Source organism: Wolbachia endosymbiont (group A) of Paraperithous gnathaulax (assembly GCF_964028485.1).
Lineage (GTDB): Bacteria > Pseudomonadota > Alphaproteobacteria > Rickettsiales > Anaplasmataceae > Wolbachia > Wolbachia pipientis.
On the sequence record NZ_OZ034784.1, the window covers coordinates 1 to 57671 of the forward strand.

Annotated in this window: 53 protein-coding genes, 2 tRNA genes, 2 other RNA genes and 5 pseudogenes (1 of these 62 running past the window's edge); 33 read left to right on the top strand and 29 right to left on the bottom strand. The window is 34.6% G+C overall.

Features of this window, described 5'->3' with window-relative positions:
* Positions 1–42: 42 nt before the first annotated feature.
* Positions 43–1016 (top strand): annotated as a pseudogene (hemE, locus tag ABWU74_RS00005) (uroporphyrinogen decarboxylase); the annotation flags it as partial.
* 68 nt (positions 1017–1084) lie between these two features.
* Positions 1085–2278: a pyridoxal phosphate-dependent aminotransferase gene (locus ABWU74_RS00010; protein WP_010082012.1), complete on the top strand. Its 1194-nt coding sequence runs from the start codon at positions 1085–1087 to the stop codon at positions 2276–2278.
* A gap of 45 nt (positions 2279–2323) precedes the next feature.
* On the opposite strand, the gene ABWU74_RS00015 is transcribed toward ABWU74_RS00010, so the two are convergent.
* Positions 2324–2812: a hypothetical protein gene (locus ABWU74_RS00015; protein ID WP_006280043.1), complete on the bottom strand. Its 489-nt coding sequence runs from the start codon at positions 2810–2812 to the stop codon at positions 2324–2326.
* 487 nt (positions 2813–3299) lie between these two features.
* On the opposite strand from ABWU74_RS00015, the gene ABWU74_RS00020 reads away from it, so the two are divergent.
* The 4 genes from ABWU74_RS00020 (at position 3300) to glyA (ending at position 8493) form a co-directional block, all read left to right on the top strand.
* Complete coding sequence (locus tag ABWU74_RS00020) at positions 3300–4514, top strand: MFS transporter (RefSeq protein ID WP_265024685.1); 1215 nt, start codon at positions 3300–3302, stop codon at positions 4512–4514.
* Positions 4515–4589: 75 nt separating this feature from the next.
* A complete protein-coding gene (locus ABWU74_RS00025) occupies positions 4590–5819 on the top strand; it encodes an MFS transporter (protein ID WP_010962993.1) in 1230 nt (409 codons plus the stop codon).
* A 135-nt stretch (positions 5820–5954) separates the two neighbouring features.
* Positions 5955–7175 carry an MFS transporter gene (locus ABWU74_RS00030; RefSeq protein WP_010081954.1) on the top strand — a complete coding sequence of 407 codons (1221 nt, stop codon included), beginning with the start codon at positions 5955–5957 and terminating at the stop codon, positions 7173–7175.
* Positions 7176–7215: 40 nt separating this feature from the next.
* A complete protein-coding gene (gene glyA / locus ABWU74_RS00035; RefSeq protein ID WP_209472475.1) occupies positions 7216–8493 on the top strand; it encodes a serine hydroxymethyltransferase in 1278 nt (425 codons plus the stop codon).
* An 806-nt stretch (positions 8494–9299) separates the two neighbouring features.
* On the opposite strand, the gene ABWU74_RS00040 is transcribed toward glyA, so the two are convergent.
* The 3 genes from ABWU74_RS00040 to ABWU74_RS00050 form a co-directional block, all read right to left on the bottom strand.
* Positions 9300–9455, bottom strand: a complete 156-nt coding sequence (locus ABWU74_RS00040; RefSeq protein WP_153296799.1) for a hypothetical protein — start codon at positions 9453–9455, stop codon at positions 9300–9302.
* A 17-nt stretch (positions 9456–9472) separates the two neighbouring features.
* Positions 9473–9928: a hypothetical protein gene (locus tag ABWU74_RS00045; RefSeq protein WP_259348974.1), complete on the bottom strand. Its 456-nt coding sequence runs from the start codon at positions 9926–9928 to the stop codon at positions 9473–9475.
* Between the two features lie 65 nt (positions 9929–9993).
* Positions 9994–12822, bottom strand: coding sequence for a peptidase M2 (locus tag ABWU74_RS00050; protein WP_353289309.1), 2829 nt, complete (start codon positions 12820–12822; stop codon positions 9994–9996).
* Positions 12823–13071: 249 nt separating this feature from the next.
* Between ABWU74_RS00050 and ABWU74_RS00055 the strand changes: the two genes are divergently transcribed.
* The 4 genes from ABWU74_RS00055 to ABWU74_RS00070 all read left to right on the top strand — a co-directional run bounded on the left by ABWU74_RS00055 (position 13072) and on the right by ABWU74_RS00070 (position 15974).
* Positions 13072–13144 (top strand) — tRNA-Val (locus ABWU74_RS00055).
* Positions 13145–13155: 11 nt separating this feature from the next.
* Positions 13156–14067: a cation diffusion facilitator family transporter gene (locus ABWU74_RS00060; protein ID WP_083250476.1), complete on the top strand. Its 912-nt coding sequence runs from the start codon at positions 13156–13158 to the stop codon at positions 14065–14067.
* Positions 14068–14119: 52 nt separating this feature from the next.
* The gene (locus ABWU74_RS00065; protein ID WP_264374273.1) at positions 14120–15709 is read left to right on the top strand and encodes a hypothetical protein; all 1590 of its coding nucleotides are present in this window, start codon (positions 14120–14122) and stop codon (positions 15707–15709) included.
* The gene (locus tag ABWU74_RS00070; protein WP_274999465.1) at positions 15702–15974 is read left to right on the top strand and encodes a hypothetical protein; all 273 of its coding nucleotides are present in this window, start codon (positions 15702–15704) and stop codon (positions 15972–15974) included. Before ABWU74_RS00065 ends, ABWU74_RS00070 begins: the two co-directional genes overlap by 8 nt.
* Here the strand turns inward: ABWU74_RS00070 and plsY are convergent.
* The 6 genes from plsY to recA form a co-directional block, all read right to left on the bottom strand.
* Positions 15965–16543: a glycerol-3-phosphate 1-O-acyltransferase PlsY gene (plsY, locus tag ABWU74_RS00075; protein WP_010963004.1), complete on the bottom strand. Its 579-nt coding sequence runs from the start codon at positions 16541–16543 to the stop codon at positions 15965–15967. The genes ABWU74_RS00070 and plsY overlap by 10 nt on opposite strands.
* A gap of 12 nt (positions 16544–16555) precedes the next feature.
* On the bottom strand, positions 16556–18022 hold the full coding sequence (locus ABWU74_RS00080; RefSeq protein ID WP_155969383.1) for an alanine/glycine:cation symporter family protein: 1467 nt from the start codon (positions 18020–18022) through the stop codon (positions 16556–16558).
* Position 18023: 1 nt separating this feature from the next.
* Complete coding sequence (locus tag ABWU74_RS00085) at positions 18024–19367, bottom strand: alanine/glycine:cation symporter family protein (RefSeq protein WP_353289310.1); 1344 nt, start codon at positions 19365–19367, stop codon at positions 18024–18026.
* Positions 19368–19389: 22 nt separating this feature from the next.
* A complete protein-coding gene (locus ABWU74_RS00090; RefSeq protein WP_015589351.1) occupies positions 19390–20160 on the bottom strand; it encodes a CDP-alcohol phosphatidyltransferase family protein in 771 nt (256 codons plus the stop codon).
* A complete protein-coding gene (locus ABWU74_RS00095) occupies positions 20157–20849 on the bottom strand; it encodes a phosphatidylserine decarboxylase (protein ID WP_007548750.1) in 693 nt (230 codons plus the stop codon). Before ABWU74_RS00095 ends, ABWU74_RS00090 begins: the two co-directional genes overlap by 4 nt.
* A 187-nt stretch (positions 20850–21036) precedes the next feature.
* Positions 21037–22104, bottom strand: coding sequence for a recombinase RecA (recA, locus tag ABWU74_RS00100; RefSeq protein WP_010963008.1), 1068 nt, complete (start codon positions 22102–22104; stop codon positions 21037–21039).
* A 624-nt stretch (positions 22105–22728) separates the two neighbouring features.
* Between recA and ABWU74_RS00105 the strand changes: the two genes are divergently transcribed.
* Positions 22729–23691, top strand: a complete 963-nt coding sequence (locus ABWU74_RS00105) for a J domain-containing protein (RefSeq protein ID WP_410529804.1) — start codon at positions 22729–22731, stop codon at positions 23689–23691.
* Here ABWU74_RS00105 and ABWU74_RS00110 read toward each other — a convergent pair.
* Entirely contained in the window at positions 23659–24948 is a 1290-nt protein-coding gene (locus ABWU74_RS00110; protein ID WP_022626401.1) for a bifunctional folylpolyglutamate synthase/dihydrofolate synthase, read from the bottom strand. The two genes, ABWU74_RS00105 and ABWU74_RS00110, sit on opposite strands and share 33 nt — an antisense overlap.
* Positions 24945–25535, bottom strand: a complete 591-nt coding sequence (locus ABWU74_RS00115) for a phospholipid-binding protein MlaC (protein ID WP_010963011.1) — start codon at positions 25533–25535, stop codon at positions 24945–24947. The genes ABWU74_RS00110 and ABWU74_RS00115 overlap by 4 nt, the downstream gene beginning before the upstream one ends.
* A 116-nt stretch (positions 25536–25651) precedes the next feature.
* Here ABWU74_RS00115 and ssrS point away from each other — a divergent pair.
* The 3 genes from ssrS (at position 25652) to ABWU74_RS00130 (ending at position 27052) form a co-directional block, all read left to right on the top strand.
* A non-coding RNA gene (ssrS, locus tag ABWU74_RS00120) (6S RNA) lies at positions 25652–25812 on the top strand.
* A 19-nt stretch (positions 25813–25831) separates the two neighbouring features.
* The gene (locus tag ABWU74_RS00125; protein WP_010963012.1) at positions 25832–26293 is read left to right on the top strand and encodes a type II toxin-antitoxin system RatA family toxin; all 462 of its coding nucleotides are present in this window, start codon (positions 25832–25834) and stop codon (positions 26291–26293) included.
* Between the two features lie 54 nt (positions 26294–26347).
* Complete coding sequence (locus tag ABWU74_RS00130; RefSeq protein WP_038199341.1) at positions 26348–27052, top strand: DsbA family protein; 705 nt, start codon at positions 26348–26350, stop codon at positions 27050–27052.
* A 29-nt stretch (positions 27053–27081) separates the two neighbouring features.
* On the opposite strand, the gene ABWU74_RS00135 is transcribed toward ABWU74_RS00130, so the two are convergent.
* A complete protein-coding gene (locus ABWU74_RS00135) occupies positions 27082–27360 on the bottom strand; it encodes a DUF2671 domain-containing protein (RefSeq protein WP_006279425.1) in 279 nt (92 codons plus the stop codon).
* Between the two features lie 250 nt (positions 27361–27610).
* Here ABWU74_RS00135 and ABWU74_RS00140 point away from each other — a divergent pair, with 250 nt between their 5' ends.
* Positions 27611–28258: an O-methyltransferase gene (locus ABWU74_RS00140; RefSeq protein ID WP_353289311.1), complete on the top strand. Its 648-nt coding sequence runs from the start codon at positions 27611–27613 to the stop codon at positions 28256–28258.
* Between the two features lies 1 nt (position 28259).
* Here the strand turns inward: ABWU74_RS00140 and ABWU74_RS00145 are convergent, their stop codons facing one another.
* Positions 28260–28913, bottom strand: a complete 654-nt coding sequence (locus tag ABWU74_RS00145; protein ID WP_010081992.1) for a glutathione S-transferase family protein — start codon at positions 28911–28913, stop codon at positions 28260–28262.
* 107 nt (positions 28914–29020) lie between these two features.
* Positions 29021–29137, bottom strand: a pseudogene (locus tag ABWU74_RS06660) (WPE palindromic element domain-containing protein); the annotation flags it as partial.
* Positions 29138–29373: 236 nt separating this feature from the next.
* Here ABWU74_RS06660 and ffs point away from each other — a divergent pair.
* From ffs to dnaN, 7 genes and pseudogenes are all read left to right on the top strand, one after another.
* An RNA gene (ffs, locus tag ABWU74_RS00155) (signal recognition particle sRNA small type) lies at positions 29374–29463 on the top strand.
* Between the two features lie 21 nt (positions 29464–29484).
* A complete protein-coding gene (gene dnaX / locus ABWU74_RS00160; RefSeq protein ID WP_353289312.1) occupies positions 29485–31086 on the top strand; it encodes a DNA polymerase III subunit gamma/tau in 1602 nt (533 codons plus the stop codon).
* Positions 31087–31089: 3 nt separating this feature from the next.
* Positions 31090–31422, top strand: coding sequence for a YbaB/EbfC family nucleoid-associated protein (locus tag ABWU74_RS00165; RefSeq protein ID WP_010963017.1), 333 nt, complete (start codon positions 31090–31092; stop codon positions 31420–31422).
* A 597-nt stretch (positions 31423–32019) separates the two neighbouring features.
* Positions 32020–32733 (top strand): P44/Msp2 family outer membrane protein, encoded by a 714-nt coding sequence (locus ABWU74_RS00170; protein WP_138264894.1) that lies wholly within the window; start codon positions 32020–32022, stop codon positions 32731–32733.
* Positions 32734–33051: 318 nt separating this feature from the next.
* A complete protein-coding gene (locus ABWU74_RS00175; protein ID WP_010963019.1) occupies positions 33052–33945 on the top strand; it encodes an RNA polymerase factor sigma-32 in 894 nt (297 codons plus the stop codon).
* Positions 33938–34434 (top strand): annotated as a pseudogene (locus ABWU74_RS00180) (invasion associated locus B family protein). Before ABWU74_RS00175 ends, ABWU74_RS00180 begins: the two are co-directional and overlap by 8 nt.
* Before the next feature lie 123 nt (positions 34435–34557).
* Entirely contained in the window at positions 34558–35715 is a 1158-nt protein-coding gene (gene dnaN, locus ABWU74_RS00185) for a DNA polymerase III subunit beta (protein ID WP_038199350.1), read from the top strand.
* A gap of 79 nt (positions 35716–35794) precedes the next feature.
* On the opposite strand, the gene truA is transcribed toward dnaN, so the two are convergent.
* From truA to ABWU74_RS00210, 5 genes and pseudogenes are all read right to left on the bottom strand, one after another.
* Positions 35795–36532, bottom strand: a complete 738-nt coding sequence (truA, locus tag ABWU74_RS00190; RefSeq protein ID WP_010963021.1) for a tRNA pseudouridine(38-40) synthase TruA — start codon at positions 36530–36532, stop codon at positions 35795–35797.
* Positions 36533–36603: 71 nt separating this feature from the next.
* Positions 36604–36726, bottom strand: a pseudogene (locus ABWU74_RS00195) (IS630 transposase-related protein); the annotation flags it as partial.
* 284 nt (positions 36727–37010) lie between these two features.
* Positions 37011–37769, bottom strand: a complete 759-nt coding sequence (locus tag ABWU74_RS00200; RefSeq protein ID WP_353289436.1) for a cytochrome c1 — start codon at positions 37767–37769, stop codon at positions 37011–37013.
* A 368-nt stretch (positions 37770–38137) separates the two neighbouring features.
* On the bottom strand, positions 38138–39367 hold the full coding sequence (locus ABWU74_RS00205; RefSeq protein ID WP_353289313.1) for a cytochrome b: 1230 nt from the start codon (positions 39365–39367) through the stop codon (positions 38138–38140).
* A 104-nt stretch (positions 39368–39471) separates the two neighbouring features.
* Positions 39472–39642, bottom strand: coding sequence for a J domain-containing protein (locus ABWU74_RS00210; protein WP_010082675.1), 171 nt, complete (start codon positions 39640–39642; stop codon positions 39472–39474).
* Between the two features lie 68 nt (positions 39643–39710).
* Between ABWU74_RS00210 and ABWU74_RS00215 the strand changes: the two genes are divergently transcribed.
* A complete protein-coding gene (locus tag ABWU74_RS00215) occupies positions 39711–41240 on the top strand; it encodes an N-acetylmuramoyl-L-alanine amidase (protein WP_223823148.1) in 1530 nt (509 codons plus the stop codon).
* A 19-nt stretch (positions 41241–41259) separates the two neighbouring features.
* Here the strand turns inward: ABWU74_RS00215 and ABWU74_RS00220 are convergent, their stop codons facing one another.
* On the bottom strand, positions 41260–41511 hold the full coding sequence (locus tag ABWU74_RS00220; RefSeq protein ID WP_223823149.1) for a J domain-containing protein: 252 nt from the start codon (positions 41509–41511) through the stop codon (positions 41260–41262).
* Between the two features lie 169 nt (positions 41512–41680).
* Here ABWU74_RS00220 and ABWU74_RS00225 point away from each other — a divergent pair, with 169 nt between their 5' ends.
* Together ABWU74_RS00225 and hisS are read left to right on the top strand one after the other, a co-directional pair.
* Entirely contained in the window at positions 41681–42244 is a 564-nt protein-coding gene (locus ABWU74_RS00225) for a NifU family protein (protein ID WP_022626407.1), read from the top strand.
* Entirely contained in the window at positions 42241–43467 is a 1227-nt protein-coding gene (gene hisS, locus ABWU74_RS00230) for a histidine--tRNA ligase (RefSeq protein ID WP_010963026.1), read from the top strand. The genes ABWU74_RS00225 and hisS overlap by 4 nt, the downstream gene beginning before the upstream one ends.
* A 20-nt stretch (positions 43468–43487) precedes the next feature.
* On the opposite strand, the gene surE is transcribed toward hisS, so the two are convergent.
* Entirely contained in the window at positions 43488–44240 is a 753-nt protein-coding gene (gene surE, locus ABWU74_RS00235; protein ID WP_010081939.1) for a 5'/3'-nucleotidase SurE, read from the bottom strand.
* A gap of 1011 nt (positions 44241–45251) precedes the next feature.
* Here surE and ABWU74_RS00240 point away from each other — a divergent pair.
* Together ABWU74_RS00240 and ABWU74_RS00245 are read left to right on the top strand one after the other, a co-directional pair.
* A protein-coding gene (locus ABWU74_RS00240) for an IS630 family transposase (protein ID WP_094745768.1) occupies positions 45252–46263 on the top strand; the annotation gives its coding sequence in 2 pieces (ribosomal slippage) (positions 45252–45713 and positions 45715–46263; 1011 coding nt in all).
* Between the two features lie 71 nt (positions 46264–46334).
* Positions 46335–47167: pseudogene (locus tag ABWU74_RS00245) on the top strand (IS5 family transposase).
* Positions 47168–47327: 160 nt separating this feature from the next.
* On the opposite strand, the gene ABWU74_RS00250 reads toward ABWU74_RS00245, so the two are convergent.
* Both ABWU74_RS00250 and ABWU74_RS00255 read right to left on the bottom strand, forming a co-directional pair.
* Positions 47328–47825 (bottom strand): hypothetical protein, encoded by a 498-nt coding sequence (locus tag ABWU74_RS00250; protein WP_010962975.1) that lies wholly within the window; start codon positions 47823–47825, stop codon positions 47328–47330.
* 70 nt (positions 47826–47895) lie between these two features.
* Positions 47896–47980, bottom strand: a tRNA-Leu gene (locus ABWU74_RS00255).
* Positions 47981–48042: 62 nt separating this feature from the next.
* On the opposite strand from ABWU74_RS00255, the gene tldD reads away from it, so the two are divergent.
* From tldD to ABWU74_RS00270, 3 genes are all read left to right on the top strand, one after another.
* A complete protein-coding gene (tldD, locus tag ABWU74_RS00260; protein WP_010962974.1) occupies positions 48043–49461 on the top strand; it encodes a metalloprotease TldD in 1419 nt (472 codons plus the stop codon).
* Positions 49462–49516: 55 nt separating this feature from the next.
* A complete protein-coding gene (locus tag ABWU74_RS00265) occupies positions 49517–49657 on the top strand; it encodes a hypothetical protein (RefSeq protein ID WP_153296798.1) in 141 nt (46 codons plus the stop codon).
* A gap of 90 nt (positions 49658–49747) precedes the next feature.
* Complete coding sequence (locus ABWU74_RS00270; protein WP_353289314.1) at positions 49748–50995, top strand: IscS subfamily cysteine desulfurase; 1248 nt, start codon at positions 49748–49750, stop codon at positions 50993–50995.
* Between the two features lie 34 nt (positions 50996–51029).
* Here ABWU74_RS00270 and ABWU74_RS00275 read toward each other — a convergent pair whose 3' ends face one another.
* The 5 genes from ABWU74_RS00275 to ABWU74_RS00295 form a co-directional block, all read right to left on the bottom strand.
* A complete protein-coding gene (locus ABWU74_RS00275) occupies positions 51030–51965 on the bottom strand; it encodes an Rpn family recombination-promoting nuclease/putative transposase (protein WP_213863185.1) in 936 nt (311 codons plus the stop codon).
* Between the two features lie 287 nt (positions 51966–52252).
* A complete protein-coding gene (gene dxr, locus ABWU74_RS00280; protein ID WP_070356952.1) occupies positions 52253–53416 on the bottom strand; it encodes a 1-deoxy-D-xylulose-5-phosphate reductoisomerase in 1164 nt (387 codons plus the stop codon).
* 72 nt (positions 53417–53488) lie between these two features.
* Complete coding sequence (locus ABWU74_RS00285; protein WP_010082318.1) at positions 53489–53986, bottom strand: hypothetical protein; 498 nt, start codon at positions 53984–53986, stop codon at positions 53489–53491.
* Between the two features lie 320 nt (positions 53987–54306).
* Positions 54307–55008: an ABC transporter ATP-binding protein gene (locus tag ABWU74_RS00290; protein WP_006279859.1), complete on the bottom strand. Its 702-nt coding sequence runs from the start codon at positions 55006–55008 to the stop codon at positions 54307–54309.
* Positions 55001–55783: an MlaE family ABC transporter permease gene (locus ABWU74_RS00295; protein WP_353289315.1), complete on the bottom strand. Its 783-nt coding sequence runs from the start codon at positions 55781–55783 to the stop codon at positions 55001–55003. Before ABWU74_RS00295 ends, ABWU74_RS00290 begins: the two co-directional genes overlap by 8 nt.
* Positions 55784–56366: 583 nt before the next feature.
* On the opposite strand from ABWU74_RS00295, the gene rpmF reads away from it, so the two are divergent.
* The 3 genes in view from rpmF to ABWU74_RS00310 are tightly spaced (at most 10 nt apart) and all read left to right on the top strand, a layout consistent with a single transcriptional unit that may run on beyond the window.
* Positions 56367–56549 carry a 50S ribosomal protein L32 gene (gene rpmF, locus ABWU74_RS00300; RefSeq protein WP_010962967.1) on the top strand — a complete coding sequence of 61 codons (183 nt, stop codon included), beginning with the start codon at positions 56367–56369 and terminating at the stop codon, positions 56547–56549.
* A gap of 10 nt (positions 56550–56559) precedes the next feature.
* A complete protein-coding gene (gene plsX / locus ABWU74_RS00305) occupies positions 56560–57597 on the top strand; it encodes a phosphate acyltransferase PlsX (protein ID WP_209473375.1) in 1038 nt (345 codons plus the stop codon).
* On the top strand, positions 57590–57671 hold the beginning of the coding sequence (locus tag ABWU74_RS00310; RefSeq protein ID WP_209472442.1) for a beta-ketoacyl-ACP synthase III. The gene runs 875 nt beyond the window's last position; only the first 82 of its 957 coding nucleotides appear in the window; its start codon is at positions 57590–57592; the stop codon falls past the right edge of the window. The genes plsX and ABWU74_RS00310 overlap by 8 nt, the downstream gene beginning before the upstream one ends.

Sequence of the window (57671 nt, forward strand, 5' to 3'; positions counted from 1 at the left end):
TGGAAAGCGGCAAAACAACAATAACGAAAATTATTAAGAGAAATGAGCCGGGTGGAAGAGTGCCTATCTGGCTAATGCGTCAGGCTGGCAGGTCTCTTCCTGAGTACCGCAAAGCAGTAGAAAATATGAATAATTTTATGGAGATATGCTACAACACAGATTTAGTGACAGAATTGACGTTACAGCCGGTGACAAGATTTGACATGGATGCGGCGATAATTTTTTCAGACATTTTAATAATAGCTGATGTTTTGGGTTGTGACGTGAATTTCGTACGCGGTGTAGGTCCAATAATAAAACCCGTGGAAAGTCCTAAGGAATTGAAGGGTCCACAAGAAATTGAAACTAAAACCTTACCAATTCTAAACGCTATAAAAAAAGTCAGAAGCCAATTACCAAAAGAAAAATCTCTCATAGGATTTGCTGGTGGACCATGGACAGTAGCCTCATACATCATAGAAGGTAGGAGCAGCAAAACTTTTTCCAAAGTATTAAATTTTTATCCTTCGTGTTTGAAGGAAATAATTGAACGAATAACGGAAGTAACGATTATTTATCTAATTAAACAGATAGAATTTGGAGCAGATGTTATTCAGCTATTTGACAGTAATGCTGGTGCGTTATCGGAACCATTGTTTAAAGAATATGTTATCGAACCAACAAAGAGAATTATCTTGGCAATAAAGGATAGATTTTCTGATTTTCCAATAATAGGTTTTCCAAGGTCTGCTGGAAATCTTTATAAAGATTACTGCGAACAAACAGGTGTATCTGCAGTAAGTATAGATTATAATGTTCCAATAAAATGGGCGAAAGCGAATCTAAACATCCCTCTACAAGGAAACCTTGATCCTAATCTTTTAGCCTATAATAAAACGGAAGCAATCAAAGAAGCAAAACGTATAATAGATTGCTTTAGAGATTTACCCTTCATATTTAATCTCGGACATGGAGTACTCCCTGATACTCCAGTTGAAAATATTGCTGCATTGGTAAACCTGGTAAAAAGCTACTAATACAATACACAAAATTCTAGCTTTTTTGTTGTACGGGGTTTATCATTTGAATTTAGCTTCAGTAAGATATGTCAGACCTTGCAAAAAGAATGTCCCTAATAAAACCATCACCTACGATTGCTGTAACTGATAAGGCAAATAAGTTGAAAAATGAAGGAAAAAAGATCTGTGTTTTAGCTGCAGGAGAACCGGATTTTGATACTCCAGATCATATAAAAAAAGCAGCTATTCAAGCAATAAGTGAAGGTAAGACTAAATATACTGCTGTTGATGGAACGCGTGAGCTGAAAGAAGCAATAATTAATAAGTTAAGAAAGGATAATAACCTCGAGTACACGCTTAACCAAATCTGTGTTGGTACAGGTGCTAAGCAGGTGTTATTCAATTTGTTCATGGCAACAATTAACTCTGGAGATGAAGTTATTATTCCAGCTCCTTATTGGGTTTCATATGTTGATATGGTAAGTCTTTTTGGCGGCTTGCCAGTTGTAGTAGAATGCAAACAAAATTTTAAACTGACAGCGGAATTATTGAAAAGCAGGATAACTAAAAAAACTAAATGGTTAATTCTTAACTCACCGAACAACCCTGCAGGAGCTGTGTACACATGTGATGAATTGAAAGACATAGCACAAATATTGCTTGAATATCCACATATGAATGTCGTTACAGATGATATTTATGAGCATATAATATACGACGAAAAGTTTTTTACTATCGCTCAGGTTGAGCCGAAGCTTTATGATAGAGTTTTTGTAGTCAATGGAGTATCAAAAGCCTATGCAATGACAGGCTGGAGAATAGGGTATATTGCAGGTAGAAGTGATGTGGTAAAAGCTATCTCTACGCTGCAGTCTCAAAGCACTTCTAATCCAAATTCGATAGCACAAGCAGCAGCAGCAGCAGCATTAAACGGTGATCATAGTTTTTTGAAAGAAAGAACAAGGATTTTTAAGAGTCGTAGAGATTTTATGGTGAAAGAGCTAAATTCTGCCCCGGGATTATCAGCGTCTGTTCCACAAGGTGCGTTTTATTTATTTGTCTCATGTGAAGGATTGCTCAGTAAAAGCACAAAAAGTGGTAAGATAATAAATAATGATTTAGATTTTACTGAATACTTACTGGGAGATCATTTGGTTGCTGTGGTTCCAGGAATTGCATTTGGTCTAGAAAATTTTATCAGAATTTCTTATGCAACCTCTCAGGAACAATTAGAAATTGGATGTGATAGTATTACTAAAGCGTGCCAGGAGTTAAAATGAAATAGACTATCCATAAGTTGTATATTTTGCCATACTTCGCCAAGGTTATTTTGAATGTTCTAACTTGTGTTTTTCTATGGAAGGCATTTTTATTGATTGAGCAAGTGTCTTTCTAATATTGAATTCCTCATTTTTTTCATTTTGTTGCAGTAAGTTAATGTTATTTATTTTATTTACTAAATCTTTCCCCTTTTCCAGAGTCTTTAAATCACTTTCGTTAATGTGATGTTCATTGTAAAATTCTGCAACAATTTCTTTTCTTTTCGGATAAGTATTTAAAAATTCCGACACCTGATGTTTAGCAACAGCTTGAATAAATTTCTTATTAAATCTTGAATCGTTATATAGATCTTCTAAATTTTCATCGTAGTGTTTTGCTTCATTTACAGCAAGCTTTATTATCTCTTCTATACCACTTAGAAGTTTCCTATACAATTTGTCGTATCTATTGCCTAGCACGTGTGTAGCGAATGTTTGTTCAATGTATTTTGTTATGTAATTTTGCAGCGTATTATCTATCGTGCTTATATTCATCAGCCTGCTTTAATATTATATTAACTATTTTACACATAAAAAGGTTAATATTGAATTAATAGAATACTTCTGAAGTCAAATTTTACTGAAAATTATGGTATTTAAGATATAATTGTCAGCATGAAATAAAAACATAAATAAAATGGATCTTGTAACAAAAGTGAAGCTCAAGATAAAGATGAATAAGGGTAAAATCATAAATATACTTATCATTTGTGGTGTAATTTTTTTCATATACCTTATTCATGAGCCAGTTGTAGATATGGTAGAAAAAATTATAAGTAAAATAAAAGGTCTCTTTTAAAAATAGAAAAAGTGAACTTTTTCCATCATCCAAACTTGAACCTGGAAAATTTAGTTAATGCATAAACTACTTATGTTGGCTATGAGTTCAACTGTATAAAATTCCGGTAAATTAAAATAAGTATTCATAAAAATATTGTTTTCTATAAACAGAGTATCTATAATGCTAGCTTTGGGGTAAAGTATTGCAGAGGAATTTTTAATCTGGTTGTTGGCGTCACTGTTTTATGCATACCAATATATATTACGCGTAATTCCAAATATTATAATTCCTGAATTGGTAGTAAGGTTTAATATAGGAACAACAGAAATAGGACAATTTTGTGGACTGTATTATGTAGGTTATGTGTTAGCACATATTCCTGTAGGTATTCTTTTAGATAGATTTGGTTCTAAAGTTGTTATACCGATTTGTATTGCATTAACATCTTTAGGTGCTTTACCTTTAGTCAGTTCTAATGATTGGAGTTATTCTATTATTGGAAGAATAATTACTGGTATTGGATCCTCTGCTTCAGTACTTGGACTCTTTAAAATAATAAGAATCTATTACCATAGAGAAAAATTTGCCATGATGTTCAGCATATCGGTTATTATTGGCATTTCAGGTGGTGTATTTGCCACCAAACCATTACATGTCTTACTTGATAAGTTTGGGTGGGATTATTTATTTACTGTGTGTATAATGCTTGGATTATTGCTTGCTTTAACTACCTTTATATCTATACCTAAAGTTGGCACCTCAGACGAAGAATTAAATATTAAAAATTTAAGCAAAGTTATATTTAATAAAGATATTTTATTGATAGGTTTGTTTGGCGGTTTTATGGTTGGACCATTAGAAGGCTTTGCAGATGCGTGGTCCGCAACATTCTTGCATGAGATGTACGCTATAGATAGACACATTGCATATAGCATTTCAAAATGGATACTAATAGGCTTTGGCTTTGGGCATTTATTACTTCCTTACATATTAGCAAAAAATCCAACCAAGCACTATGAAATAATAATTTCTTGTGCTATGGCCATGATAATTGTGTTCTTATTACTTTTTATATGCAATATTAGTGAACTCCTGGCATGTATATTACTATTCATTATTGGTCTTGCTTCTGCATACCAAATTGTTTTTACTGCTAAAGTTGTAAGTTGTGTAAAAAACGAAGCAGTAGCAAGTGCAGGATCTGTAGGTAATTCCATAGTTATGAGTTTTGGTTATTTTTTTCACGTCATTATTGCAAATATAATGAATTTTTATTGGAACGGTGAAATTATCGATGGAAAGCCATTTTATGGAACTGATGTAATGGTTAAGTCTATGTTAATAATACCTATATGCCTACTAATAGGAATGATAGGCTTTTGGTTACTTAAAGTTATAAGCTGTAAAAAGAGCTAAGCAGATTTAGATGATTAATATAGTATTGTTTTTTATAACTAAAGTATCTATAATCCTAAATTTTAGCTGAGATTCATGTTGCAGAGGAATTTTTTAATCTGGTTGTTGACGTCACTGTTTTATGCATACCAATATATATTACGCGTAATTCCAAACATAATTGCGCCTGAATTAATAACAAAATTTAACATAAGTATTGCAGATGTTGGCCAGTTTGGTGGGTTATACTATGTAGGCTATACGCTAGCTCATATACCTATTGGTCTTTTCCTTGATAGATTTGGACCAAAGTTTGTTTTACCTGCTTGTACCGTTTTGACATTTACCGGAACACTACCGCTTATATGCTTTGATGAGTGGAGTTATTCAATAATTGGAAGAATAATTGTGGGAATTGGGTCATCCGCTTCGGCAATTGGAATCTTTAAAGTTGCAAGCATGTATTTTGCGCAAGAAAAATCAGCAAGAATGGCCAGCTTATCTATAATTATAGGAATTTTGGGAGGGATATGTGGCGGGTTACCTTTAGACTTCTTACTCGATAAATTTGGCTGGAATTATGTTATCTATACATTCTCAGCATTTGGGTGTTTACTTGCTCTGTTGCTGTTCTTAGTAACGCCTGAAAGCAATGCTCAACAGGAAAAAGTTAGCATTAGAGACTTAAAAAACATACTTTTCAACAAGCATATTATTCTAATTAGCTTTTTTGGTGGACTCATGGTCGGTCCAATGCAAGGTTTTGCCGATGGTTGGGTGAAAGCATTCTTTTTTGAAGTATATAAAATGAATGAAGACTTGGCATCTTCTCTCTCTTCCGTAATATTGATAGGAATGTTAACAGGATCATTCTCTTTGGCTTATTTATTGGAAAAATATAAAAATAAGCATTATGAAGTAATAATTGCATGCTCATTTGCAATGATCGCTAGTTTTCTTTTGCTTTTTACTCAGATTGGTGGCTTGTATGTTGTATTACCTACGCTTTTTATTATTGGCTTCACATCTGGATATCAGGTGGTTACCATTTACAAAGCGATAAGTTATGTAAATAATAACTTAGTAGGCCTGGCTACAGCTGTGTCAAACATGATAGTTATGGTTTTTGGCTATTTTTTTCACACTGGGATCGCAAAAATAGTAGATTTGTGTTGGGATAGAACAATAATACAAGGAAATCCTGTGTATGGTGCTGAATTGCTGATAAAAGCAACATCAGTTATTCCTGTATGTTTGCTGGTGGCTGTTTTTGGGCTCTTATGGTTAAAAAATAAAGATTTTAGAGAAGTTGATTGTAATAAGTAGATAATTTATCGAAGGCTCGTATGATAAAATCGTTAGATGTACTAATTTAAGGCTCTTGTTATTATGAAATATAATACTTTATTTTACTTTGATATTTTTGTTTTAATTGTAATTGGGTTTTATTAGGTGGTAGGTATGTCGAAAAGTAATTTTTTTGTATGGTTGATAGTATCTCTTTTCTATGCATACCAGTATGTGTTACGTGTCATGCCAAACATAATTGCGCCTGTATTAATAACAAAATTTAATATAAGCATTGCAGATTTAGGGCAATTTAATGGTCTCTACTATGTGGGATTTACACTAGTTCATATCCCTGTTGGTCTTTGTTTTGATAGATTCGGTCCAAAAATTGTTTTACCTATTTGTGCTGTCTTGGTATCTATTGGAACATTACCTCTTGTGTGCTTTGATGAGTGGTATTATTCAGTATTAGGTAGAATAATTGTTGGGATTGGCTCGTCTGCGTCAGTAATAGGAGTATTTAAAGTTGCCAGTATGTATTTTCCGCGAGAAAAATCAGCAAAAATGGCAAGCATATCTGTTATTATAGGGCTATTAGGGGCAATATATGGTGGTCTACCAATAGAACTTTTGCTTGATGAGTTTGGTTGGAATTACGTAATTTATATTCTTTCAGGGTTTGGTTTCTTACTCGCTTTATCTTTATTTTTAGTTATTCCTTACAATGCTTACGACTTTCGAAAAGAAAAAATTAGCATGAAGGATCTAAAAACTGTGCTTTTCAATAAATATATCATTCTAATTAGTTTTTTTGGTGGCTTAATGGTAGGTCCACTAGAAGGTTTTGCTGATGCTTGGACAAAAGCTTTTTTATGTGAGGTATATCAAATGGCCGGTGATCTAGCGTCTTCAATTTCTTCTGTTATATATGTAGGATTTGCAGCTGGATTGCTCTCTTTTGCTCACATATTAGAAAAATATCCAAATAGACATTATGAAGTTATTATTGTCTGTTCCTTTGCAATGATTGCTAGTTTCCTTTTACTTTTTACACAGGCTGGCGGATTGTATATTGTATTGCCTGCACTTCTTGTTATAGGTTTCGCTTCTGGATATCAAATAGTAACACTGTACAAAGCATTAAGTTATGTAAATAATAACTTAATAGGATTAACTACAGCTGTGTCAAATATGATAGTCATGGTTTTTGGCTATTTTTTTCACACTGGGATCGCAAAAATAATAGATTTGTGTTGGGATAGGACAGTGATACAAGGAAATCCTGTGTATAGTGCTGAATTGCTGATAAAAGCAACATCTATTATTCCTGTATGTTTGCTGATAGCTGTTTTTGGGCTCTTATGGTTAAAAAAGCAGGATAAGCAGTCTTAAAATTGCTTGTGCATCTTAAAATTAAAGCGAGGTTTGATCTATGATGAGTGTTTTAAAAAAAATCTGTGGCTCTAAAAATAGTTTAAAGTCTTTTGATAACGAGGTTTATCAGTCTATAGAAAAAGAATTACAACGCCAAAAATCACAATTGCAATTAATTGCATCAGAAAATTTTGCAAGCAAAGCGGTAATGGAGGCACAAGGCTCTTTTCTGACTAATAAATACGCAGAAGGTTATCCAGGTAAAAGATATTACTGTGGTTGTGAGCATGTGGACAAAATTGAAAGTCTGGCTATAGAAAGACTTTGTAAGTTGTTTGGTGTTAAATTTGCAAACGTTCAACCTCATTCTGGTTCTCAGGCAAACCAGGCGGTATTTGCTTCACTGCTTACTCCAGGCGATACAATACTTGGATTATCACTGAGTTGCGGTGGGCATCTAACTCATGGTGCGGCACCAAGCCTTTCTGGTAAATGGTTTAAGTCAATTCAATATACAGTGAATAAAGACACTTACTTGCTGGATATGGATGAGATAGAAAAGCTGGCGCTGGAGCATAAACCGAAATTGATCATAGCTGGTGCTTCTGCTTATCCAAGAAAAATGGACTTCAAACGCTTTCGCGAGATTGCAGATAAAGTTGGTGCTTATTTGCTTGCAGACATTGCTCACTATGCAGGGCTTATTGCAGCGGGCGAATATCCATCCCCTGCTGAATATGCACATGTTATGACTTCCACGACTCACAAAACTTTGCGTGGTCCTCGTGGTGGAATAGTGATGACCAATGATGAAGCATTACACAAAAAAATTCAATCCGCAGTTTTTCCAGGATTGCAGGGCGGGCCACTTATGCATGTGATAGCTGCAAAAGCTGTTGCATTTAAAGAAGCATTAGCACCAGAGTTTAAGACTTATAGCAAGAAAGTCGTGGAAAATGCGAAAGTGCTGGCTCAAGAATTGCAAAAGCATGGACTTGACATTATAACCGGTGGCACTGACTCTCATATAGTGCTAGTTGACTTAAGATCGCAGAAATTAACTGGAAAAGACGTTGTAGATAGCCTTGAGAGAGCCGGTATTACCTGTAATAAAAACTCTGTACCATTTGATACAGCAAAGCCGACCATCACTTCAGGGCTCCGTTTTGGCACCGCTGCTGAGACAACACGCGGACTTGAGGCAGAAAATTTTAAAGAGATAGCTGGTCTAATAAATGAAGTAATTCAAGGATTAATCAGCGGAAATAGCTCAAGTGTCGAAAAAGCAGTAAAAGCTAAAGTTGAAAGGATTTGTAGTAATTTTCCTATTTATTAATTTATGTGGTGTCATCCAAGTAGCTGGTAGAAACGAAAAAACTTACTTGACACCCTTCGCCAGCCCTCTTATCATGAAACTGAAGGTATTCATTTATCTTCAATCTGTGCAGATTAAACGACAACAGTATTACGTAATTGGCGTCTTATTTTTAATTTTTTGCACTATGCGCACCCTACGTCTTCACAACATTTCTGGGTTTTTACCTATATAAGCTGAAACGCGCTTATAAAGCGTTTAAGACAGTATAGCACGCCAATTTGCAGGATTAGAGAGTGACAACTAGCTAATACGGGATTTCTTTTGCCTTTTTTTCGTTTGGTAAATTTCTTAATGTTTGTAGCTAACATGAACAAACATTTGAGAGTAACTTCTGCTAGTAGGGTGTCATCCCAGTGCCCAGACACTGGGATCCAGGAATTTTATTAAGTTAGTAAGCATAAAAGTAGCCGTTTTATGTTAAAATACAACATTTTAATGATTATGAAAAGGCTGGATTCCAGCGGGCTTTGTTGCATCGCTAGCTATGATGGATTAAAGATAAAAAAGATGGAGAATATCAGTAGCTTATTATTCTGGTATTTATAATAAGAACGGTCAGTGAATACCTAAATTTGAGTAAAAGAAATTTCACTACCACTCACTAATCTGGCTAAAATTCAAGAATTTCAATGCTTTAGCTATTTTCAATAGAATTAAATTTATTAATATAAATAATAAATTACTATTCTTAAATTTGATCAGATTGATTGCAAAAAAACAAGATTTTCAATAGGTTGCTTATAATCCTAATTATAGTTAGCCTTTCATAAGTAGCGATGCAACAAAGCCATCCCAGTGTCTGGGCACTGGGATGACACCGAAGGGGCTACTCGGATGACAAACCCTGTCATTCCAGGGCGTGACGCTGGTTTCCATCCAAGACGGCAGTGCTTGACACTGGAATGACAAGAAGAGGGCACTGCCCTCCTTGTATGTATTAGATATAGGCCGAGTTGTGGTCGTGATAAATGTGATCGCTTGCGCAATCGAACATTTTCACAAAACCATTCTCTAGATAAAGATTATATTCGTGATGTTGATCTGATAATACAATATTATCTTGCTCCCCTGAATTGAAATGACTTGAATCTGACAGCAATTCGTAATTTGGATTATCTATTTTACTAATGCTGTTTATTACTTTGCCATTACCACTTGATATAGCTAAACTATAACTATCACCATCCTTCATTATCTTGATGGACACCTTATCTTCAGGTAACACTATAAGCTTCTTTGTGCCACTATCGTGGATTACGAATTTGCCTTTTTCAAAATAGTATTTGTCTTCCGGCAAAGCACCAACCTTATAATCTGATGTGTGCAGTTTGTTCCAAAAATCTAACACAGATTGCTTTTCTGCTCCTTCCGCTCTATCATACAAGGCTTTCACATCATTATAATTTATCGTTACATTTGCCTTATGCTTCCCTTCTGAGTCCTGCTCGTAGCTCTTTTCTATTTTGAGAATTGTGTCTTTAATACTACCTGTTCTTGCTCTTTCTCCTCCACTGAAGCTGACCTTTTTGCCCTTGTTGGAATTTGTGGCTGATCAGACTGCATTTCACTATTGTCGTTTGATGCAGTTTTCTCTTCAGCAGCTTGTGCAACAACATTAGTAGTACTATGAACTTCTGTCTTAGTTTCACTTACTTGCCCTTTTGGACTTTCGGTTTGTTTCTCTTTTGTAAATATTCTCTGATAGTCCGTGTAGCCTCTATTAGTATCACCGATATCGCCACTGCCTTGATCAAAAGTTATTTTTTTACTTCCATTTCCCATATCTTCAATTTCAACTTGAGGAGAAACAGATGCTAGGAAATCGTTATAACTGTAGTTGTAGTCAGCAGAAAAGAATATTTTCCCTTTGAAATTGTGAAAGTTATTAGACAACATTCCAATTTCTTCATCACCATCAAACAATTTTACTTTAGTGAAATATGTTTGATCTTTTATTCTAACTATTTCACCGCTGGAGTTTCTTTGTATGTGATAATCATTTGGGTCGTACTTTATAGCAAAAAGTTTGCCAGAGCCATATTTCTCTAAGTTTATAAGGCCCACATTTACATGTTTATGGGAATAATCTCTCTTTTCATATTCATGTGCAAATATTGGATCTATGTATCTATATTCATCTGATATATTTGGCATACCTATTGGATGTTCATTTCCATCTTTCGTCACCGGAACAAGCTTATATGTTCCGTCTTTTTCCACTAATTTTAGATGAGTAATACTTTGTGGTAGTTGAAACCTTACATTTGCTCCATGGTCATGAATAAATAGATCACCTTTTTCGGTAATATAAAAGCCCATATTTTTGAATGTATGTAAATTTTCGCCTCCTTGTTTTACAACCGCTTCGTGTACATCGTCGTCTGTCCTATCTGTTCCCTTATTATCCAGTAGTTTTCCTTTTTCTACGATTACTCCATTTGCCTTTTGCTCATCAGAATATTGGGCATGCTCTGAATCCTGATGATTCAAAATTTTGGTACCTCTAAGGAGCAGAGAATCTAAATCTTTTTGGATGTGTCCAGTGCTAGGATGCAACAATTCATTTTCATGTAAATGCGCCTCATCAAAGTATTCATCACGTTCAACTGTTCTGCCATCTATTAGGGAAGCTTTATAATGACCGTTTTCTTTTGTAACTGCCATGTAAGCACCACCTTCGTATGAAACATTTAAGTTGTGTAATATATCCTCAAAAACGAAAGTTTCTTTAGTTTGGCCTTCAACTTGCTTAAAAAATCCTGATTCGCTCAATAATTCTCCAAGCTTTGTATTTCCGTCATATATAGACAGTGCACCCATATCTCCTTGACCATGAGCTTGCATAGAAAAAATCTTACCTTCTTGTAGATCAATATGAGTACCTCTGATTAAGTTTGGATCGATATTGACCAGCCCATCTAATATTTTTGCTGCTTGGGAATTATTTTCAATCTTATCAACAGCTTTGTTTTTTAGTTGATCAAACTTTAAAAATGCTGGTCTGTATTTTGTATTTTCCTCATTACGTAACTCTTCAATAGTAATCTCTCCTTTATGATATTTTTGATACATTTCACCACGTTCTTTATTCAAATTATCAAATTCATCTACCTGATTCTTAATTTCTGTATCATATTTTGATAATATCCTTAAAGCCTGATTTTTATACTCTTGACTGTTTCGATATTCATTACCTTGTTGGTCAGAGTAAGTTAGTTTATCCTGTCCATCGGAAGTTTTTACTACCTTGAGGAAATGATATTCCTTTGATATATCAAGTGTATCATTTGTTGCCCTATTTATAGCACGAGCAACATCATAAAATGCAACGTGTTCTACAGGAGAAAAACTTCCAACGTTTTCTCCATCCATTTTTTCTATATTTGCTTTATAGTAGGATACGTTTTTAATTTCTCCACCCACTATTTCTTGACCAATTGCTATGAAATCTCCTTTTGTAACTTGCAAAGCGTTGAGATGTTCCATTGCAGTTTCTGTATCATTCTCAGCAAGCCAACTTTTGAAGTCAGTATCGTGTCCTTTTATGTCTTTCAAGAAACTTTTTGACTCATCTGAGTTACCTTGACGTAAAGCATCTAGGTAGTCTCTTAATAAACTAGGATCTTTTTCCTGTAAGTACATTATCAACGCATGACCTGTTTTATAAACCAAGCTATTTGCTTCGCTGTCCTTTGAGTATTCTAAACTTAAAATTTTATCTAAATCCAAATTTGCAGCTTCAGTTTTGTCGATACTTGATCCTTGAGAATTGAATTTATGATCTGAATGATGCTCAAAGTAGTCTGCAATTCCTTCCATTAATACTGTAGGTAAAGATTTGCCTCCTGTAGCCAAGTAAGTTAAACCATGTGCAAATTCATGCTGAAGGTTATGAATGCCACCTTGCTGGTAGACGTACATTTCAGCAAAAACGTCAGCTTTCCCTTTGTAGTAACATTTACCACCTTCGTCTCCAAGGTAAGAACCGAAACGCTCGCTTCCGCCAAGGTGAGTGTAATCATCCTTGTCATCAAACATGTAAATTTTAAATGTTTGTTCTGAACTGCCGCGTTCTAACTCGAATGCGTTTTTAAAATTAGTAGCTGTTTCTCTTATCTCACTTTCAATGTTAGCAACTTTACTTGCTCTTAAATTGTGAGAATAAACCTCTACTTTAATATTTAAATCTTCAACTTCTATAACATGTGGCGAATTAAACCCTTTGCCGTTATTGTTGAAATATTCTGCTTTAGTTATATTTTTATTTACTTGTTGACTAATTGTCATAATTTTAACCTCTAATTTGCTGATCTTTCAATATCAAGCATAAAGTAATTTCCCTAAAAAAACGTAAATCCCTGTATTAATATAATTTATATCTTAATAAATAAAGTATAGATAGTTAACTTAATATGTAAAATTTAGAATATGGCTGAAATTCTATACAGCTATATTCCGGAATCACATTGGACAAGGACAAAAGCAAAGTGGTTTATTGACTTTCATTCCACCAAAGCACTATACTAAAACCACGATGGGTAATTAGCTCAGTTGGTAGAGCACTTGCTTGACGTGCAAGCGGTCGCTGGTTCGAACCCAGTGTTACCCACGTTTTTGTTTATGAAAAGATTTTATATGACAGCAGTGCATAACGGTAAACACTCAGCAGCGCAGTCCAAGCGCTTAATCTATTCCATAATAATAGTTGCGATAACAATGTTTATGGAAATAGTAGGTGGAATAATTTCACATTCGCTTGCTCTATTATCAGATGCAGGGCATATGCTCACTGACCTCTTTGCCTTGGTTTTAAGCTGGTTAGCACATAGGTTTTCAGCTAAGAAATCCGATTTGCAGAGATCATACGGATATCATCGGTTGCAGATAATTGCAGCATTTGTTAATGGTTTAACTCTATTCCTCATTGCAGTAATCATTATAATTGAGTCAATAAAGAGGTTTATTTTTCCAGTCAATGTTGAGTGGAAAGTAATGTTAATAATTGCTACACTCGGTCTTGTCTCTAACATAATAGTCTTTTTTATATTACATAGTAAATGCGAGAGCAATATAAACATAAAAAGTGCTGTACTACACGTTATAGGAGATATTTTAGGTTCTGTAGCTGCTATACTTGCATCTATAATTATCATGCTTACTGGATGGCAAATAGTAGATCCAATCTTATCAGTATTTGTTAGTGTGATAATTCTAAATAGCGGCTATAAAATTCTCAAAAATTCTTGCCATATACTCCTTGAAGGTACGCCTGAGGGTATATCTGCTGAAGAGATAAAAAGTAAGATCACATCAGAATTACCTGAAGTGATAGATGTGCACCACATACATACATGGTCGCTGTCTGATAATTATTTTATAATTACCATGCATGCTAAAATAAAGCAAAATGTGCAGCACACCAATGTTTTATATGAAATAAAAAAAATATTGCTAGATAAGTTCGAGATAGCACACTCTACAGTCGAGATCGAATACGATGAGTGTGCGGATAATAAGATACTTAAACATTGACGTTTTAAATTATTATGCTATTACTAGAGTGTAATGATGTTGAAGGTAAGCTATGATAGGTATTTCTCAAATACAATTTCCTTCAAAGGATTCTAGTAAGCTAAAATTTGTTAGCTACTTTGGAGCTTTTGTCTCGTTAAGCATTATCACTAATCCTGTTAATGTTCTTTTTTCTCTTGGTACTATGTTCTTCAGGTCTGAAATTAAAACTCTTTATATCTACAAAGAAATAAAAACGGCAAAACAGCAAAAAATGAGCAAAAGGGAATATTGGGAAATATTTTTTAAAAACAATACAATCAAGGTAGCAGCCTTCCTCTTGTTTTCTGCTTTCATAACATATCTAACTTTCACTACCACTTTCTTGCTTATTTCGTTACTGGGAACTATACCACTTACAATGCTATTAATTTTATTGCAGAGTGAACTAAGGCCAAAAGATTTTAACCCATTTACGCTGCTTAAAGCTTCTATAAATTTCTTTTTGGAAGGTATAAAAGAGAATTTACGTGGTATGGTTAATAGTTTTGATGTTAAGCTTGAACATTTACTGCCCCATCAATTAAATGATGATATCATTAAAAATATTGATAAATTAAAAGGTAAGTATAGTGAACAAGTACCTGAAGACGTAATCAAAAATGATGAATATATTCAATTCATTGGATATATAAACAATTCATATGAGTTTAGTGATGAGGATAAAGGAAGAGTAATTGCATTTTTAGATGACTTTTGCAAAGATGATCAAAAGCATAGCTCCGGCTTTACAGGTGGGCAGGTTCTGCTTTTAGTTTTAAGGGCTTGCAATGATGGAGACGGAGAAGCCGTTAAGAGTAAAAAGGATGCATTGATTTCTAATTTAATTGATAGCCAAACTTTCTCTAGAAAAGAGCGAATTCCTAACACTTGCTTCACCGGTATTATCTATAGAATGTTAAGCACGCTAGAGGGTATTCATCCTGATCCAGAAATTAGATTTACTCCCCCAAGGGAAATGTTGCTCTCAGAAGCACAAAATAAAGCACGTGAGTTTATGTTAGACAGGTTAAAAAACAAGAAAAACAATAAAGAAATTCTTAAGGCTTGGTATGACGTTCAAAATGGTTATGAAGACGATGAAAGTCAAAAAATAGTTGATGATTTTATTTCAGAAGTAAGTATTCCTTTAATGAGAAAATTATTGAGTATTACTTCTCAATATAGTGAACAAATTGTGCTGACGTTAATGAAAAATATTAGCTCTATAAAGTTAAATAAATTACAATGTTGTGAGCTGGTTCAGCACATGAGAAATAAACTGCAGGAGCATGATTTAGATGACCAAGAAAGTTTACTCGAAAACATCGGAAAAAAAGTATTCTTAGAGCTATTAAATCGAGATCTACTCGAGACAGATTTTTCTCTCAAGGATTCATCTTTGGATGGAGCTAAGAGAATAGCTAATAAGATAATAGAAGAAGAAGTAGCAGAATTTAAATTAAAGGCTGAGAAGACTATTGAAGGTCAGATAATTAGCATGTTAGATGGGTTAAGAATGCTCCCAAGAGAAAAAAGATGTTATAGGGTATATGTAGAACTCAGTAAAAATAACGAAAATTTTGCAAGAAAGGTTAAAAGTAACAAAAGCAGCAATGGATGAAATGTTAAAAAAAGGAGCTTCACATAAGCTAGAGTTAGAAATTGAAAGTGTATATGAAGGAAATAAAGATCACGTTACTCAACTTTATGAAAAAATAAGAGAAACAAAAAAGGAATTCATTGAAGATGGTCTTTTAACACCTCAAGAAGTAGAGAATATAACAAAAGCAAAAATCATAGACTTAAACAAAGAGGACAAAATCATACCGTCAAGCAATTTGTCTCGTAGTTTAAGTGTCAATAATTTGGCAGTACATTATCTATAAAATTTATACTCTTTACCTTGCAGAAGATTCACAATATTTCTGTGGTGTTTTAGGAAGACCAGTGCTCCTATAATTAGTAATGTTAAGAACAAATTCCTCTGAAAAAAAAAGGACCATGCTACAGCCGTTGAAGTAGCACTGAGTGAAGCAAGGGAAGAGTATCTAAAGGCAAGAAAGACTATTATCCAAATTATTACGAATACTAAAGTAATATCGATGTTAAATGCTATCAGTATCCCTAGAGTGGTTGCAACGCCCTTTCCTCCACTGAATTTTAGCCAAATAGGAAACATGTGTCCTAAAACTGCTAAAATTGCAGATACATATATATAAAAATCGTTATTATCACAAAATTGTTGTGCTATATAAACGGCAATAAATCCCTTAAAGGAATCCAGAAATAATGCCAAAGCAGCAAGAAATTTATTTCCCGTCCTTGCAACGTTTGTAGCACCAATGTTTCCTGAACCTACTTCTCTTAAGTTTATCCCTTTTATTCTTGTAATGATTAAGCTAAACGGTATTGAACCGAGTATGTAGGACAGTATAAGGACTACATACTTTTCCATTATACCAAGAACCTAATTAATTTTATTATTCCTCAGCCTTTTTAGGTAGCACTGAACTTCATCGTTAATCTGATTACTAAACAGTATAAGCGCTGTCATGTTGATGAGAGCTAAACAAGAGAATAAAGTTCCACCGATATTGGCAATAGCCATTATATCTTTAGAAAGACCAGAGAAAAACGCCACAATTATTACCGCTATGCGGTATATCACTATACTTTTTGCACCGAATAAATATAGCCACCCCATTTCACAACAATATACAAACGAAATTACTGAAGAAAATGCAAACAAAGGAGCAGCTACTGTTAGAAGGATAGGAAACCATGGAGAAACTGTCTCAAATGCTTTGTGAGTAATTAATATTCCCTCACCAACACCTGTTTGGTATGCACCTGTTATTACTATTGTTATTCCTGTTAAACAGCAAATTAACATTGTGTCAAAGCATGGTTCTATCATAGCGACTAGTCCAGTTCTTACTGGTTCTTCATCTTTAGTTGTTGCATGAGTAATTGAAGCAGAACCAACACCTGCTTCGCTGGCAAAGATTGCCCTTTGAATTCCAGCAACAAATGCTCCTACCATCCCTCCGCCAACAGCATTGAAATCTATCATAGTGGAAAATAATATTTTCAACGTATAACCAAGGTTATGAATATTAAATGCAATAATAATAATACAACTAAAGATATATATAAGTGACATAATAGGCACTAGTGCAGAAGATACTCTAGCTATCCTTTTAATTCCGCCAATAATCACTAGAGCAAGCAGCGCAGAAATTATGGAAGAAAGAAACCAAGAGTGACCATCTACCCAACTTGAATAGCCAGATAATATTGAAACCATTTGGTTGGTTTGAAACGCTACACTTCCACCAAGACCTGATAATACAAAGAATACTGCATACATGGCAGCCAGCACAATACCAAGTTTTTTAAATCCAAATTCCTCCAGACCATTCCTTATATACTGAAAGGGACCACTAAACAATTGGTCCTGATCTTCTGTTCTATGTCTAAACGCCAACGTTACCTCAGCAAATTTTGCTGACATACCAAAAAAACCTGTAATCATCATCCAAGGCACCGCTCCTGGTCCACCCATTGAAACTGCAATTGCGACTCCAGCAACAGTTCCAAGGCCTACTGTGCTTGAAAGTGCAGTCATAAATGCCTGAAAATGCGTAATATGACCATCATGGTGATTCGTGTCATATTTTCCACATAAAATAGCAAACGCATGCTTAAACATTCTTATGTTGAGAAATCCAAAACGTAATGTTAGAAACACATAACCAAAAACTAGTAGAAGGATTATAAATGGCACGTAAAGGATCTTGAAAAACAGTACTTCATTCATGAAGTTATTTATTCCATTCAACACAGCGTCATAACTTTCGTAAAAACCTGAAGCAGCGTACACATCATTAAACAATAGGCAAAATAACACCATACAAAGCAATCTATAAATCATGTTAATACCCTTTAGAATTGTAATAAGAATCTATTGTATTCAAAACTTCCCTTCTTAGTAGATATATTGCAACAGCATTTGGAATCATAAGGCATATAAACAAACTGTCACCTAGATAAGATATAAATTCTATATTCTTTGACATACAGCTGATATACACTGAAACCACTATAAGAATTTGGAACGGTATCAGTATTTTTTTACTACCAAATAAATACAGCAAAGCAACTTCACAGTAGTAACAATAAGCTATTATTGTGGAAAATGCAAAGGAAAACATCATTAGCGGAAAAACTAACTTGCTGAACAAGGGCAAAGCTGTTGAAAATATCGAACTAATTAGTGTAATATCACCCACGTTATCAGTGCTATGCATACCAGTGATAATTATCACAATACCAGTCAAAAATGAGATTAATATTGTGTCTATAAGTGGTGCAATCATTGCAACGCACCCAACTTTAATTGGATCTTCTTCTTTTACAGCTGAATGTGCTATAGCTGCTGTTCCGGTACCTGCTTCGTTAGCAAACACTGATCTTCTCACTCCGGCTATTAATCCGCTCAATACTCCGCTTCCTATAGCTGATTTATTGAAGATATCTTGGAATATTATGGATAGAGCATTCAGCAAATTACTTCCGTTTACATAAATTAAATATATACACATACCCACATATAGCACTATCATAATTGGTGCTAAGCTCGTTGAAACGAAAGCAATGCGCTTTATTCCTCCCAATATTACAATAAAGACAAGCAGGGATATAATAATGGATGCGTTGTATTCTAGGAGGTTATTTGATAGTGCTGCTATTTGATTTGCTTGAAATGGTATACCGCCCAAAATCATTGCAATAAGTAGCATAATCGCATAAGTGAAGGCAAGAAATCTACCAGTTTTTGCAAATCCAATTTTTGCAAGCCCGTACTTCATGTAATAAAAAGCCCCGCCAGTTGTATTTTCAGAGCGATAAGTAAATGCAAGCACCACCTCGGCAAACTTTATCGACATACCAAGTATTCCGGTAATTACCATCCAAAAAACTGCACTTGGGCCCCCTATTGTGATAGCTATTGCAACTCCTGATATTGTTCCAAGACCAACTGTTCCTGAAATTACTGTTGCAAACGCTTGAATATGAGTGATTATGCCATTGTTGCTGTTATTACACTTTAGATTGAATAGCGTCTGTATTCCATATTTAAGTAACCTAAAGTTAATGAATTTGAACTGGGCAGTACAAAAGATTCCAGTTGCAATTACCCAAATAATTATAAATGGAATGTTGAATATCTTTATATACAGAAATGAATTTAATAGTTCACTTATCTTCAAAATCATGCAGTTTTCTATTTTTTGTTAGCTAACGAGTTTTATATGTAAAATATATGTAAAACCCGATGCTTATTGGAATAGTAAGTGTATACACTATACCTAAAATTGGTAGAGTCATCCAGGGCTTACTGATGAAAAATACAATAAGTACTCCAAAAAATGACACAAATATATAGGATAGGCTTTTGGGAATATAAATATATTTTGCAGAGAAAGTTGGAATGTGACTTATCGAAAAAAATGAAATGGCCAGAAAGTAACAAGCTACGTTTCTTGTGTTAAAAAATCGCTCTATGAGAAGTAAGTATTCACTCTCATGAGATTGAAAGGTAATAATTATTGGTAACAAAGAAAGTAAAGCACACACTGGAGCTGGAACACCAGAAAAGAAAAATTTTTCCCAGTATGGTTGTTCTGAATGTAGCGAAACATTAAATCTTGCAAGTCTTATTGATATGCAGATTACGTATATCATTACTAAAATCCAACCTATGACTTTGATTTCGTTTAGCTTCCAAAAATACAAAAGAAATGCAGGCGCTGCACCAAAATTTAGAAAATCTGCAAAAGAATCAAGCTGGGCTCCAAAATCGCTAGTTGATTTTAGAATTCTAGCTATTCTGCCATCCATTCCATCTATTATTGCTGCAATGATGATAAAAATTACTGAGAATTCCCATTGTTCATTAAATGTAAATTTAAGTGAAGTGAGACCAGAACATAAACCCAATAAAGTTATAAAGTTTGGGAATAATTTAGTAATAGGTAAGAATCTACTGTTACTTCCATCGTTATTCATATAACGTCAAAAGTAAGCTTCTCTTGAACGTTTTCCTTATTTAAGTTTGCTATAATTGTTTCACCACCAATAACAGTTTGCCCTTCTGAAACTCTGACTTCTGTATCAGCAGGAACATAGATATTCACTCTACTGCCAAACCTTATAATTCCAAACCTTTCACCTGCTTTTACGTTCTGGGATATTCCTAAATTACAAACGATACGACGTGCAATTAATCCAGCTATTTGCTCCACAATAATTTCTTTCCCCTTTTCGTATTCAATTACAATAACCTGCTTTTCATTTTCATTACTAGACCTATTGCTCATTGCGGATACAAACTTGCCTTTTTTATAACTCATTTCCTTTATCGTACCAGATATTGGTATACGGTTCACATGGACGTTCAAAACACTTAAAAATATGCTAACAAGCGTAAACTTCTTCTCCTCTCCGTTTTCTGCTGATAAAGGATAATTAACTTCTTCAATTTTTGAAATCACACCATCAGCAGGACTTAATATAAGATTCTTATTGTTTGGCACAGCTCTTGCTGGATCACGAAAGAAATAAGTACACAATAATGTCGGAAACAAGCACGTAACGCCAAACCCCCAAGATATAGAGAATGCTATACACGTTACTATAAAGGAAACTACTATAAATGAATAACCTTCCCTGTTTATATTAGGTAAACCAAAACACATAATCTTATTAACAATAACCTATTGTTAACAATTTATCATTTATAATTTCTCATGAAAAGCTTTTTTTAACTGCTTCAGCAAAGTCTTTTTGATACAAGGTAACATTACAGATTGTTATATTAGCACATAGAATTACCGTCATACTGTAACAACCCGTCCAACACAAAATCTAATGCCTAAGTTTAGATCAGAAAACTGATTCTTCTAAAAGTTGCTCACTATCCTCGTCTATTATGATAGAATTATCATGATTTCTGAGTAAATCTCTGATTTTCGTTTCTATTTCATTTGCGACTTCTTTGTTTGTTTTTAGGTAAGTTTTTACATTCTCTCTTCCTTGCCCAAGACGTGTGTTGTTATATGAATAGTAAGCGCCTGCTTTTTCAAGCACACCAAGCTTTGCTCCCATATCTATTATTTCTCCGAGTTTTGATATACCTTCATTGTACATTATATCAAATTTCGCTTCTCTAAATGGAGGAGCAACTTTATTTTTTACAACTTTAACTCTTGTTTCATTACCTGTAATATTTTCTTTGTCTTTTATTACACCAACTTTTCTTATATCAAGCCTTACAGAAGTATAGAATTTTAATGCATTTCCACCCGTGGTAGTTTCAGGATTTCCATACACTACTCCTATTTTCATACGAATTTGATTAATAAATATCAATATACAGTTCGCTTTTGAAACGGCAGAGGTTAGTTTCCGTAGCCCATGACTTAGAAGCCTTGCTTGCAGCCCCATATGTTGATCACCCATATCACCTTCAATTTCAGCTCTTGGAGTTAATGCTGCGACAGAGTCAATAACTATCACATCAACCGCACCAGAACACACTAAATACTCAACAATATGCAACGCCTGCTCTCCAGTGTCTGGTTGTGAAATCACTAAATCATCAGTGCTTACCCCAAGTTTACGAGCATATAAGACATCCAATGCATGTTCTGCATCGATAAATGCGCATGATCCTCCTTTTTTTTGTGCTTCAGCAATCACGTGCAAGGCAAGAGTGGTTTTACCAGAACTCTCGGGGCCAAATATTTCAATTATACGCCCTTTTGGCAGACCTCCAACACCTAGAGCCGAATCAAGCGCAATTGATCCTGTGGATATTGTGTCTATTTTTTCTACAGGGTTTTGCTTCAACTTCATTATTGCACCTTTACCGAATGCTTTTTCAATCTGGCTTATTGCGTTATCTAGCGCTTTTTGTTTATCACTATTTCTTTCTTCTGGGTTACTTGCCATAGATCATTTATTAATTTATATAATTCTCTATGATAATCAAACGCGAATAACCTGCCAAGGTTTTTCTAGTATTTATGTATTATTTCAATGAAAAATATTAACGTTTTCATAAAGCAGATATTTGTTTGCCTTCGTTAGTAACACAATATACTTTAGTGTACGAACGTTGCAATTTGCAGCATAGCAGGTGGTGTCATCCAAGTAGCCAACACTGAAATGACTAAATTCGAAATGGCTACATGAATTTATTGTAAATTACTACCGTATAAGGTGCGATGCAACAAAGCCATTCCAGTGTCAGCTACTTGAATGACACCTCTTAGATGGGTCAGCTACTCAGATCTGCCATGAAAACTGCAACCCTAAATGTTGGAGCACTGTCGTACACTAAGCGCTGTAATGACAATTTTAGTCGCTTCATACACTTATCATGCTAGTCATAACAGAAATAATTTTTACCAAAGATATTTATGAAATAATTGACATAGTTTGGAAATATGTATATTATAGAACATTAATAGTTAGTTAATTTGTAGGTGTAATGTGGCTAGAAATGTTTTGAATGAAAATGAGTACCACGCTTTAAAGCAGTTGTTTTTAACATTTAATATTCAAAAGGAGGATGTGGTAAATTCTGACATTAAGAATATTAAGAAAAAGCTTAGTCAACAATACCGTAAATTATCGTTAAAATATCACTCAGATAAAAACCCAAACAATAAAGAAGCGGAGGAGAAATTTAAGGTTATTGCATTAAATAAGCCATTTTTTGAAGAATTTATAATAGAGCCATTGGAGAAAGGTCTCAATAAAAGAAATAATTTAATAAAAGAATTACGCGGTAAGTTGTGGAGTCGCAGTTATGAAGAATTGCAAAAATACTTAGATGATAAGTGCAGAAATAAACTCTATAATAAGCAGCAGTCAATTAACAATAATGTAACTGCTTATGTAAAATATTCTTCTTATTCAAATCTCTTAGGAGTTCTTTTAGTATCCTTCACATCAATTGCATTTTTAATAATTAATGGTATTTCTTCTAATGTACCAATAGCAGTAGGTTTTCTTGCTCCCTTGTTAGCAGGATCTATTTTAAATCTAGCTGTTAAGAGCATTTATACTAGAAATGGGAAAGAGTTTAATCATCAGACTAATATTTTATTATTGTTTAACTTTGACCAAGAATGCGAAAATTTTTCAAAGAGTGATAGGACTAAATTAAAGTGGCTAAAAAATTCAGTTATTTTGAGCAACACAATCTGTACATCTTTAATGTTTTTCGGTATGGGATTAGATTTAGTTGCCAACGGCTTTGGTATAACTAACTCTATGATGTTATCCGGCTTATTACTTTCATTACCATTCACGCTTTTAATTGTTACTTCACCTATTTTAAATGCTGCAAGTAATTATATTCTCAAAAAGACAGCTATAAATTCAATTGAGGAGCAATTTAAAGGTGATGATCAGTTTATAGAAGTCGATAACGAAAAGCCAAGCAGTACTATGAGCAATCAAAGTTATTTCCCCATCGGTCAGTTAATATCATCAAAGTTAGCTATTCTCCATAGCGAAGTCTCTAGCTAGGAACAATGAGCCACAGATTAGTATGGTTTTGACGTTTTGGGTAGAGGCTTTTAATATGTGATTTGATATTGCATCGCCAATTGATTCACATTCAACTGCTTTTATTCCTATGTTATTGGCTTTTTCCCTAATCAAATTTGTATTTGTTGCTTTAGGTTCAGACTTAACACAAACCGCACATAGTAGCTTGATATATGGCTTTAAGTGCTCTAAGAACTCTTCCACATTTCTGTTACTAGTAACACCAAAAACCATATAAATACCTTCAGCAAAATTATCTTTTACCCACTGAGATAGTACTCTAGCACCATCATTATTGTGTGCACCATCTAAAAATAATTGCCAATCTTTCGGTAGTAGGAAAATTAAATTACCTTCTTTTATAGACTCTAGCCGTGCAGGCCAATAAGTGCACTGTAAACCTGAAGTGATATCCTCTTCTCCAATATCAAATTCATACTTTCCACTTAAAATACTACATGCTGCAATAGCATTGCCTGCATTAATCACCTGATGATCACCCTTTAAAGATGGCAAAGGAAATTCTATTGATTGAATAGCTGATTGAAAAACCATTTTGTTGTTCTTTTTTTTGCAATTCCATTCAAGACCTCCTCTATACAAGGGAGATTTCTTATTTATTGCGTGGTGTTCTAGCGTGTTCACTATAGATTTTTCTTGCGGTGCTATTACGCAAGGAACATTAGGTTTCATTATTCCAGCCTTTTCACCTGCTATAATTTCTACAGTAGGGCCAAGATATTCCGTATGATCAAGTGCAATGGAAGTAATTATTGTTAAAATCGGATTATCTATAACATTTGTTGCATCAAGCCTTCCACCCATACCCACTTCAACTAAAGTTATATCGGCTTTATGACGAGAAAAAGCTAAAAAAGCTGCAATAGTTGCAGCTTCAAACAGAGTGATAGGTTGTTCTGCAATTACTGCACGACATTCTTCTAATAAGCTATATAATTCATTATCGTCGATATAGCTGCCGGCTATCACTATCCTCTCATTAAAACTCACTAAATGTGGAGAAGTGTATGCGTGTACCTTATACCCTGCTGCTTGCATTATATATCTTATAAATGCTAGTGTTGAGCCTTTCCCATTAGTTCCAGCTATATGAATTACGGGAGGCACTTTTTTCTCGGGGTTATCTAGTTTGCTAAGAAAGCCTTTTATGCGATCAAGAGAAAAATCATTCGGCCTGCTACCAAGTGGCTTAGGCCAATGAGGCATATATATCATGGATTGTTATTGCATTTTAATTCAGCTATAACGCTTGCTATGCCATGCGTGTCGATTTTTTCACTAAATTGATAACGTTGATTAATAGCAATACTTATTCCACTCATTACAACATCACTTATCAAGAAAGAACTGTTATTTTTAGTAACTTTAAAATCAATATTTGTAAATTCTTCATCACCGTAAGAAAATCTTGTACCAATTAAGCAAGTTTCATCGTCAACTGCTTTTGTACTCATTATGATCATTTCACTATCATGCATGTATTTATATAAAATTTTAACGCACAAACGCGTAAGATACACTTCATACTCTCTTAAAAAATCTTCTTTTTCTTTTTGTTTAACTAAAGCCCAATGTTTTCCTATGACGAATTGCGATATTCCTTTGAGGTTAACATTGTTTTGAATGACCTCCTGAAGCTTTTTTTGCACACATTCCCGGTTTTTTTTATTCTCCTTTGTAGATATACCATCCACTTGTTGCTTCATAGTATGCACAAAAATTTTGTGATCTGTACAATTAGTGTAAGCACTTGAAGAAATTACAATAAAAACAATGATAGTTAAAACTTTAGTAATGTTCATAAGATATATTTATTAGCTATGATACTTAGAATGCAAAGTTTAATAAAGATTAAATAATAATCGCTAGCTTTAATATATCTATAGACACACCTTGTATAAATCATCTACAATTAATTAAGGGTCTGTTCTATGCGTTATGAGTTAAGTTAAATTTCCCGAGCGATAATTTCTAGTCAAGGGAATTGCCTCTGTTAATTTCGTTGAAATTGATACGCGATGCCCACCTTAACTTTAGTCTCAGGAATCTACTAAGGCTGACGGTAGATACGGATCCTATTTTGATTGGTTTAACATTTATGCTTCATCAATACAAAGAACAGGGTGTTTTCCTATGTTTGCCTAATGAAGTATTCCAAATTGTAATTGATGTTGAAAGGTATCCTGATTTTGTTCCTTGGTGCAAAGCCGTTTATATAAAAGAAAAAATTAACAACCAAATGGTTGTGGATCTCCTCGCAGCTTTTCATGGAATTAAAGGTAGATATACATCAGAAGTTACTTCTCTTTCTCCAAGTGGAACAAATGAAGGTTGGATAAAAGCTGTATCATCAAATGGAATATTTAAACATCTATACAATGAATGGCAATTCATTCCCATAGATGAAAATAAAACTATGGTAAAGTTTTATATAGAGTTTAAGTTTAAGTCCAACTCATTTTCCACTTTATTAAACTCAGTATATAAGTATACACAAAGTAAAATAATTGCTGCATTTAAAGATAGGGCTGAAAGCCTTGCTAAACAAAAGTTATCTTGACATTATTAATATAAATGTATAATTTTTTTTAGTAAGTTAAGTGTTTATATTGTAATGATTTTTAGACTATTGTTTTTATTAATTTTCATAAGTGTTAATTCTTATGCAGTTGTTAAGCAAGATTTATCCGATAACCAATACATTCAAAAAAAACCCAATGAAATAACATCAAATGAGCTATTATCGCCATTACCTAATGATAAATTATTAGGAGATCCAAAAGCACCAATTCTAATGATAGAATATGCTTCATTAACTTGTTATCACTGCTCTCTTTTTCATAGGAATGTTTTTCCTAAAATTAAAGAGAAATATATAGACACAGGTAAGATGTTATATATATTTCGTCATTTTCCTTTGGATTACAGAGGGCTAAAGGCTGCAATGCTAAGTCATTGCTACGAAAAACAAGAAGACTACTTTAATTTTAACAAAGCTGTTTTTAACTCAATAGATTCGTGGAATTACTACAATTTAAGTGATTTGACTTTACTACAAAGAATTGCTGCACTAAGCAACTTAAAGCAAGATGCATTTAACCAATGCATTAATGATAAGAAAATAATGGATAAAATCGTAAATGATAAATCACTGGCAATTAATAAACTTGGTATCACAGCCACTCCAATATTTTTCATCAAGCTTAACGATGATAAATCATATATAGAGCATAATAAAGTTAAACATGGAGGGTATAAAGAGCTGAAATATTTCACTAATGTGATAGATAAATTATATGGAAAAGCTATAGTGAAGTAATACCACTGTAGCTTACCATATAAAAGACTCTATGCTGAGTCATTGTTTTTCACTACTGTTTGTTGTTTTTTACGCTCAAACTCTCTTTTTTTACTGTGCCAAGTGTAGTAATACATAGCGATTTTATTCTCTATTAATACTATTGTCCCATCATAAAACTGAACCATATCCATAACTTTTCTCTGAGCTTCATCAAAACGTTCTTTATACTTTTCACGATAAGCTGGATTATGTAGTAACATAACCCCTTCATTCTTGTTAGATTTTTTGTTTAACGTTTCAACTTCACCAGCAATAGTATAAGACATATAACCCCCTCTAATTGATTATAAAAATTATATTTTAAAAAGAGAAATGCGCATAAACAATCCCTTTAATTCTAGCATAATAATCGACTGTTTATTATACTAGTTAACTATAGTACGATATATAATAATTTTTGTCACTTAAAATTTTATACTATGAAATAATAACTTAAAATAAATGTTTTTATTATTTTAAACTATATTATTATATTTATAAATTGTGTATGAATTAAGTCTCCCTAATTTATAATATATGCGTAATAATTTTAGTATAAAATTGTCATACATAAGAAATCTATTTGCAAAAGAATATAAAAAAATAGAAGAATATTGTATTCTTGAAAAAAAGCAACATATTCAAATTGGCCCTGAAGAAGGAAAGCTATTAAGTTTATTTATAAAAATCCAAAAAATCAAAAGTATTGTTGAGATTGGCACGTTATACGGTTACTCGTCGATTTGCATGGCAAAAGCTCTACTAAAAGACGGTCATATATATACAATAGAAAATAATCCTCAACACTCAAGAATAGCAAAAAAAAATTTTAGTGCTTTTAATCTAAGTGATAAAATTACTCTAATAGAAGTCGATGCACTGGAAAAAATTAATGAATTATCAGCAAAAGCACCATTTGACATGATATTTATTGATGCTGACAAAAGTAGTTATCCTAAGTATTTAGATTGGGCAGAGTCATACATTAAACAAGATGGGCTAATCGTTGCAGATAACACTCTACTGTTTAACACAGTATTTTTAGAATCGCCTCCAAAAGAAGTATCAGAAAAATCATGGCATGCCATGAGGGAGTTTAATAATAGATTATCAGATGAAAAAAAATATTTCTCTATATTGATTCCAACTGATGAAGGAATGACTGTAGCTTTAAAGCTAACATAAGTTAAAAATCAAGGTCAGCATAATGTTTAGGAGGGATTAAACCAGAAATCCTCTCTAATAATATCTCACGAAAACAAGGCTTTGATTTAACAATGGAGTACCATTCTTTTAAAATTTTACTTTTTTCCCATGGAAAACTACTTACATAATCCATTACGGAAATATGCGATGCTAAAGTAATATCAGCTAAAGTGAACTTATCAGTTGCAAGCCAAACGTTCTTGTTAATTAAGTGTTCGGTGTATTCCATATGGCAAGGCAGGTTATGCTGAGCTGCATGAAGAAATCTAGAGTCAGGGCTGCGGTTAGTAATTACTTTTTCATTCATAATATACTTAGTAACTTCATTGTAAAATTTGTTATCGAACCAATTGATTAGAGCGCGTATTTTAGACTTAATAATAGTGGATGAACCAAGTAATTTGACGTCGCTATTGTAAGTCTCTTCTATATATTCACAAATGGCATTACTATCCGCTATTACAAAGTTATTATCTATTAACACTGGTACTTGCCCGGTTGGATTGATCTCCATAAATTCATTCCGCTTTTCCCACGGATTTTCATACACTAGATCACAGCCTAATTTTTTTTCTTTTAGAAAAGCTCTAACTTTTCGTGAAAATGGACAAAGAGGAAAATGATATAAAATCATAATGTTCCTCTTTTGTTATACCAATATCCTTTTTTTGTTACTCTATGGCTTGACCTACAACTGTACGAACTTTCTTTGTAGTCCACAGAAGTTTGCGTAGCAGGTAGTGTCATGCAAGTAGCTGACACTGGAATCCAGTTCTTGTTATACAATTGCCTAGTGCGCTCATTTACAGTTAAGTTTTCTGGATCCAAGTAGTCAAGCACTGGGATGACATCCTTTTCGGTAAAAATTGCTCTTATATCACAACATTCATACAGCTGTATGCCTAGGCACTGGGATGACATAAATAAGCGCTGAAATGACATAAATAAACATTGGAGTGACAATCTTGTAGTGACTTGCATGACAACTAACTTTTTGTTTACTTCAAAATAGCACTGTAAAAAATTTAACATATCAAATTATAGAGCTAATATAGGATATACCTTGCTAAATAAAAAAAAAAGTATAATATTTTATAAGGTATGCAGGCAAAAACTCTGTAATTTGGTCAGATCAGAAATGAAGCAGCCATATCAGAACCTTTTTGGGTTGCATACCTATTTCATTATTTGTTTTATCCGAGGCTATGAATATAGCATTAAAACATCGTCCTAGTAGCTTCAAAGATCTAGTAGGTCAAGATATATTAGTGCGTGTATTAGAAAATGCTTTTATTTTAAACAAAATCCCACAATCTATACTGCTCTCTGGTAGTAGTGGAGTTGGTAAAACCACCACTGCAAGGATAATAGCTTTATGTTTGAATTGTTCCCTGGGGCCAATTTTTGAACCTTGCGGATCATGTGAAAATTGTCTAGCAATAAAAAATTCAAGCCATCCAGATGTAATTGAAATCGATGCAGCAAGTCACACTAGCATTGACGATATTAAAGTAATCCTGGGAGATATTTGCTATTCACCTATAAGCTCTAAATTCAAAGTCTACATTATAGATGAAGTACACATGCTATCTAGCAGTGCATTTAACGCATTACTTAAAACCCTAGAAGAGCCACCATCTAGTGTAAAGTTCATTTTAGCAACTACGGAAATAAAAAAGATACCAATAACTATTATTGCACGTTGTCAAAGATTTGATTTACACAACATTCCTGTAGCTAAAATAGTGGAACGTTTAAATGATGTTGCACAAAAAGAGAGTTATTCCATTGAAAAGGGAGCATTAGAATTAATTGCACGACACTCTGGAAATTCAATGCGTAACGCCTTGTTTTTGATGAATCAAGCAGTGCTATATAGCAAAGATGGTGCAATATCCACTAAAAATGTGACAGACATACTTGGCCTAGTGGATAAAGATATTATATTCGATCTATTAGGGGCAATATTAGAAGGTGATTTACAGAAAGCTCTATCAGTGTTTGACAAGGCGGTAAAAACAGCAAACCCACTTAGTATTTTTGAAGGTCTATTGCAAACAATTCAGTTAGTATGCCGTTTTTTGATTACAAAAGAGATTGATAATACAGTTACAGAGCATGAAAAGAATAGGATAAAAGATTTAAGTATAAAGAGATCTTTAATATTTTTTTCGAGATTGTGGAAGATGTTGCTTAAAGGTATTCAAGATATAAAAACTTCAACATGCAACGATGTTGCTGCTGAAATGATGTTAATTAGCCTCTGTTATCTTTCTGATCTGCCTTCTCCGGAACAGGTGATCAAAAAAGTTCTTTCGCAGAATGTAGAGCAAGGAAATAGACAGGGCAGACCTGTTGCACCTTCCCCCTCTGTCATCCAAGTAGCTGACTACTCGGATCCAAAAAAATATGTGGAAAGTAAACAACAACCCCACTCTGTCATCCCAGTGCGTGACACTGGGATCCATGTGGAAAATAAACAACAAAATTACGATTTTGATAAGATTTTGCAACTATTAAGGCGAAGTAACCAAATTTATCTTTACAAACAACTGTGTAATAATCTACAATTAATAGATTGTAAACCTGGATATTTAAAATTAAAAGCTGTATCTAAGTTGGATAGTAATTTTTGCAATGATTTAAAAAATTACTTAAACCAGGTGACTCAGCAAGAGTGGGTTGTTGCAGTTGATACAGGTTATATAAACAGGGAAGTGAGTAATTTAAATTATGCACCTGCAGTTAAGGATATCCTTGACACGTTTAAAGGTGCAAAAGTAGTTAATATAGAAAATAAGGAGTAAGTTGTGGATTTTAGTCAAATAATGAAACAAGCGCAAGAGATGCAAAAAAAGCTTGCAGAAGCTCAAGAAAAATATGTTGGAAAAGAGTTTCAAGGTATTTCTGGTGGTGGCAAAGTTTCTGTATTAGTGGAAGTCATAAAAATAGGTAGCTATAAAGCTAAAAAGGTGAACATAGACTTAGAACTTATGAGAAATGAGGAAAAAGATATAGTAGAGGATTTAGTAACAGCAGCGTTTAATGATGCCGTTAAAAAAGCAGAAGAAGATATGGCGAATGCAACTTCTGATCTTGCAGGTATGATGGGTTTACCATCTGGGTTTAAACTTCCTTTTTGAATTTACTACTGAAGTTTCTTTTAGTGTAAGTATTTTTTTTCTAATATTCCCAACGCTAGTACTTCTTCATATAATGTACCTATACTAGCATAGCCCTACGTCATACCGTGATTCATTCCACAACTGTACAAACATTGCAATATGGCACATAGTAAACGATGTCATTCCAGTCTGGAATCCAGCCTTGCTGTAATCTCATCAAGAACATTGTGTTTTAACATAAAACGGCTACTTTTATGCTTACCAACTTAATAAAATTCCTGGATCCCAGACTGGGATGACAAGAAGATGGTACTTGGATAAGAGGCATTGCCCTCCTGGTAGGCCCAAATTGCAATGTTCGTACAGTTGTGGATTTCTCATCCGCTAACAAGCAGCGGAATGACGAGGTCTTTCGATAGTAAATCTTACCTGTGTTAGCTATACCAAAAAATCAAGAGTAAAAAAGTCGTATTTATTCATTAATAAAATCTTTGTCTTCTCCTAAAAATTAGTTAAAATGTAGAATATTTTGTGTTATTAAGTTAGCACTTGACTTAACTTTAGTTGTTACTTAGACTGCTAAAGTGGAATTTTAATTTTTTTACGAGGACAATTATGCATTATAAAAAGTTTTTTTCAGCAGCCGCTTTAGCAACGTTGCTAAGTTTATCAAACTCTGCTTTTTCAGATCCTGTTGGTCCAATAAGTGATGAAGAAACTAGCTACTACGTTCGTTTGCAATACAACGGTGAATTTTTACCTCTTTTCACAAAAGTTGATGGTATTACCTATAAGAAAGACAAGAGTGATTACAGTCCATTAAAACCATCTTTTATAGCTGGTGGTGGTGCATTTGGTTACAAAATGGACGACATCAGGGTTGATGTTGAAGGAGTTTATTCATACCTAAACAAAAATGATGTTAAAGATGTAACATTTGACCCAGCAAATACTATTGCAGACAGTGTAACAGCAATTTCAGGATTAGTGAACGTGTATTACGATATAGCAATTGAAGATATGCCTATCACTCCATACATTGGTGTTGGTGTTGGTGCAGCGTATATTAGCACTCCTTTGGAACCCGCTGTGAATGATCAAAAAAGTAAATTTGGTTTTGCTGGTCAAGTAAAAGCTGGTGTTAGTTATGATGTAACTCCAGAAGTCAAACTTTATGCTGGAGCTCGTTATTTCGGTTCTTATGGTGCTAATTTTGATGGAAAAAAAACAGATCCTAAAGATTCAACCAGACAGGTTACTGATGCAGGCGCATACAAAGTTCTTTACAGCACTGTTGGTGCAGAAGCTGGAGTAGCGTTTAATTTCTAGTCTATCTCAGTCTTGTTATCCCAGTGAGTTTTTTCTTGCCATCTAAGTGGCATGACACTGGGATCTAGAAAAAAGAAATGTGGATTCCAGTGTCAAGGCACTGGAATAACACTATTTGCTATGTGTTTAAGCTATAACGTTTACCATTGTACTGGTAGAATATCATCTAAGGTTACATAATGTTATCCAATTAGCTAACACTGCGGCCTACTGTCTCCAAGAAATTAGATGGAAAATTTGTACTTTTTTCAAATCAAAGCTTGAATTTTTGCTGGAAAATCAATATATTATATGCATGAAGTTTTGATTTAAGTTGTTATGTTGACCTCAATGGCAAACTTATGTGTCGATAGCAGAACCAATCTCATGCAATATATTGCTAGGGTGCAAAAATTTCCTATGCTGTCTCAAGAGGAAGAGGTACGATTAGCAAAAAATTGGAACCAATATAAGGATGTTTCTTCTGCTCATAAATTGATTACCAGCCATTTGAATTTGGTAGTGAAAATTGCAATGAAATTCAAAAATTATGGGCTATTGTTGATGGACCTGGTTATGGAAGGGAATATGGGTTTAATGCACGCAGTGAAAAAGTTTAATCCTGATTTAGGGTTTCGTTTTTCAACTTATGCAGTGTGGTGGATTGAAGCTTCAATAAAAGACTTTATATTGAAATCTTGGTCGTTTGTGAAAATAGGCACAACGCAAGCACAAAGAAGATTGTTTTTTAGTTTACGTAAAATAAAAAAAAGAATTTTACAGTATACAAACAGGGAAACTTTAAATAATGAAGAAATAAAAGCAATATCTAATGAGCTTTCTGTATCCGAAGGAGACGTTCTGCAGATGAATTACCGTATGGCTTGTAAGGATCAGTCGCTAAACGATTGCATAAAAATAGGTGATGACTCTAAAAGGGAGTTGCAAGATATGATCCCATGTAACTTGGTCAGTCAAGAAGTAACCTATCAGAATCATGAAGAAAAAGAATTAAAAGAAACAATTTTAAACAATGCACTAGCGAGTCTCAACGAAAGGGCAAGAGACATTTTTATCAGTAGATATTTGTCTGAAAACATTCAAACTCTGGATGAACTTAGTAAAAAATATTGTGTTTCAAGAGAAAGAATAAGGCAGTTGGCTGAGCAGGCGATGGCTAAGGTAAAACAATATATACAATCTGAAAGTTTGAAATTTGGTTTGCATGCGTAGTTTTTTTATATTTCTAATATTTTTTTCGATAGGCGCTTTTGCATCGGTTAGTGATGTACAATTGAAGGAAAAATATAAAGATTGGCTCGTGTATACTGCATTGGAAGATGGAGAGAAAGTATGTTATATTGTATCCTATCCTAAAAAAAAAGCGAATATTATACAACCAATCGCAAGCCGTATGTAATGGTTAGTTATGTTGATAAAAAAGCAGATGAGGTAAGCGTTACCTCTGGTTTTCAGTATGATAAGGAGCCTGTAGCTCTCAATATCGACAAAAAAATTAAATATACACTGCCCATAATACAGGGAAGTTTTGCGTGGGCAGAGCATACAAAAATAGATCAAGATCTCATTCTAAAAATGAAGCAGGGATTATCAATGGTAGTTAATGGAAAAACAAAAACAGTGACCATTGATGATACTTATTCCCTACTTGGTTTTCAAAAAGCGTATCAAAAAATGCATGATTTATGCCATACAAAGTAAATTATTGTAACAGAATACCCAGCTATAGTATAAACTAGACTACTCTTTCAATGGAAATATAAATAGCACTTTACTTTATATGGGATGTGGATATCATTTAAAATATATTTTTGAGAGTTAGCAATGTCAGAGGTTGCAGGTGTAGATACAGAAATCAAAAAGCAAAATTCTGTGTGCGAGCAGATGCGTTTTAGCGTGAGCCGCACAAGTCTTTTAAATACATTATCCAGAGTAAGTGGAGTGGTTGAAAGGCGTAATGCAATAGATGTTTTGGCGTGTATAAATATCAAAGCACAACACGGCAGCATAAAATTAATGGCAACTGATCTTGACATTTCAATGTTTGCCTCACTTGCTGCAACCGTATTAACAGAAGGAGAAGTAAAAATTTCAGCGCATACTTTACATGACATAGTGAAGAAGTTACCCGCTGATTTGGATGTCAATTTTGAAGTAAACAACCAAGGAAAATTATTGATGTCTTGCGGAAATGCAAACTTTTCTTTACCGAATGTAGTTTCAAGCAGCTTTCCTGCTCTTGAAGAAGACAATTATAAACATGATTTTACTCTACTAAATACAGACCTGATAGACTTATTAACTAAAACAAAATTTGCTGTATCACTAGATGATACAAGGTATAATTTAAATGGAATATATCTACATACAGATGAGCAATTTCTGTACTGCGTTGCAACTGATGGCCATCGTTTATCATGTATAAAGAGGCCAAAGCCTGGGAACATCAATGGCGAATTTGGTGTGATCATTCCACGTAAAACTGTTATGGAGCTGTTAAAAATATTGGACGATTGTAATGAAATTAAAGTAAAACTCTCAGACAGAAAAATCAAGTTTACATGCGGTGAATATATTCTAATATCAAAATTAATAGATGGAACTTTTCCAAATTATAAAGCAGTTATTCCAGCATCTCAAGATAAGCATATGATTATTGAAAGTAAAAAACTTTCAGACGTTATAGATCGAGTTTCCGTTGTTGTATCTGATAAAGTAAAATCTATTAAATTCTCACTACAAGAAAAGCTGCTAACTCTGCATTCAAACTCCCAAGAGTGCAGTGATGCAACTGAATCCATAGAAGTGGACTACAATGAAGCCCCTATAGAAATAGGGTTCAACTCGCGTTATTTACTTGATGTTCTATCCTGCATAAAAAATAAATGTAAGTTTAGCTTAGCCGATGGTAATAGTGCTACAATTATCACTGATGAAGACGATTCAAGTGCATTATATGTAGTAATGCCAATGAGAACTTAAACTCGTCATCTCGCTGCTTGTTAGCGGAATCTGGAGATACCGTGGCGGTATGGCACTTATTTCACTAGCTTTTATTAAATTAGTAATCTATCTTTACCAAATATAAGCCAAAAGGTGGTGCAGTAACTCCAGCGGCACTTCTTTTGCATTGGTTTAATATATTTAGCATTTCTTGCGGATTGGTTCTATTTTTTCCAAATTCAACTAAAGTACCCACAATAATCCTCACTTGGTTATGTAAAAAGGAAATAGCAGATATTTTGATGTGTATATGATTCCCATTTTGTATTATATCGATATCATCAATTGTTCTTATCGGATTTGCGGCTTGACAATCTTTTGAACGGAAACTTGAAAGGTCATGTTTTCCAAGTAGATGTTTAGCAGCTTCACGCATAATATTTACATCAAGTGGGCTAAACACTTGCCATACATAACCCGTCTCCAGAGCGGCAGGAGCATAGCGATTAACTATTCTATATTCGTAATATCTTTTTTTTGCTGAAAACCGTGCGTGAAACGCATCATCTACAACTTCTGCATTAAGCACGACTATAGGAATTGATTTTAAATGATAGTTTATTGCATTCCTTATTCTATAAAGCTCAAATTCCTTTTCCATATCAAAATGAGCAACTTGTCCTAAAGCATGAACTCCTGCATCAGTCCTGCCACCACAGTACAAAGTAACTTTCTCACCACTAAAATTAAATATAGCATTTTCTATCTTCTCCTGGATTGAGTTAGCAGAGTGTTGCTGTTTTTGCCAACCAGAGAAATTACTACCATTATATTCTACCGTTATTTTGTATCGCACTGCATTACATCAAGCTCTATCTAAAATAGTCATTTTCTATCTTAACATAATTTATGGTCAAGCCTACAGTGCTGCCACTCCCATAAAGTAGTTCGTCCAATCTTAAATCTTGCTGCCACTGCTTCTCTGCTTTCTCCTTCGTCTAGCGCCTCCATTGCTTTTTTTCTTAAATCATAACTATATGCTGCTGGCATTCAACCTCCTTATCATTATCTATCCTTATCACATCCGGACTTCTATGAAAAGAGCTATAAATCGTGAAAAAGAACTGCTCATTAAGTGCTGTTTGCTTAATAAATTTACTGACATTGGTATGGCTAAATTCGAAATGGCTACATGAATTTATCGTAAATTATTACCGTATAAGGTACGATGCGACAAAGCCATCCCAGTGTCAGCTACTCGGATGACACCTTCATAAAGGAACCAGTGTTAGCTACTTGGATGACAACCATTGTGCTTGAGGCAAAATTGACTATCACTTCTTTTTATAGAGCTTGCTCCAAACTTTGTTGTTAGTTAATACAAAAAACACTGTTAAAATTATAAAATACGCCACTACTTTTAATCCAAGTTTATACCGGCGCTCTAATTCTGGCTCTGCTGCCCATTGTAAAAAATTTATCACATCATACGCCATATTTTCAACTGTGGCTTGCCTTGCACCATCATATTCCACCATTCCTTCAGAAAGTGGTGGCGCCATAGCTAATCTGCCTGTTGGAAAATACGAATTAAAATATAAATCATTTTCATCGTGTTCGCCGTTTTGATAGCCTGTTAACAATGAATAGACATAATTTGCACCATCATGCCTTGCTTTAATAATTAATGATAAGTCTGGTGGGACTGCACCATTGTTGCTTGCTGCAGCTGCTTCTTTTGTATCAAAAGGCGCAATAAAATAATCCGAAGGTACTCCAGGTCTGTCAAACATTTCACCCAAATCATTCGGACCATCTTTAACTTGATAAGAAGCTGCTATTTGTTTTACATCTTCTTCAGAAAAACCGACATCTTGCAAATTACGAAATGCTACCCTATTCATTGAATGACAAGCAGCACAGACTTCTTTATACACTTTATAGCCACGCTGAATTGACTCTCTATCGAAAGATCCGACAATTCCATCAAATTTCCAGTCTATTTTCTTATTTGGTGATGATTTAAATTCTTCTGCAGATATAAGACTAGATAGAAATAACATGCAGAAGATTGCAAATACATTAGATCCCATGCATAACCACTGTTTTAGTAAATTTCGAATTGATGTCATGCAAGTAGCTGACACTGGAATCCAGCTTATTTCATCACTGACATTATGGTTATCATGCACTCCTAGAATCTGTTGTCCATTGCATGATTTGTAAGTATTTTTATACCTGGATCCCAGTGTCAAGCACTGGGATGACAACGGAAGATAGTGGAATGACACTGTGTGTTGTATACAACGTTCATACAATTGTGTACATGATGCTGGAATCCATTTATTTTTTTTCTGGATCCCAGTGTCAAGCACTGGGATGACAAAAGAGGGCTCTGGGATGACAGAAGAGAGCTCTGGGATGACAGAGAATTTTGTAAGAGATCTGCTTTGAATTGACATCACCTAATCTCCGGCACAGAATCACTTAAGGTTTTTGGTGGTTCTTTTGGCTTTTCATACTTACTAAGCAGTGGTAAAACTATCACAAAGTATGCAAAGTAATAAAGAGTAGATAGCCTACTCATAGTGATGTAAGGCTCTTTTACCTCTTGTCCTCCAAGCCAGGCAAGAAGTACAAAATTTATTGCAAAAACCCAAAAAAATTTCTTAAACACCGGGCGATAAGCACCACTTTTAACTTTTGATTTATCAAGCCAAGGTAACAAAAACCACACTAAAATAGACGCAAACATGGTAAGCACACCAGTAAGTTTATCTGGAATTGAACGTAGCATTGCATAAAAAGGTAAAAAATACCACTCTGGCACTATATGTACCGGAGTGACCATAGAATCAGCTTCTATATAATTGTCTGGATGCCCAAGATAATTGGGAGCATAGAAAACAAATGCGAACAAAACTACAAAAAACAGACCAAAAGTTATGCAATCCTTGACTATATAATAAGGATAGAGAGGGATGGTATCCTTATCTGATTTTACCTCCACTCCACTTGGGTTACCAGAGCCAAACCTATGCAGAGCTATCACATGAAGCATAGCTAAAGCAATAATAACAAAAGGCAGAAGATAATGCAGAGCGAAAAAACGGTTAAGTGTTGGGTTATCCACTGAAAAACCACCCCATAACCATATAACTATTTTATTGCCAATTAAAGGTATAGCAGAAAATAAGTTGGTTATAACTGTTGCACCCCAGAAACTCATTTGTCCCCAAGGCAATACATATCCCATAAAGGCAGTTGCCATCATTGCAAAAAATATAAATATTCCAATAAACCACACCATCTCTCTCGGTCTTTTATAAGATCCGTAATATAATCCACGCATTATATGAACATAGACTACCATAAAGAAGAGCGATGCTCCAACAGCGTGAGTGTAGCGTATTAACCACCCGTAATTCACATCTCGCATTATGCGCTCTACACTATTAAACGCATAATCAACATGCGGAGTGTAGTGCATAGCAAGAAATATACCTGTTATTATTTGTAAAATCAGCGCTATACCAGCCAAAGAGCCAAAGTTCCAAGCATAATTTAAGTTTTTTGGCACTTGGTAAGAAGCAGTGTGTCTTAGAAAAGAAAATATAGGCAATCTATATTCTATCCATCCTAATATGCCTTTTTCTTCTTTTATTGTTTCTTTTTTGTTATCTTCCTGCATAACTTAAACCTTTCTGAACACATGTCCATTGCTACTTTTATCTTATTTTTTTATTGTAGCAACTTATCCTTTACGCACAAATAAAAACTTTAAAGCAATATTAATTACCTCTTCAGCAACCTGTCACGTGCTGCGTTTAATTTTTGTGCAAAATATTCCGAGCCTCCTTTATCTGGGTGAACTAATTTCATTAAATTTTGATATGCTTTATTGATTTCATTTTGGTTCGCTCCAGAATCTATTCCTAGCACTTTAAATGCTCCATCTCTGAACATGTTACTACTACCAGACTAGTATGATTTTGTCTTGTAAATTTATTCAACAACCCTATTCTAACTATATAATGAAAAATTATCTACAAAGTGTTTATGAAGATGGTATGAAAATCCAACTATCTAAAGTCAACAAATATTTATTAGTTTTACTGATTACTGTCTCAGCATTTCTCATATCTGGGCAAGTATCCAGTTCAAGCAATATCGAGAATGATTTTCAAGATTTACAAGAAAAATTACCATTATTGAAAGATCAGGATTTGTTATTTTTAGATCCAGCTTCAGCTTTAAATTATGGTGATAGGGCAGGTAAAAAAGTGTTAATGGTTATAGTTCACCATACTGAAACATCAACACTAAAAGGTACAAAAGATACGCTGAATGCTAGAGGATTGTCAGTTCATTTTATTGTCGATAGGGATGGCAGCATCACCTTAATGGTTCCATTAGAGAAAGAAGCATGGCATGCTGGTATTAGTTATGCAAGAGTTAAGGTAGATAGTAAGCTTGAAGAGTTACGGAAGCTTAACAACTATTCTGTAGGTATTGAAATTGTAAACACAGGACTTGAGCCTTTTCCGGAAGAGCAAATGAGATCTGTTAAAGAGCTGATTTTATACCTTATGGAGCGTTTTAAAATTAAAAGGGATATGATATTTAGTCATTCTGAAATAGGAACTATAGTGTATGATCCAGAGCTTGGCTATACAATGCGTAAACCAGATCCACACAAATTGTTTGATTGGGAGTTATTAGAGAAAAATGAAATTGGATTGCACATAAGTGACAGAATAAACCCTAAAGATGCTAAACACAAAATGGGCAAAACATTGTATAAAGCAGGTGATAGAAATGAAGGTATTTTGAAATTAAAACAAAGGCTGAACAGATTTTTCTATAAGATAGAACCTTGGAATGATAAGAAAGGTAATGTAATTTTTCCTGATAATAATGCTGATTACTCAGATGAGTTTGATGAGAATTTTGTATGGGTTATTTATCAGTTTTCAATACATAATTTACCAAGAGAAATTAGAAAAGATCTACCTCTTAAACTAGAACAAGCAGATATATTTCCTGAATTCTTTAGTGAATATAGTCATGGCATTTCTTCTAGTTATCTAACCTTTAGTGAAAAAATTAAATCGACTCTACAACCATGTTTAAGCAAAGTAGATTATGAGAATTTATTATCTTCTCTTGCACAATATGAGAATAACATTTCTCCTGATGCATCTACCACTTTAATGTACAAAATTAAGTTATACTATGATTCTTATTTAAGATATCGCATATGGTCTTCACTCTATAAACCATTTAAGCTTAATGTATTGGAAGAGTTAGAGATTTTAAAGAGTGGAGTGTTATCTTTAAAATCACTAGATAGCTCTAAAGCTGCAGAAGTTTCCAGTTTAATTGATAGCTTTAAAGTAGATATTTCTTTAGAATTTCAGGGTTTTGAAAAACAGTGGTTTCAGGAGTTTAAGAATGCTTGGAGACAAGAATTTATACCTTCCCTGGAAGAACAGATAACATGGACTGCACTACATGAAGCAATATTGGAGTATTTAGAAAAAGCAAAGGAAGAAATTCGTTAAACGAAAACTTTTTTTAAGATCACTTTTTTAACAATTTATCACGTGCCGCATTTAGCTTTTGCGCAAAATATTCCGAGCCTCCCTTATCTGGGTGAACTAATTTCATTAAATTTTGATATGCTTTATTGATTTCATTTTGACTTGCCTCAGGATTCAGCCCCAGTATCTTTAATGCTTCATCCTTGGACATGTTATCACCAGTGTAATTTTCAGTATAACTTCTACTGCTACTAAATTCGTTCAAAAACTTACTCAATATAGAGTTCATCATGAAACTCATATTATTTTTTTTTGTCAGGAAAAGAAAAAATATAACAACGCTAGGCAAGACAAATGTAATTACTATGAATACTAAAAAAAGAAAAAAGATGAATGACATGTATATTTTTTTATCATTTTATGATTAAATAGTAACAATTATAATTGTCATGGTAAATAACATGTTCATCCAGATTGAAGAAACACCAAACCCAAATACGCTAAAATTCCTTCCTGGATTTGAAATTTTAAACGAAGGAGAAACTGCTGATTTTTCAAATGCGAATGAGATAAAAAATTCTAAACTAGCAGCAAATCTTTTTCAAATAGAGCATGTGGTAAGAGTATTTTTCGGTCATGATTTTATTTCAGTAACAAAATTGGATGGAATTAATTGGGATATATTAAAAGTAGAAGTTTTAACTACAATCATGAATCACTTTACTTCTGGTGGAAAAGCACTAGATAAAGAAGAAGTGAATGATCCAGATGAAGAATTTTTTGATAAAAATGATATAGAAATTGTAAATAGAATAAAAGAATTGATGGAAAGTCATATCAAACCTGCAGTTGCTCAAGATGGTGGCGATATCAAATTTCGTGGCTATAAAGATGGAATAGTTTATGTTGAGTTGCAAGGAGCTTGCTCTGGATGCCCAAGTGCTGCAATTACTTTAAAGCAAGGAGTGCAAAATATGCTGAGCTACCACATACCAGAGATTGCAGGTATAGAGACCACACTATGACTAATCAAACGGTTAGAGGAACAAAAGATCTCCTGTTTGATGAATGGTACAAGTTTAAATACATAGAGCAAACAGCAAACAGAATCTCAAGTTTATACGGCTTTTTGCCCGCCCAAACTCCAATATTTGAGTGCACGGAGGTTTTTACAAAAACCTTAGGTGATAGCTCAGACATCATCACTAAAGAGATGTATAGCTTCAATGATAAAGGGGGAAAGAGCATAACTTTACGTCCTGAGTTCACTGCAGCGATTGTCAGGCTACTCATTGAAAAAAAACTGCAAACACCGATAAAATTATTCTCAACAGGACCTGCATTTCGCTATGAAAGACCGCAAAAGGGAAGACAAAGGCAATTTCATCAGATAAATTTTGAGGTTTTTGGCATAGAAGATCCAAAAGCTGATATTGAATTGATATCACTCGCTCAGCACTTACTAACTGAATTTGGCATCAATAAAAATGTAAAGCTGGAAATCAACTCTTTAGGTGATGGTGAAACAATAACTAAATATAGAGAAGCTTTGATCTTATACTTTACAAAGTATCAAAATGATCTATCAGAAGATAGCAAAAATAGGTTGATCAAAAATCCACTCAGAATACTGGATTCCAAGGATGAGAAAGATAAATCAATAATTTCTGATGCGCCTAAAATCAGCAATTATTATACGAAAGAGTCCTCAGATTTCTTTGAACAAATACTAAATGGATTAACAATTCTTGATATACCTTATACCGTAAACAATAAACTAGTTCGAGGTTTGGATTATTATTGCCACACAGTGTTTGAGTTTGTTACAGAGGATTTAGGTGCACAAGGGGCAGTTTTTGCCGGTGGAAGATACGATAATTTAGTATCTTCAGTAGGTGGAAAACACACTCCAGCAATAGGATTTGCAGGGGGTATTGAGCGCATAATGGAGTTAATCAATTATTCTCCGAAAGAAGAGCGACCTATTTACCTAATTCCAATCGGTAGAGAGGCTGAAAAACATGCTTTAACACTTGCAAATGAATTGCGCAGAAATGGTTTATATGTAATCTATGAATATAGCGGAACGCTCAGAACCCGAATGAAAAAAGCAAATCAAGCAAATGCTAAAGCTGCTTTAATCTTTGGCGATGAAGAATTGAGTAGTAAAACTTTAAAGATTAAAAACATGGATACAGGTGAAGAAAAAATAATTGCTCGCGATAACACAATAGAAAATATCTATTAGGAGCAATGCAAATGTTTTTCTCAGTCAGCTATAGAAGAAAATTCGTCTGCACAAGAATTTTTCATAGTATTCAAAGTATCATAATCTGTAAAATCTAATTTTACCGGTGTAATAGTAATAAATCCTTCTTTTATTTTATTTATACTACCACTGCCTGAGTGCTCTCGAGACCAATTTAAGCTAAAAGAGCCATTCGAATTTTCAGTAAAAGTTAAATCCCCATCAATGTTATATTCACCTTGTTCAGCAAATTCTACTCCTTTTACTTTTTCCGTAGCAGGAAAATTTACACTCATCACTATGTTTTTAGGCCAACCAACCTTAACTAGCTTGGCAATAACCTTTGGTGCAAAAACCTTTGTATTGTGCCAGTCTATTTTATCATGATAAACTTGGCTTAGCGCAATAGAAGGTATAGACCTTGCAGCACCTTCCATTACAGCACCAATTGTTCCTGAATAACAAATATCGTCCCCGACATTTGATCCAATATTTACTCCGGACAATATTAAGTCTGGTTTTTTATTCATAACTTTATTTAGCGCAATAATGACACAATCTGCAGGAGTACCAGACACACTAAATTCCCTTTCACTATGTTGTTTTATTCCAATAGATTGTTTCACTGGATAATCAAGAGATCTTGCAGCTCCGCTTCTATCAGTATCTGGTGCCACTATCCATATTTCTGACGCAAAATTCCGTGCAACCTCTTTGAGTAATTTTATTCCTTCACTTCCAAAGCCATCATCGTTTGTTATCAATATTATCATATACAATACTCAGCTATACAGCTCCAAATTATGTAAACCACTGGCTGTAAATAAACTCATGAGGCTTTAAGTTTCTTTGCATAACTGTGGACTGTAACAAAGAACCTGCTGTAAATCAATAGATTTCTTGCACAGGCCATAACTGTCATTACAATAGAAACGAAAAAACTTACTTGACAAACTCCGCCAGCCCCCTTATCATGAAACTGAAGCTATTTATTTATCTTCTCTGTACAGATTAAATGACAAAAAACTCACGTATCTGGCGTCTCATGTTTAATTTTTTGCACTATGTGCACCTTATGTCTTTATCAAACTTCTACCTACATAAGCTGAAACGCGCTTATAAAGCGTTTAAAACATAAAAAAACGCCAACTTAAAAAATGGATAGTGAATAACTAGCTACCCTAGGGTTTCTTTTGCCTTTTTTTCTGTTTAGTAAATTTCTTAAATATTTATAGCTAAACGACAACCGTCATCCCGCTGCTTGTTAGCGGGATCTAGAGATACCGCGAATGAATCGCGGTATGACGTAGGACTGCTGTCATTCCAGTCTGGAATCCAAAAAAAAGGATGATGTCATCCCAGTGCCCTGACTACTTGGATCCAGTTTTCTTTACAAATTCACAAAAAGTGCTTCATTCTATAACGCAAAACCCATACTCACCAAACCCAATGCATTACTTGCAATTAAGTTTCCTGGATCCAAGTAGTCAAGCTACTCGGATGACACCCTTTTGGATGGAGACCAGTGTCAGCTACTTTCATGACACCATTCTTTTTCCTGGATCCAAGTAGTCAGGGCACTAGGATGACAAGAGAAAGAGGCTACTGGGATGACAGCTACCCTGACAATCGTCATCCCACTACGTGTTAGCGGGATCTAGAGATACCACGGCGGTATGACGGTTCGCAGCGGTATAGTAATACCAATTCCCATTACACGGCAAACAGATGGACAAAGATGGAAGAAAAGCCATAATGAAGTAAGTAAAATAGTTGAGGTATAAATGGCATTAAGATCAAAATTATTGGATGAAAAAGTAGTAGAATCAGCAAAAGAAATGCTGAAGAAAGTAAGGAATAATGCATATGTTTCAAAAAAACTAAATGCTGTAATTGCAGCAAAAAAGTACAGTATAACGGCTGTAGCAAAAATATATTGCATTTCAAGAAGCGCACTAACTTCGTGGGTAAAACTCTTGAAATTTGGCAGAGAAGAAAAACTGTTTGCTCCTCCACAACGCCGTAGAAAAACTAAATTAAATCAGGTTCAACTACAGCAAATTGAAGAGTGGATAGAAGAAAATCCTAATATTACCATTAAAGAAATGAGAATAAGAATCCAGGAAAAGTTCAGATTAAATATCAGCAAATCTACAGTACACCGCTATATGCAAAAGATGAAATTCTCATATATTACACCAAGACCAGTTCATAATGGACAAGATAAAAGCAAACAAGAGGAATTCAAAAAAAAATCTCAATGGAGCTATTAGCAAGTATCCAGAAAAAGAGCTATTTTTCTTTGATGAATCACGGTTTGGCACACATTCAAAGGTTGGACATGGGTGGTTTAAAAAGGGGATTAGAACACAGGTTAAAACAAAATTAGGTAGGCAAAATTTCTATCTCTATAGTGCGGTTAATCCTAGAAATGGAGAGAGTTCTAGCTTATTTGCACCAAATGTCAACACTGATTGCATGAACATATTTCTTGAGCAGATGTCGCAATATCTAGAAACACGAGAGGCTTTTCTTGTTATGGATTGTGCTAGTTGGCATAGGTCAAAAAATTTAAAGGTACCTAAAAATATCGATATTATATACCTACCTCCGTACTCACCTGAGCTAAATCCTGTTGAGAGGCTTTGGTTATATATAAAACAGAACATTTTGCGCAATAAAATATACGATACAATTGCTCTGCTTGAGGGTGCTTTGTGCAAATTTATTACTTCTCTTGCCAGCTCCACAATTAAACAACTCTGCAATGTCTCCTATTTGACTGGCCAACAATGAGAGTTGGTATTAGAGGTTGTCCGGAAACAAGTAAAAGGCTATAATATCTGAAATTTTAGTACGGGGTAAAGATGAGAAAAAAGTATCCAACAGATCTAAGCGAAAGGGAATGGGCAAGAATAGAAAAACACTTCAGAGTATCATACAAGAAAGGAGGAAGGCCGCCAAAGTATAGCAAAAAAGAAATATTAGAAGCAATTTTCTATGTATTGCGTACAGGGTGTCAATGGCGGTATTTACCAAATGATTTTCCGCTATGGAAGACTGTGTATGAGCAGTTCAGGCAATGGAAGAAGCAGGGAATTTTTGAGAAAATGAATTATGAAATTACAAAATATAGTAGAAGAAAAATAGGAAGGAATGAGCAGCCGAGTGCCTGTATAGTAGATAGTCAATCTGTAAAGACTACAGAAAAGGGGGGATCAAAGGCTATGATGGAAGTAAAAAAGTAAAGGGTAGAAAAAGGCATATAATTACAGACACTCAGGGTTTTATACTAGGTTGTTACGTAGGCGCTGCTAACGAAAATGATAGAGATGGTATTAAAATAGCATTAAACAATATGAGAACAAAATATACTAAAGTTAAAAAAATGTGGGCTGACATGGGATACCAAGGAAGAAATTTAAAGAATCACATAAAGGAAGAATATGACATAGATATTGAAATTGTTAAAAGGCCTCCATGTAGATTTTGGGTGCACAAAGATACGCCACCTGAGCTACTACCAACAAGAGAACAAGGGTTTAAAGTACAGCCAAGAAGATGGGTTGTAGAAAGGACTTTTGCTTGGGTTAATAGGAATAGAAGGCTATCGAAGGAGTATGATTTACTCACAACATCCACTGAGAATTTCATATACCTAGCTATGAGTAGGGTTATGTTAAAGAGGGAATATGCTTGAATTTACTAGTTTCCGGACAACCTCTAAGCGCTCCTACCCCAATAAGCCCACAATTTCTGCTTACACTTTTTTGACGCTAATTACATCGAACTCTTTTGAATGGCTTCCTTCAGTGGAATTATATAGCTAATATTCCTGTATAAGTTAAATAAGTTAATACTTAAGCTTGTACTCTTGCAGTATTTGAAGAGAGATTCTCAAGGACGTTTTTTGTCTGTGGTTCACTAATCATAGTTTGAACGATATTAGCTGCCATAATAACACAGCCTAGAATAAAAAAAGGCGTAGAAACAAAATAAATAACAGAAGACTCAAAAAGCGACATAGATGCAATACCTCCTATTAGAAATGAAGCACTGGATGCTATATCAAGATAGATCTTTGTTAACTTTTTTTGTCCTGGAGTGTTTTTTATGCCAGATTTCTTATTAAGATTCTGTTGTCGGGAATGATCATTTAGTGACCATATATTTAAAGCAAACGAAAGTGCACTGAATATAGTGCCGGCAATACTAAAATACAGACTTAAGACAGGAATATTCAAGACCAATGCCGCTATGTATCCAATGAAAGAGATAGTAGATAGTGTAGTAACTAAGCGTTTCGAGTAAGTTCGTACCTTCTTTCTGTAGGCTAACTTATCTTTTTCACCATACATAGCATAAATATTACCTAATATGTTATATTATAACATTAATTAATTCAATAAGCAATATGGAAGCTAAGAGTGCCCGAGAGAAGACTTGAACTTCCACAACTTAAAAAGTTACTAGCACCTGAAGCTAGCGCGTCTACCAATTCCGCCACCCGGGCTTTTTATAGTTTACTATGTTAAAGTTAAATAATATACTTAAACAATTTTTAGTTCAAAGGTAATGCCAAATCTAGATCAAATATTTTTTGCTCAAAACAATGTTAATATTAATAACGTATATAAAATAGTCAATAACGCTTTGAGCAATAGCGATGGTGGTGAGCTGTTTCTAGAATTTTGCCAGTCGGAGTCCCTGGTTTTTGAGGATAACATATTAAAACACATGGACTTGAATACTAGAAGGGGATTTGGTTTAAGGTCTTTTTGTGAAGATAGTACATCTTTCGTTTGTTCTTCTGAGATCAGCGAAAAAGAAATTAGTAATGCTGCTTCTATGGTAAAAAGCTCAGTGTCTTTAAACAAGACAAATTCAATAAATTTAAACGAAGAGACAAAAAGCCTATATTCGAGGATTAACCCTATAAATGAAATGGATCTGAATTCAAAGATTAAACTACTCAATGAGGTTAATGAGTATGTAAGGTCCAAAAATAACTGCGTGAAGCAAGTAAAAATAACTCTAAGTGGAGAATGGCAAGTTGTACAAATAATAAAGGGTGATCACAGATTAAGCGATATCAGGCCTCTGGTACGTTTTAATGTGCTAGTCATTGTAGAAAAAGATGGCCGTACCGAAAGAGGTTCTGCAGGGCATGGTGGAAGGGACTCTTATAGTAAGTTTATTTCTGAGAAAAAGTGGAAAGAAGTTGCAAACCAAGCGTTAGAACAAGCACTGGTAAATCTTGAAGCAATTCCAACTCCAGCCGGAGAAATGACAGTCGTTTTAGGTCCAGGCTGGCCAGGAATATTGTTACACGAAGCCGTGGGTCATGGACTTGAGGGCGACTTCAATCGCAAAAAAGTCTCAGCATTTTCAAATTCTGTGGGTAAACAAGTAGCAGCTAGTGACATCACAGTAGTTGATGACGGAACTCTGCCCAATTTGCGCGGCTCTATCAGCGTAGACGATGAAGGCACTCCACCCAGTTATAATATATTGATAGAGGATGGGATCCTAAAAGGATACATGCAGGATCATATGAACGCTAAACTCATGGGTGTAAGCCCAACTGGTAATGGTAGAAGAGAAAGTTATAAAGAAGTTATTATGCCGCGCATGACAAACACCTATATGTTGCCCGGAAAGTATACACCGAAGGAAATAATATCTAGCGTAAAGAAAGGTCTATATGCAGTAAATTTCGGTGGTGGGCAGGTTGATATAACGTCAGGAAAATTTGTTTTTTCATCTTCGGAAGCTTACCTAATAGAAAATGGCAAAATTACACAGCCAGTAAAAGGAGCAACACTAATTGGTGACGGTCCAACAGTGTTGAAAAAAGTATCTATGGTTGGTAATGACTTAAAGTTAGATCCTGGTGTTGGCACATGCTCGAAAGATGGACAAAATGTGCCCGTTGGAGTTGGTCAGCCGACACTCAAAGTCGACGCAATAACTGTTGGTGGAACTGAGATATAGATAAGGGCTAAAACGGATTCCAGCGCACGGCGCACAGCTGTACAAACATTATGATTTGGAAGCAATTGCCACCAATAGGGTGTCATCCCAGTGTCTGGGCACTGCCTTTGTGTTTGAGGCAAAACTGGCTATAACATTTAACACACTGCTTTCGCAAATAAATGTTCGTACAGTTATGTGTCAGCTACTTGGATGACACTTTTGTACTTGATGCAAGATTATATCTTGAAAAAATTAAGTTTTAATGCTATAAAATAATTGTAAATTTTGTCTCCGTGGTAGCTTTATGAATGTTGAAAGTAAAAAAATACACGATGCTAAAATAAAATTACCAATATTTCTTGATTATCAATCTACTACTAAAGTAGATCCCCGTGTTTTAGAGGTGATGATACCTTACTTTGGTGAGTTCAGCAATGCACACTCTCGCAGCCATTCATTTGGTTGGACTGCTGAAGAAGCAGTGGAAAAAGCAAGGAAACACATCGCTGATCTGGTGAACGCAGATAGCAAAGAAATTATCTTTACCTCAGGTGCAACTGAGTCAAATAATACGGCAATCAAGGGCGTTGCTCACTTTTATAAAAATAAAGGAAATCATATAATCACTGTCTGCACGGAGCATAAGTGTGTTCTGGATTCTTGTCGGCATCTGGAAAATGAAGGCTTTAAAGTTACATATTTGCCTGTTAAGCAAAACGGAATTATAGATTTATCAAAGCTTGAGGAAGCAATTACTGATAAAACAATTTTGATTTCAGTAATGATGGTAAATAATGAAATCGGAGTAATTCAGCCTGTAAAGGAGATTGGTAAAATATGCAGAAAGCATAATATATTTTTCCATACAGATGCAGCTCAAAGCTTTGGAAAAGTTCCAATTGATGTTAATGAGATGTGCATTGATCTTATGAGTCTCTCTAGCCACAAAATTTATGGACCTATGGGAATAGGCGCATTATATGTACGTAGAAAGAATCCTCGTGTTAGGCTGATACCACTAATTAGTGGTGGTGGACAGGAAAGAGGCATGCGTTCTGGAACAGCTCCAACACCTCTTGCAGTTGGTTTTGGTGAAGCGGCACGTATTGCTAGAGAAGAAATGAAAAAAGAAACAACTAGAGTGGAAGAATTAAGGGATATTTTGTATAACAAGATAAAAGAAGCGTTTCCTGATATCGTTTTAAATGGTGATTATGAAAATAGAATTCCTGGCAACCTAAACTTGAGCTTTCCCTATGTTGAGGGTGAGTCTCTCATCATGGCAATCAAGGATTTAGCAGTAAGTTCTGGTTCTGCGTGCACGTCTGCGTCTCTTGAGCCTTCCTATGTAGTACGGTCGCTAAATAATGGCCATGACCTTGAGCATTCATCAATTAGATTTGGCCTAGGCCGATTTACAACTAGAGAAGAAGTTTTGTATGCAGCAGATCTTGTTGCTAAAAATGTTGGCCGACTGAGAGAAATGAGCCCACTTTGGGAGATGGTACAAGAAGGAGTAGATTTGAACACCGTGAAATGGGACTCTCATTAAATGTATCCGTTCCAACTGCAAATGCACTTTGAAATTACTCTGTACCGTTCACACTTAATTCTTCAATCTCACTAATAGAAAGGCCAGTAAATTTGACAATAGTGTTGACATCAACATTGTTAGCCAGCATTGCTTTTGCGACTTCGATTTTTCCTTCGATTTTTCCTTCAATTTTCCCTTCCTCTTTACCGATTTTGATGCCTCTTTCTTCGCCAATTTGGATGCCTTTTTCAGTAGCAAGGTCAAGTCTGTATTCAAGAATGGCTTCTTCTTTCCGTAGATCCATTATTCTTTCTTCATAAGCTACTAAATCTTTTTCATTCCAGCTAAACCTGTCTAATTCATCGTAGGCTAACTTTATTATTGGTGCTTTTTCTGCTATTTTCCTTAAGTCTTCTTCCGTAGTTTCATCTGCATATTTGAAGAAAAATAACCAACGATCCACTATGCTTTCTAGCTGTTCTTCCTTATTCTTAGGAAATTTAGGTAGTTCAATAAATACAAATTGAAAATCTTTTAAGTCATGCTCATTGGTTTTCTCATCTCTTATAGTGTGGCTGGATATATAATCAAGCTTATCAGGAAATAAATTACAATTAGAGATAGCAATAAAGAAAACCTTCTTTAAATCAATGTACTTACCAGATTTATCAGCTTGCCTTGAGTAAGCCTTAGCAGCATATAGTTGAGCTCGTTTTTCGAAGCCTTTATCGCGAGTGAGCTGCATTTCAATCACATACCTAGCCCCACTAGAGTCCCTGCAAAGAACATCAACTATACTTTGCTTATCAGAGGCAATTTCAGGATCCATTATAGTACTGAGGAATTCCACTTCTTGTATAGTATTTATCTCGGTAAACCCTAAAATATCATTCAAAAAATGTATGAGAATATTCTTATTTTTTTCAGTGCCAAATATTTTTTTGAAGGTTAAATCCAGCTTAGGGTCGAGAAACTTAGATAAAGCCATAGCCAAAGTGCTTAAAAATATTAATAATTATACACTATTATTAACAATTATTCAACCATATTTTTGAAGATAGCTATGCCGCCGCGAACCGTCATACCGCCGCGGTATCTCTAGATCCCGCTAACAAGCAGCGGGATGACGAATTACTTAACCGTCATACCACCGCGAACCGTCATACCGCGATTCATTCGCGGTATCTCGGCATAGATTCCGCTAACTAGTAGCGGAATGACGATTGTGTATCGTGTTTTGCTAAAAATCACAGAATGCAGTCTGGTTACATTACTCTAGCTATACGCAACAACTTTACTTTCAACAATTTTGTGAGCAATAATACGACTTTCATAATCAATATTTATTATATCAGATAGTGAATTAATATCAGTATAACTACCAAAACTTTCCATTGTTGATTCCACTACCTCTACTATTTTTAAAAAGCCGATTCGTGACTTCAAAAATTCATTAACAGCTATTTCATTTGCAGCATTGAGCACAATACTGTTTGTTTGTGGAGCAGAAGAGTTTAACACTGCCATGCTAAGCTTTAGCGCAGGAAAACGCTTATGGTCTGGTTCTTGAAAGGTCAATTTTCCTTGCTTTGTTAAATCTAATTTACGATTTAAAGCTGATCTTTCCGGCCAAGATAGAGCATATGAAATAGGAATTGCCATGTCAGTTTCTGCAAGCACAGCAAAGTTGAACCCATCCTTATAAGTTACAATTCCATGTACTATTGACTCAGGATGCACTATTGCTTCAATTTTATCCGGGCTGATATTAAACAAGTTATGTGCTTCTATTATCTCTAGTGCCTTATTCATCATTGTTGCGCTATCAACCGAGATTTTCTTTCCCATATTCCAAGTGGGGTGACTAAGCGCCTTATCTACCATAACATTTCTTAATTGCTCAAGGCTATAATTTAAGAATGGTCCACCAGAAGCAGTAAGTATGATCTTTTCTACGCATTTGTCGTCATTTTGCAAAATTTGAAAAATTGCATTGTGCTCAGAGTCAATAGGGATTATTTGTACATTTTTTTCTTTAGCTTTTTTGAGTAATAACTTTCCACCGCAAACAATGCTTTCTTTGTTTGCCAATGCAATGACTTTGGTACCGCTTTCTATAACTTCCATAACTGGCCCAAGGCCTGCAATGCCAACTATTGCAACAACTGAGAGATCAACAGGTATGGTAGCAATATTTGTAGCACCAATTGCTATTTTTACATCTGTACCAAGTAAACTTTCTTTCAAATCTTTGTAAAGCCTTTCATCGGAGATAGCAACATATTTTGCATTTAGCAGTTTTGCTTGGTGTGCCAGTAGAGCAAAGTTCGAATGGGCACTTAGTGCTTCCACTTGGTATTCTTCTTTTCTCTTTGAGAGCAAATCTACAGTCTTTTTTCCAACACTTCCTGTTGATCCCAAAACTGAAACCTTTTTCACTAAGACAAACTCATAACAACAGCAACTTTTCTTATTAGGCCTTCTTCCAACTATTCAATAGTTTTTAAGTGTTTAACCAAGTTCATGTCCGTGGTCATCGCCAACAGATGGTGAAGGACCAGGTGAAAAAGATTGACCATGGTGATCACCTGCATCATGCATGTCTTGCAAACCATCAGCATTATGAGCTATTTCGTTATTGGCATGAGGGTAATCATCTGAGTGATGTCCATCATCACCATGAGCCATATCCATTTCTTCTGATGGCATATCTTCCCCACCTCCACCTGAAAAATATTCTGCAAGGCCTTCAAGAAGTTTTATGCCAAACATATTACCTGACTTTCCAAACAATGTTACTAGACTACTGCCACTCACCAAACCTTCAAACACGTTACTATAAGCAGCAATTGCTCCTTCATGAAAGTTGAACAACCATTTCATTCCATCGACAACTGTTGAAACAGAGTCACTATGACCAAGACCAAAACCACTTTTCTCACCAGCAGCCTCTTGGTGTTGCTGCTGCGCTTGCCATTCTGCAATGTTTGGACCTTGAGCTTCACTCATAAATTTTTACTCTCAACCTTAAGCTATTATTTTATCACAAATATTGCAAAATATCAATAGAGCTTTTGAATATAGCTAATACAAACAATTTCTGTCATCCTATATATAGCTAAACTGACTTACGACAATTTGAAAAACGACAAATTCGTCATTCCGCTACTAGTTAGCGGAATCTATGCCGAGATACCGCGAATGAATCGCGGTATGACGTGTTAGCTATAGGATCCAGTTTGAAAAAAATCTGAATTCCAATGTTCACTACCTTTTACAAAGTTAAAACTTAAAAATATGACTGTTAGCAATAGTGTATATATCTTTAGCTATATATAATGAATGAATTTTTTTATATATTCGTTATTAGTATTTTGTATTTCCTGAACAGTTCCATGGGAAATGATCTCCCCTTCATATAATACTGCTATTTTATCAGCTATTTTAAATGCGCTATGAATATCATGTGTAATCGTGATAATTGTAGGGTTAAGATCTCTAGATAATTTTATTATTATCTCGTTTACTATATCTGACATAATTGGGTCCAATCCTGAAGTTGGTTCATCCAAAATAATGATTTCTGGATTGTGTGCAATCGCCCTTGCAAGTGCCACTCTTTTTTTCATTCCACCTGATAGCTCTATTGGAAACATATCTGCTATGCTTTCCTCCAGTCCAACATCATTTAACTTCTCGATTGCTAGCTGTTTTGCCTCTTTTTTGCTGATATTAAAGCGCTTTTTATAATTAAAAGATATATTTTCCCACACTGTAACGTAGTCAAATAAAGCGGAATTTTGAAATAAAACCCCAAATTTATTTTTGCTTTTACTATTTATTTTAACAGACCCTGAGTCTGGAGCAAGCAAGCCGATAATTGTTTTTGTTAATACAGATTTGCCGCTTCCTGAGCCACCAAGTATGACTAATGATTCCCCTTTTAATATATCAAAATTTAGATCTTTTAGTACTGTCCTATCATCAAAAGATAAGCTTAAGTTCAATATTGATATTATGGGGTTACGCATGTATCAAAGTAATCATGTAGTTTGCTAAAATGATCAGTATGGACGATAAAACAACAGTTGATGTTGTAGCAACACCTACTCCTCGTGCACCTTCTTTGCAATGGTAACCGTAATAGCAGCTTGAGACAGAAATTATGGCGCCAAATACAGTTGCTTTTATTAGCCCAGTTATAAAATCATACGTATTAAAGAACTGAGCTGTGTGTTTAATGTATATATTTAAATTGTGGTTAAATTCGAAGACTGCAGTGATACATCCTCCAAATATTCCTATTAAATCTGCACATACTGTAAGTATGGGAAATACTATGATTGACGCTAAAATCCTTGGTGCAATTAAATATTTAAAAGGGTTGATGTTCAAGGTTGTAAGTGCATCTATTTGCTCGGTGATGAGCATTGTACCAATTTCTGCTGCAACTGATGATCCAACCTTTCCTACCATTATTAAGCTGATCAAAACTGGTCCTAACTCTTTAATGATAGTGATCGTAACAAGTTTGGGTATTATCTGTTCTTGGTTAATTAATGGGTCACTCAAGCTACTTTGTAAAACTATTGCCGCTCCTATAAAAACTCCAGTGAGCCCAACAATTGGCAGAGAGAAAAAGCCTATCTCTATAATTTGTCTTGCTATGTTGCTAAAATAATATGGTGGCACAAGGCAGTGGTATAGAGATTGAATAAAAAATATGAATGCACTACCAAGCCTTAACAAAAAATTGATAAAGTACCTACCAATTATTCTAACACTATTTATATCAAAAAAGCTCACTTTGTATTCATTTTAGCTAGAGGTTAGTCTTACTGATTTTATTAAAATTTTTATTAACTTTATCGCAAAGTATAGCTGAGATATGTTTTAAGTTCAACATACTTGATGTTTTAATTTAAAGCTCATATAGCTAACCCAAGAAAGGTTTCCCTACGTCATACCGCCACGGTATCCACAACTGTACGAACGTTGTAGTTTGGGAGCAATTCCCACCAGTGGGCCAGTGCCCAGACACTGGGATCCAGCTTCTATGCAACTTAATTAAAAACGTTTGTTTTAGCGTAAGACAACTACCTTTAGCTCATCAGCTCAGTTATAAGCAAAATTTCTGGATTCCAGACTGGAATGACATCATCTGTTGTGCAATTTACCTTCAAAAATGAATGTTCGTACAGCTATGGATTCATTCGCGGTATAGATTCCGCTAACGAGTAGCGGAATGACGGTTTTTCAAATTGTAGAGCCACTTTAGCTATAGAACTCAATTACATAAGCAAACCTTACTTATTTTACTATCCCTGTTTACTTCCTGTAAAAAACATGTTACTAATGTATTGTATTTTGTAGTAGAATGGAGGAAATTTTGGCAGTTCCAAAAAGAAAAAAGTCAAAGTCAAGGCGTAATATGCATCGTTCTCATCATGCTATTGAGCCTAAGAATGTTGTGGTATGTTCAACAACTGGGGAATTCATGTTGCCTCATAACGTAGCAGTTGATGGCAGTTACAAAGGAAAACGGGTTTTCATCAAGCAACAGGCAGAGTGACTATTATGATATGTTACCTACGGTCAATAATAATATAGTTATTGCACTTGACGCTATGGGGGGCGATTTTGCGCCTCTTTCCGTAATTCAGGGTGCTGGTTTTTTTTTAGACAACCTTGTTGACCCAGGCATTAAAGTTTTTTTTCATATTTATGGAGATAAGGAAGAAGTATCTCCTTTGCTTTTGAAATATAAAAAAGTAAGTAACAATTCTGAATTTACTCATTGTTCTGACAATGTCCTTGCAAATGATAAGCCATCTTTTGCACTGAGGCATCGTAAAGACTCAAGTATGAAAGCTGCCATTGAGGCAGTAAAAAAAGGTAAAGCTTTCGGAGTGGTGTCTTCAGGCAACACCGGAGCATTGATGGCAATTTCCAGATTTATTTTAGGAACATTACCAAACATTTATCGTCCTGCTATTGCCTCTATCTGTCCAACTAAGACAAAAAGCTTCGCTTTGCTTGACCTTGGTGCAAATGTTGATTGTAATGCCGACTCATTATTTCAATTTGCGTTAATGGGTAGTATATTTGCAAAAATAGCATTAAAAATTGACAATCCTGAAGTTGCTTTGCTAAATATCGGCACAGAAGAAGTTAAAGGTAATGACTCAGTGCGCGGCGCTTTTGAGTTGCTTAAAAACGCTCCAGGCATTAATTTCAAAGGGTATATAGAGGCAAGTGAATTTTTAGAGGGTAATATAGATGTGATTGTTGCTGATGGTTTTGTTGGCAATGTAATGCTCAAAACGGCTGAGGCAACCGCTAGTACCTTTATCAATCTAATAAAGCAGGAAGTATTCAATTCGTGGATAGCGAAAATGCTTGTTGGTATATTGTTAAAATCCAAACTAAATAAAGCTTTAACGCGTTTTAATCCCAAAATTAGAAGTGGAGCTATGTTTTTAGGGCTGAATGGTATCATCATTAAAAGTCATGGAAATTCTGATGCTATTTCTTTTGCCCATGCCATAAAATTTGCAGTAAATGCAATTAGTGAAAATTTAAATCAAAAGATAATTAACGGGGTAAGTCATATTGAATAAAAGTTTCATATTAAGCACTGGATCTTACCTACCAAGAAAAATGTTGAGTAACAACGAAATTGCATCGATAGTTG

Bases quoted from the DNA above. Each gene is read 5' to 3' on its own strand.
- ABWU74_RS00010 (WP_010082012.1), top strand. From the start codon at position 1,085: ATGTCAGACCTTGCAAAAAGAATGTCCCTAATAAAACCATCACCTACG.
- ABWU74_RS00015 (WP_006280043.1), bottom strand. From the start codon at position 2,812: ATGAATATAAGCACGATAGATAATACGCTGCAAAATTACATAACAAAA.
- ABWU74_RS00025 (WP_010962993.1), top strand. From the start codon at position 4,590: ATGTTGCAGAGGAATTTTTTAATCTGGTTGTTGACGTCACTGTTTTAT.
- ABWU74_RS00030 (WP_010081954.1), top strand. From the start codon at position 5,955: ATGTCGAAAAGTAATTTTTTTGTATGGTTGATAGTATCTCTTTTCTAT.
- glyA (WP_209472475.1), top strand. From the start codon at position 7,216: ATGATGAGTGTTTTAAAAAAAATCTGTGGCTCTAAAAATAGTTTAAAG.
- ABWU74_RS00050 (WP_353289309.1), bottom strand. From the start codon at position 12,822: ATGACAATTAGTCAACAAGTAAATAAAAATATAACTAAAGCAGAATAT.
- ABWU74_RS00060 (WP_083250476.1), top strand. From the start codon at position 13,156: ATGAAAAGATTTTATATGACAGCAGTGCATAACGGTAAACACTCAGCA.
- ABWU74_RS00065 (WP_264374273.1), top strand. From the start codon at position 14,120: ATGATAGGTATTTCTCAAATACAATTTCCTTCAAAGGATTCTAGTAAG.
- ABWU74_RS00070 (WP_274999465.1), top strand. From the start codon at position 15,702: ATGGATGAAATGTTAAAAAAAGGAGCTTCACATAAGCTAGAGTTAGAA.
- plsY (WP_010963004.1), bottom strand. From the start codon at position 16,543: ATGGAAAAGTATGTAGTCCTTATACTGTCCTACATACTCGGTTCAATA.
- ABWU74_RS00080 (WP_155969383.1), bottom strand. From the start codon at position 18,022: ATGATTTATAGATTGCTTTGTATGGTGTTATTTTGCCTATTGTTTAAT.
- ABWU74_RS00085 (WP_353289310.1), bottom strand. From the start codon at position 19,367: ATGATTTTGAAGATAAGTGAACTATTAAATTCATTTCTGTATATAAAG.
- ABWU74_RS00090 (WP_015589351.1), bottom strand. From the start codon at position 20,160: ATGAATAACGATGGAAGTAACAGTAGATTCTTACCTATTACTAAATTA.
- ABWU74_RS00095 (WP_007548750.1), bottom strand. From the start codon at position 20,849: ATGTGTTTTGGTTTACCTAATATAAACAGGGAAGGTTATTCATTTATA.
- recA (WP_010963008.1), bottom strand. From the start codon at position 22,104: ATGGCAAGTAACCCAGAAGAAAGAAATAGTGATAAACAAAAAGCGCTA.
- ABWU74_RS00110 (WP_022626401.1), bottom strand. From the start codon at position 24,948: ATGATATATATGCCTCATTGGCCTAAGCCACTTGGTAGCAGGCCGAAT.
- ABWU74_RS00115 (WP_010963011.1), bottom strand. From the start codon at position 25,535: ATGAACATTACTAAAGTTTTAACTATCATTGTTTTTATTGTAATTTCT.
- ABWU74_RS00125 (WP_010963012.1), top strand. From the start codon at position 25,832: ATGCTTCATCAATACAAAGAACAGGGTGTTTTCCTATGTTTGCCTAAT.
- ABWU74_RS00130 (WP_038199341.1), top strand. From the start codon at position 26,348: ATGATTTTTAGACTATTGTTTTTATTAATTTTCATAAGTGTTAATTCT.
- ABWU74_RS00135 (WP_006279425.1), bottom strand. From the start codon at position 27,360: ATGTCTTATACTATTGCTGGTGAAGTTGAAACGTTAAACAAAAAATCT.
- ABWU74_RS00140 (WP_353289311.1), top strand. From the start codon at position 27,611: ATGCGTAATAATTTTAGTATAAAATTGTCATACATAAGAAATCTATTT.
- ABWU74_RS00145 (WP_010081992.1), bottom strand. From the start codon at position 28,913: ATGATTTTATATCATTTTCCTCTTTGTCCATTTTCACGAAAAGTTAGA.
- dnaX (WP_353289312.1), top strand. From the start codon at position 29,485: ATGAATATAGCATTAAAACATCGTCCTAGTAGCTTCAAAGATCTAGTA.
- ABWU74_RS00170 (WP_138264894.1), top strand. From the start codon at position 32,020: ATGCATTATAAAAAGTTTTTTTCAGCAGCCGCTTTAGCAACGTTGCTA.
- ABWU74_RS00175 (WP_010963019.1), top strand. From the start codon at position 33,052: ATGTTGACCTCAATGGCAAACTTATGTGTCGATAGCAGAACCAATCTC.
- dnaN (WP_038199350.1), top strand. From the start codon at position 34,558: ATGTCAGAGGTTGCAGGTGTAGATACAGAAATCAAAAAGCAAAATTCT.
- ABWU74_RS00200 (WP_353289436.1), bottom strand. From the start codon at position 37,769: ATGGGATCTAATGTATTTGCAATCTTCTGCATGTTATTTCTATCTAGT.
- ABWU74_RS00205 (WP_353289313.1), bottom strand. From the start codon at position 39,367: ATGCAGGAAGATAACAAAAAAGAAACAATAAAAGAAGAAAAAGGCATA.
- ABWU74_RS00210 (WP_010082675.1), bottom strand. From the start codon at position 39,642: ATGTTCAGAGATGGAGCATTTAAAGTGCTAGGAATAGATTCTGGAGCG.
- ABWU74_RS00215 (WP_223823148.1), top strand. From the start codon at position 39,711: ATGAAAAATTATCTACAAAGTGTTTATGAAGATGGTATGAAAATCCAA.
- ABWU74_RS00220 (WP_223823149.1), bottom strand. From the start codon at position 41,511: ATGATGAACTCTATATTGAGTAAGTTTTTGAACGAATTTAGTAGCAGT.
- ABWU74_RS00225 (WP_022626407.1), top strand. From the start codon at position 41,681: ATGTTCATCCAGATTGAAGAAACACCAAACCCAAATACGCTAAAATTC.
- hisS (WP_010963026.1), top strand. From the start codon at position 42,241: ATGACTAATCAAACGGTTAGAGGAACAAAAGATCTCCTGTTTGATGAA.
- surE (WP_010081939.1), bottom strand. From the start codon at position 44,240: ATGATAATATTGATAACAAACGATGATGGCTTTGGAAGTGAAGGAATA.
- ABWU74_RS00250 (WP_010962975.1), bottom strand. From the start codon at position 47,825: ATGTATGGTGAAAAAGATAAGTTAGCCTACAGAAAGAAGGTACGAACT.
- tldD (WP_010962974.1), top strand. From the start codon at position 48,043: ATGCCAAATCTAGATCAAATATTTTTTGCTCAAAACAATGTTAATATT.
- ABWU74_RS00270 (WP_353289314.1), top strand. From the start codon at position 49,748: ATGAATGTTGAAAGTAAAAAAATACACGATGCTAAAATAAAATTACCA.
- ABWU74_RS00275 (WP_213863185.1), bottom strand. From the start codon at position 51,965: ATGGCTTTATCTAAGTTTCTCGACCCTAAGCTGGATTTAACCTTCAAA.
- ABWU74_RS00285 (WP_010082318.1), bottom strand. From the start codon at position 53,986: ATGAGTGAAGCTCAAGGTCCAAACATTGCAGAATGGCAAGCGCAGCAG.
- ABWU74_RS00290 (WP_006279859.1), bottom strand. From the start codon at position 55,008: ATGCGTAACCCCATAATATCAATATTGAACTTAAGCTTATCTTTTGAT.
- plsX (WP_209473375.1), top strand. From the start codon at position 56,560: ATGTTACCTACGGTCAATAATAATATAGTTATTGCACTTGACGCTATG.